Annotated in this window: 53 protein-coding genes (2 of these 53 only partly in view); 37 read left to right on the forward strand and 16 right to left on the reverse strand. The window is 66.2% G+C overall.

Translation table 11 applies throughout. The features are described from left to right. The 3 genes from PSPA7_RS06975 to plsB all read right to left on the reverse strand — a co-directional run. A protein-coding gene (locus tag PSPA7_RS06975; protein WP_003154351.1) for a DUF4197 domain-containing protein crosses the window boundary here: on the reverse strand, nt 1-187 show its beginning. The gene continues 494 nt to the left of window position 1, outside the view; the window shows 187 of its 681 coding nt (coding positions 1-187); the start codon lies at nt 185-187; its stop codon lies beyond the left edge, outside the window. A 136-nt stretch (nt 188-323) separates the two neighbouring features. Continuing rightward, on the reverse strand, nt 324-722 hold the full coding sequence (locus tag PSPA7_RS06980) for a YbaY family lipoprotein (RefSeq protein ID WP_003119337.1): 399 nt from the start codon (nt 720-722) through the stop codon (nt 324-326). Between the two features lie 143 nt (nt 723-865). After that, on the reverse strand, nt 866-3,370 hold the full coding sequence (gene plsB / locus PSPA7_RS06985) for a glycerol-3-phosphate 1-O-acyltransferase PlsB (protein ID WP_012074680.1): 2,505 nt from the start codon (nt 3,368-3,370) through the stop codon (nt 866-868). Nucleotides 3,371-3,651: 281 nt separating this feature from the next. On the opposite strand from plsB, the gene PSPA7_RS06990 reads away from it, so the two are divergent. The 4 genes from PSPA7_RS06990 to PSPA7_RS07005 are packed head-to-tail and all read left to right on the forward strand — an operon-like array spanning nt 3,652 to nt 8,144. Then, nucleotides 3,652-4,575, forward strand: coding sequence for an ABC transporter ATP-binding protein (locus PSPA7_RS06990; protein ID WP_012074681.1), 924 nt, complete (start codon nt 3,652-3,654; stop codon nt 4,573-4,575). Then, nucleotides 4,572-5,306, forward strand: a complete 735-nt coding sequence (locus tag PSPA7_RS06995) for an ABC transporter permease subunit (RefSeq protein ID WP_003154354.1) — start codon at nt 4,572-4,574, stop codon at nt 5,304-5,306. Before PSPA7_RS06990 ends, PSPA7_RS06995 begins: the two co-directional genes overlap by 4 nt. Nucleotides 5,307-5,316: 10 nt before the next feature. Beyond that, on the forward strand, nt 5,317-7,161 hold the full coding sequence (locus PSPA7_RS07000; protein WP_012074682.1) for a GldG family protein: 1,845 nt from the start codon (nt 5,317-5,319) through the stop codon (nt 7,159-7,161). 2 nt (nt 7,162-7,163) lie between these two features. Further along, entirely contained in the window at nt 7,164-8,144 is a 981-nt protein-coding gene (locus PSPA7_RS07005; RefSeq protein WP_012074683.1) for a DUF4340 domain-containing protein, read from the forward strand. 7 nt (nt 8,145-8,151) lie between these two features. Here PSPA7_RS07005 and PSPA7_RS07010 read toward each other — a convergent pair whose 3' ends face one another. From PSPA7_RS07010 to PSPA7_RS07030, 5 genes are all read right to left on the reverse strand, one after another. Beyond that, nucleotides 8,152-8,574 (reverse strand): SufE family protein, encoded by a 423-nt coding sequence (locus tag PSPA7_RS07010; RefSeq protein ID WP_003157898.1) that lies wholly within the window; start codon nt 8,572-8,574, stop codon nt 8,152-8,154. Beyond that, the gene (locus PSPA7_RS07015; protein ID WP_012074684.1) at nt 8,571-9,776 is read right to left on the reverse strand and encodes an aminotransferase class V-fold PLP-dependent enzyme; all 1,206 of its coding nucleotides are present in this window, start codon (nt 9,774-9,776) and stop codon (nt 8,571-8,573) included. The genes PSPA7_RS07010 and PSPA7_RS07015 overlap by 4 nt, the downstream gene beginning before the upstream one ends. 94 nt (nt 9,777-9,870) lie before the next feature. Next, entirely contained in the window at nt 9,871-10,905 is a 1,035-nt protein-coding gene (dapD, locus tag PSPA7_RS07020; RefSeq protein WP_012074685.1) for a 2,3,4,5-tetrahydropyridine-2,6-dicarboxylate N-succinyltransferase, read from the reverse strand. A 29-nt stretch (nt 10,906-10,934) separates the two neighbouring features. After that, a complete protein-coding gene (locus PSPA7_RS07025) occupies nt 10,935-11,558 on the reverse strand; it encodes a LysE family translocator (RefSeq protein WP_012074686.1) in 624 nt (207 codons plus the stop codon). A 13-nt stretch (nt 11,559-11,571) separates the two neighbouring features. After that, the gene (locus PSPA7_RS07030; protein WP_003098619.1) at nt 11,572-11,919 is read right to left on the reverse strand and encodes an ArsC family reductase; all 348 of its coding nucleotides are present in this window, start codon (nt 11,917-11,919) and stop codon (nt 11,572-11,574) included. Nucleotides 11,920-12,203: 284 nt separating this feature from the next. On the opposite strand from PSPA7_RS07030, the gene PSPA7_RS07035 reads away from it, so the two are divergent. Further along, the gene (locus PSPA7_RS07035) at nt 12,204-12,557 is read left to right on the forward strand and encodes a YkgJ family cysteine cluster protein (protein ID WP_012074687.1); all 354 of its coding nucleotides are present in this window, start codon (nt 12,204-12,206) and stop codon (nt 12,555-12,557) included. Here the strand turns inward: PSPA7_RS07035 and PSPA7_RS07040 are convergent. Both PSPA7_RS07040 and PSPA7_RS07045 read right to left on the reverse strand, forming a co-directional pair. After that, nucleotides 12,554-12,817, reverse strand: a complete 264-nt coding sequence (locus PSPA7_RS07040; protein WP_012074688.1) for a hypothetical protein — start codon at nt 12,815-12,817, stop codon at nt 12,554-12,556. The two genes, PSPA7_RS07035 and PSPA7_RS07040, sit on opposite strands and share 4 nt — an antisense overlap. A gap of 327 nt (nt 12,818-13,144) precedes the next feature. Further along, entirely contained in the window at nt 13,145-13,504 is a 360-nt protein-coding gene (locus PSPA7_RS07045; protein ID WP_003153777.1) for a hypothetical protein, read from the reverse strand. 237 nt (nt 13,505-13,741) lie between these two features. Here PSPA7_RS07045 and PSPA7_RS07050 point away from each other — a divergent pair, with 237 nt between their 5' ends. Then, a complete protein-coding gene (locus PSPA7_RS07050) occupies nt 13,742-15,487 on the forward strand; it encodes a Na+/H+ antiporter (protein WP_079262157.1) in 1,746 nt (581 codons plus the stop codon). Between the two features lie 51 nt (nt 15,488-15,538). Here PSPA7_RS07050 and dapC read toward each other — a convergent pair whose 3' ends face one another. The 3 genes from dapC to map form a co-directional block, all read right to left on the reverse strand. Next, a complete protein-coding gene (gene dapC / locus PSPA7_RS07055; protein WP_012074690.1) occupies nt 15,539-16,747 on the reverse strand; it encodes a succinyldiaminopimelate transaminase in 1,209 nt (402 codons plus the stop codon). A 17-nt stretch (nt 16,748-16,764) separates the two neighbouring features. Further along, nucleotides 16,765-19,467 (reverse strand): [protein-PII] uridylyltransferase, encoded by a 2,703-nt coding sequence (locus PSPA7_RS07060; protein WP_012074691.1) that lies wholly within the window; start codon nt 19,465-19,467, stop codon nt 16,765-16,767. Nucleotides 19,468-19,633: 166 nt separating this feature from the next. Then, nucleotides 19,634-20,419 (reverse strand): type I methionyl aminopeptidase, encoded by a 786-nt coding sequence (gene map, locus PSPA7_RS07065; protein WP_012074692.1) that lies wholly within the window; start codon nt 20,417-20,419, stop codon nt 19,634-19,636. Between the two features lie 265 nt (nt 20,420-20,684). On the opposite strand from map, the gene rpsB reads away from it, so the two are divergent. From rpsB to ispD, 24 genes are all read left to right on the forward strand, one after another. After that, complete coding sequence (rpsB, locus tag PSPA7_RS07070; RefSeq protein WP_003153771.1) at nt 20,685-21,425, forward strand: 30S ribosomal protein S2; 741 nt, start codon at nt 20,685-20,687, stop codon at nt 21,423-21,425. Between the two features lie 131 nt (nt 21,426-21,556). Further along, nucleotides 21,557-22,426, forward strand: a complete 870-nt coding sequence (gene tsf / locus PSPA7_RS07075) for a translation elongation factor Ts (RefSeq protein WP_003092393.1) — start codon at nt 21,557-21,559, stop codon at nt 22,424-22,426. 200 nt (nt 22,427-22,626) lie between these two features. Further along, nucleotides 22,627-23,364, forward strand: a complete 738-nt coding sequence (gene pyrH / locus PSPA7_RS07080; RefSeq protein ID WP_012074693.1) for a UMP kinase — start codon at nt 22,627-22,629, stop codon at nt 23,362-23,364. Nucleotides 23,365-23,366: 2 nt separating this feature from the next. Next, on the forward strand, nt 23,367-23,924 hold the full coding sequence (gene frr, locus PSPA7_RS07085) for a ribosome recycling factor (RefSeq protein ID WP_012074694.1): 558 nt from the start codon (nt 23,367-23,369) through the stop codon (nt 23,922-23,924). A gap of 15 nt (nt 23,925-23,939) precedes the next feature. After that, complete coding sequence (gene uppS, locus PSPA7_RS07090; RefSeq protein WP_003113863.1) at nt 23,940-24,695, forward strand: polyprenyl diphosphate synthase; 756 nt, start codon at nt 23,940-23,942, stop codon at nt 24,693-24,695. Further along, nucleotides 24,689-25,504: a phosphatidate cytidylyltransferase gene (gene cdsA / locus PSPA7_RS07095; protein WP_003153763.1), complete on the forward strand. Its 816-nt coding sequence runs from the start codon at nt 24,689-24,691 to the stop codon at nt 25,502-25,504. Before uppS ends, cdsA begins: the two co-directional genes overlap by 7 nt. Then, nucleotides 25,501-26,691, forward strand: coding sequence for a 1-deoxy-D-xylulose-5-phosphate reductoisomerase (gene ispC / locus PSPA7_RS07100; protein WP_003153761.1), 1,191 nt, complete (start codon nt 25,501-25,503; stop codon nt 26,689-26,691). The genes cdsA and ispC overlap by 4 nt, the downstream gene beginning before the upstream one ends. A 25-nt stretch (nt 26,692-26,716) precedes the next feature. Next, nucleotides 26,717-28,069, forward strand: coding sequence for a sigma E protease regulator RseP (gene rseP / locus PSPA7_RS07105; protein ID WP_012074695.1), 1,353 nt, complete (start codon nt 26,717-26,719; stop codon nt 28,067-28,069). A gap of 70 nt (nt 28,070-28,139) precedes the next feature. Continuing rightward, on the forward strand, nt 28,140-30,533 hold the full coding sequence (gene bamA / locus PSPA7_RS07110) for an outer membrane protein assembly factor BamA (protein WP_012074696.1): 2,394 nt from the start codon (nt 28,140-28,142) through the stop codon (nt 30,531-30,533). 50 nt (nt 30,534-30,583) lie between these two features. Next, on the forward strand, nt 30,584-31,090 hold the full coding sequence (locus tag PSPA7_RS07115) for an OmpH/Skp family outer membrane protein (protein ID WP_003153759.1): 507 nt from the start codon (nt 30,584-30,586) through the stop codon (nt 31,088-31,090). Next, nucleotides 31,090-32,151, forward strand: a complete 1,062-nt coding sequence (gene lpxD, locus PSPA7_RS07120) for a UDP-3-O-(3-hydroxymyristoyl)glucosamine N-acyltransferase (protein ID WP_003153757.1) — start codon at nt 31,090-31,092, stop codon at nt 32,149-32,151. Before PSPA7_RS07115 ends, lpxD begins: the two co-directional genes overlap by 1 nt. 45 nt (nt 32,152-32,196) lie before the next feature. After that, nucleotides 32,197-32,637: a 3-hydroxyacyl-ACP dehydratase FabZ gene (gene fabZ / locus PSPA7_RS07125; protein ID WP_003092375.1), complete on the forward strand. Its 441-nt coding sequence runs from the start codon at nt 32,197-32,199 to the stop codon at nt 32,635-32,637. Continuing rightward, nucleotides 32,634-33,410, forward strand: a complete 777-nt coding sequence (lpxA, locus tag PSPA7_RS07130) for an acyl-ACP--UDP-N-acetylglucosamine O-acyltransferase (protein ID WP_003092373.1) — start codon at nt 32,634-32,636, stop codon at nt 33,408-33,410. The genes fabZ and lpxA overlap by 4 nt, the downstream gene beginning before the upstream one ends. A 3-nt stretch (nt 33,411-33,413) precedes the next feature. Continuing rightward, complete coding sequence (lpxB, locus tag PSPA7_RS07135; RefSeq protein ID WP_003153755.1) at nt 33,414-34,550, forward strand: lipid-A-disaccharide synthase; 1,137 nt, start codon at nt 33,414-33,416, stop codon at nt 34,548-34,550. After that, entirely contained in the window at nt 34,550-35,155 is a 606-nt protein-coding gene (gene rnhB / locus PSPA7_RS07140; protein ID WP_003153754.1) for a ribonuclease HII, read from the forward strand. The genes lpxB and rnhB overlap by 1 nt, the downstream gene beginning before the upstream one ends. Nucleotides 35,156-35,383: 228 nt before the next feature. Continuing rightward, nucleotides 35,384-36,799 (forward strand): alanine/glycine:cation symporter family protein, encoded by a 1,416-nt coding sequence (locus PSPA7_RS07145; protein WP_012074697.1) that lies wholly within the window; start codon nt 35,384-35,386, stop codon nt 36,797-36,799. Nucleotides 36,800-36,929: 130 nt separating this feature from the next. Then, nucleotides 36,930-40,451, forward strand: a complete 3,522-nt coding sequence (gene dnaE / locus PSPA7_RS07150) for a DNA polymerase III subunit alpha (protein ID WP_033996792.1) — start codon at nt 36,930-36,932, stop codon at nt 40,449-40,451. 149 nt (nt 40,452-40,600) lie between these two features. Next, a complete protein-coding gene (accA, locus tag PSPA7_RS07155; protein ID WP_003109333.1) occupies nt 40,601-41,551 on the forward strand; it encodes an acetyl-CoA carboxylase carboxyl transferase subunit alpha in 951 nt (316 codons plus the stop codon). Between the two features lie 69 nt (nt 41,552-41,620). Further along, entirely contained in the window at nt 41,621-42,940 is a 1,320-nt protein-coding gene (gene tilS, locus PSPA7_RS07160) for a tRNA lysidine(34) synthetase TilS (protein ID WP_012074699.1), read from the forward strand. Nucleotides 42,941-43,110: 170 nt separating this feature from the next. Further along, nucleotides 43,111-44,739, forward strand: a complete 1,629-nt coding sequence (pyrG, locus tag PSPA7_RS07165; protein ID WP_003092366.1) for a CTP synthase — start codon at nt 43,111-43,113, stop codon at nt 44,737-44,739. 2 nt (nt 44,740-44,741) lie between these two features. Then, nucleotides 44,742-45,587: a 3-deoxy-8-phosphooctulonate synthase gene (gene kdsA, locus PSPA7_RS07170; protein ID WP_012074700.1), complete on the forward strand. Its 846-nt coding sequence runs from the start codon at nt 44,742-44,744 to the stop codon at nt 45,585-45,587. 45 nt (nt 45,588-45,632) lie between these two features. Continuing rightward, entirely contained in the window at nt 45,633-46,922 is a 1,290-nt protein-coding gene (gene eno / locus PSPA7_RS07175; RefSeq protein WP_003092364.1) for a phosphopyruvate hydratase, read from the forward strand. Nucleotides 46,923-46,986: 64 nt separating this feature from the next. Continuing rightward, nucleotides 46,987-47,271, forward strand: coding sequence for a cell division protein FtsB (gene ftsB / locus PSPA7_RS07180; protein WP_003098569.1), 285 nt, complete (start codon nt 46,987-46,989; stop codon nt 47,269-47,271). Between the two features lie 19 nt (nt 47,272-47,290). Continuing rightward, the gene (ispD, locus tag PSPA7_RS07185) at nt 47,291-47,995 is read left to right on the forward strand and encodes a 2-C-methyl-D-erythritol 4-phosphate cytidylyltransferase (RefSeq protein WP_012074701.1); all 705 of its coding nucleotides are present in this window, start codon (nt 47,291-47,293) and stop codon (nt 47,993-47,995) included. 66 nt (nt 47,996-48,061) lie between these two features. Here ispD and yedF read toward each other — a convergent pair whose 3' ends face one another. The 3 genes from yedF to gfnR form a co-directional block, all read right to left on the reverse strand. Further along, on the reverse strand, nt 48,062-48,310 hold the full coding sequence (yedF, locus tag PSPA7_RS07190) for a sulfurtransferase-like selenium metabolism protein YedF (protein WP_012074702.1): 249 nt from the start codon (nt 48,308-48,310) through the stop codon (nt 48,062-48,064). Then, nucleotides 48,276-49,502 (reverse strand): selenium metabolism membrane protein YedE/FdhT, encoded by a 1,227-nt coding sequence (yedE, locus tag PSPA7_RS07195; protein ID WP_012074703.1) that lies wholly within the window; start codon nt 49,500-49,502, stop codon nt 48,276-48,278. The genes yedF and yedE overlap by 35 nt, the downstream gene beginning before the upstream one ends. A gap of 75 nt (nt 49,503-49,577) precedes the next feature. Further along, entirely contained in the window at nt 49,578-50,486 is a 909-nt protein-coding gene (gene gfnR / locus PSPA7_RS07200; protein WP_003152335.1) for a glutathione-dependent formaldehyde neutralization regulator, read from the reverse strand. 131 nt (nt 50,487-50,617) lie between these two features. Here gfnR and PSPA7_RS07205 point away from each other — a divergent pair, with 131 nt between their 5' ends. From PSPA7_RS07205 to PSPA7_RS07235, 7 genes are all read left to right on the forward strand, one after another. After that, nucleotides 50,618-51,730 (forward strand): S-(hydroxymethyl)glutathione dehydrogenase/class III alcohol dehydrogenase, encoded by a 1,113-nt coding sequence (locus tag PSPA7_RS07205; protein WP_012074704.1) that lies wholly within the window; start codon nt 50,618-50,620, stop codon nt 51,728-51,730. 53 nt (nt 51,731-51,783) lie between these two features. Next, nucleotides 51,784-52,635, forward strand: coding sequence for an S-formylglutathione hydrolase (fghA, locus tag PSPA7_RS07210; RefSeq protein WP_003152338.1), 852 nt, complete (start codon nt 51,784-51,786; stop codon nt 52,633-52,635). A gap of 70 nt (nt 52,636-52,705) precedes the next feature. After that, complete coding sequence (ispF, locus tag PSPA7_RS07215; protein WP_003152340.1) at nt 52,706-53,179, forward strand: 2-C-methyl-D-erythritol 2,4-cyclodiphosphate synthase; 474 nt, start codon at nt 52,706-52,708, stop codon at nt 53,177-53,179. Beyond that, nucleotides 53,176-54,243, forward strand: a complete 1,068-nt coding sequence (gene truD, locus PSPA7_RS07220) for a tRNA pseudouridine(13) synthase TruD (protein WP_012074705.1) — start codon at nt 53,176-53,178, stop codon at nt 54,241-54,243. The genes ispF and truD overlap by 4 nt, the downstream gene beginning before the upstream one ends. Then, nucleotides 54,231-54,980 carry a 5'/3'-nucleotidase SurE gene (surE, locus tag PSPA7_RS07225; RefSeq protein WP_012074706.1) on the forward strand — a complete coding sequence of 250 codons (750 nt, stop codon included), beginning with the start codon at nt 54,231-54,233 and terminating at the stop codon, nt 54,978-54,980. Before truD ends, surE begins: the two co-directional genes overlap by 13 nt. Nucleotides 54,981-55,012: 32 nt before the next feature. Then, nucleotides 55,013-55,648 carry a protein-L-isoaspartate(D-aspartate) O-methyltransferase gene (locus PSPA7_RS07230; protein ID WP_074197311.1) on the forward strand — a complete coding sequence of 212 codons (636 nt, stop codon included), beginning with the start codon at nt 55,013-55,015 and terminating at the stop codon, nt 55,646-55,648. A 45-nt stretch (nt 55,649-55,693) separates the two neighbouring features. Then, nucleotides 55,694-56,080, forward strand: partial view of a peptidoglycan DD-metalloendopeptidase family protein gene (locus PSPA7_RS07235; protein ID WP_023442978.1) — the start only. 507 nt of this gene lie beyond the right edge of the window; the window shows 387 of its 894 coding nt (coding positions 1-387); the start codon lies at nt 55,694-55,696; its stop codon lies off the right edge, out of view.

Consider the following 56,080-nt stretch of genomic DNA (forward strand, 5'->3'; position numbering starts at 1 on the left):
TGCGCACGTCCGGGTTGTTGTTGAAGCCGCCCGGCTGGCCAAGCTGGCGGACGGCGATCTGCGCGCCCTGGGTCAGGGCGTCCTTCAGGCCGCTGGAGGCGTCGCCCTGCGAGAGGTCGGCGAGGGACAGGGCGAAGGCGTTGGCCGAGAGCAGCAGGCCGGCGCAGAGGGCAGTGAGTCGGAACATGACAGCGTCCTTGAAGTGGAACGTACGGGGTATCCGGTCGCTCGTCGTGAGGTGGATCGGCAACCGGTAGCGAATAGGAGGTGGAGTGTACTGGAGGGAGCCGCCGGTTCGCACCGGCGGGTTGCCGCGGCGGGCTTCAGCGGGCCGACTCGACCTGCACGCGATACGGCTGCGGGTCGCTGCCGTCGAGTTTCACCGAGTGGCGGGTGGTGTTGATGAAAAGCAACCGGCCGTTCAGTTCGATTCGCGCGCTGACCGCGTAGCTGTGACCCGGCTTGACCTGCTTCGGATCGTATTCGAGGTGGAACGCCAGCGGCACCTGGCTGGTGATCTCGCGGGTCTGGCTGGCCAGTTGCACCGATGGGGCGTCGGCCAGGGATACGTCTTCCAGGCTCACGCTCAGGCGCGCCGAGGGCGGCAGGGCGATGCGCTCACGGTAGAAGACCTCGCCATCGAAGCTGGCGTTCGATGTCGATTGCTGGGTGCCGCAGCCGGCAAGGATGCTGGCTGCGAGCAGCAATGGCAGTTTTTTCATGGGAGCCTCCTTTCAGACAGAACAGAAAACGTGCGGGCCTCTGACCCGGGGAACCAGCATAGGTTGCCGGTCCGTAACCGGGAAAGGTCGCAGGAATATTCCAGCGCAGCGGCGCCCGTCCCTGACGGGGCGGGCGCCGGGCATCAGTTGGTCGCCGCGTCGTTGCTCTCGGCGGCGGCTTCCTCGGCAGGGCGCTCCAGGGCCACCTGGCGGATCGACAGGCGGATCTCCGCCGGCAGCACGCGCTTGGCGGCGCCTTCGGCAAGCTCGCCGAGCAGTTCGTGGTAGCTCAGCTTGCCGGTCTCGTCCTTGCGCAGCACGCGCAGGTCGAGGAGGGTCTGGATGAAGTGGCGGAACAGGCTCTTGTCGAAGAACTCCGGGGCGTTCAGGCCGTGCAGGATCGACAGGCGCTGGGCCATCACGGTGCAGAGGTTCTCCAGTTCCTCGGCGGTCAGGGCGTTCTGCCCGGCGTTTAGCAGCAGGGCGATGGCCATGTAGAAGCGCTGCAGGGTCTGGGTCACCGAACGAGCGAGGAGAATCAGCAGGACGTACTGCCGCGAGCTAGGCGCCGGGCGGATGAAGGTGTCGTTCTCCTGGCGCAGCAGGCCCTGTTCCACCAGGGCCGCCAGCCACTGGTCGATCACCGCGTCGAGTTCGTCCAGGCTCCAGCGGATGAACAGTTCCGCCTGCAGGTAGGGATAGAGCGCGCGGGCGAAACGCAGCAGCTGTTCGCGGCTGATCCGCGAGTTGCTCTGGAAGAAGCTGGCGATCAGCGCCGGCAGGGCGAAAACATGCAGGACGTTGTTGCGGTAGTAGGTCGCCAGCACCGCGTTCTGTTCGTCGAGGTAGAGGATGCGGCCCAGCGCGTCCTTCTGCTCGGCCAGGAGGTTCATGCTCTTCACGTACTCGATCAGGGCCTGGCCGTCGCCATCCGGCAGGGTCGCGCTGGGCGAGTAGGGCACCTGGCGCAGCAGCGCCAGGTAGAGGTCGAGGATCCGCGCCAGGGCGCTTTCGTCGAGGGCCTGGCGGCTGGTGGAGAGCAGAGCCAGGGCGACCAGGTTGACCGGATTGATCGCCGCCGCGTCGTTGAGGTGGCGGGCGACGTCCTTGGCCAGCAGGTTGGTGGTCTGCGGCAACCAGTCGGGGCGGTATTCCGGGCCGAGGTCCTGGTCCTGCCAGTCGGGCTGGTGGCGGTCGAGGAACTGGTCGAGATGGATCGGCTCGCCGAAGTTCACCCAGACCTGGCCGAAACGCTGCTTCAGCGCGCCGACCACCTTGAACAGGTCGAAGATCGACTCCTTCTTCTTGGTCGCGCCGCGCAGTTCGCCGAGGTAGGTGCGGCCTTCCAGCACGCGCTCGTAGCCGATGTAGACCGGCACGAAGACGATCGGTCGGCGCGAGTCACGGAGGAAGCTGCGCAGGGTGATGGCGAGCATGCCGGTGCGTGGGTGGAGCATGCGCCCGGTGCGCGAACGGCCGCCCTCGACGAAGTACTCGGTGGAGAAGCCGCGGGAGAACAGGGTGTGCAGGTATTCGTTGAATACCGCGGTGTAGAGCTGGTTGCCCTTGAAGCTGCGGCGCATGAAGAAGGCCCCGCCGCGGCGCAGGATCGAGCCGATCACCGGCATGTTGAGGTTGATCCCGGCGGCGATGTGCGGCGGGGTCAGGCCGTTGCGGAACAGCAGGTAGGACAGCAGCAGGTAGTCGATGTGGCTGCGGTGGCAGGGCACGTAGACGATCTCGTTGCCCTGGGCCACGTCCTGCACCCGCTCGATGTGGTTGACCTTGACCCCCTCGTACAGCTTGTTCCAGAACCAGCTGAGGATGACCTCGAGGAAGCGGATCACCGGATAGGAGAAGTCCGAGGCGATTTCATTGGCGTAGCGTAGCGCGATGCCTTCGGCCTTTTCCTGGGAGATCCGTTCGCTCTCGCATTCCTCGCTGATCGCCTGGCGTACCAGCGGCGCGCGCAGCAGGCCCTTGACCAGGTTGCGGCGGTGCGACAGGTCGGGGCCGATCACCGCGGTCTTCAGGTTGCGGAAGTGCACCCGAAGGATACGGTTGACCATGCGCAGCGTGCGTTCGTGGCCCTTGCCCTGCTCCACCAGTTCGCGCAGGTGGATCGGCGCGGAGAACTGCACACGGGTCTTGCGTCCGAGGATGAGGATGCGCGCCAGCTTGCGCAGGCGCCCGGTGACCGCCCAGTTGTCGGCGAACAGCAGCTTCCAGGGGCTCGACTCGCTGTCCGGCGACTGTCCCCAGAATACGCTGACCGGAATGATCTGCGCGTCGTCGAGACCGTTCTGGCCGACCGCGGCGAGCATGCGCACCAGGGTCGGCGAGGCGCCGCGCTTGTCCTGGCGGCCCAGCCAGTCGGGTTCGGGCGTCAGGTAGAAGAACGCCGCCGGCTCGATGGCGTCGCCCACCGCCACCGGCATCACCGGGCGCGGCAGCCCTGCCTTGCGACACTCGGTATCCACCACCGCGAGATCGCTGACCGAAGGCTGTTGCAGTACGTAGAGCACCGGCTTGCTGCGGTCGATCTTCAGGGTGAAGGCCGACTGGTTGATGGTTTCCGAGCGTACCCAGAGGTACAGCAGGCGGCGCAGGGCGCCAAAACCAAAGCGGCGGAACGGGTAGCGGGGCATACGGTGTCTACTGGCAGTTGATCGGGACCCGGCGTGACGGGCGCGGCTAGTTTGCCGCAATCCCCGGAGGGCCGCAAAAGAACGCAGCGCGTCCTCCGGCGAACGGCGGCGAACGGGCGGCGAATATAGAGCTTCGACGGCAGTCCGGGTTCTGTCACGTTTTGCCAAGGTTCTCTGACGCAGGCGTATTGCCAGGCGGCGGGGCGCTTCGGCTATAGTCCCTGCGCGTTTTTCGCGGCCTGGCCGGACGTGGCGGTGGCCGCCGGAACAGGTAGGGGACCATGATCGAAACAACGAACCTCGGCAAACGCTTCGGCGCGCGGACGGTGGTGGATGACCTGTCCTTCCGGGTGGCGCCCGGAGAGGTGCTGGGCTTCCTCGGCCCGAACGGCGCCGGCAAGTCCACCACCATGAAGATGCTTACCGGCTTCCTCGCGCCCAGCGCCGGCACGGCGCGCATCTTCGGCCTCGACATCCGTAGCCGCACGCTGCAGGCGCAGCGCCTCATCGGCTATCTTCCGGAAGGTTCGCCCTGCTATGCGGAAATGACCGTGCAGGGGTTCCTCGATTTCATCGCCGAGATCCGCGGCTACCGTGGTGCCGGCAAGCGCGAGCGGGTCGGACGGGTGCTCGGCCTGCTGGAGCTGGGCGAGGTGCGCCGGCAGACCATCGAGACCCTGTCCAAGGGCTTCCGCCGGCGCGTCGGCCTGGCCCAGGCGATCCTCCACGAGCCGCCCGCGCTGATTCTCGACGAGCCCACCGACGGCCTCGATCCGAACCAGAAGCACCAGGTCCGCGAGTTGATCCGAGGGTTGGCGCGGGATCGCATCGTGATCATCTCCACCCATATCCTCGAGGAGGTCACGGCGCTCTGCAGCCGCGCCCTGGTGATCGGCGGCGGGCGCCTGCTGGCGGACAGCACGCCGCTGGAGCTGGCCAGCCGCTCGCGCTACCACCAGGCGGTGACCCTGTTCAGCGACGACCCGCTCGATCGCCTGGCGCTGACGGTGCTGCCGGGCGTGGCGGGTATCGAGGAAAACCCCGCCGAAGGCAGCCTGACCGTCCTGGCGCGTCCTGGCGCGGTGATCTTCCCGCAGGTCAGCGGGCTGGTCGCCGAGCGCGGCTGGCGGATCCGTGAGCTGGATGTCGAGCGTGGCCGGCTCGACGAGGTATTCCGCAGCCTGACTCGGGGGGAAAGCGCATGAGGCAGTTGCCGGTGGTCTTCAGGCGCGAGCTGGCGAGCTACTTCGCCACGCCGCTGGCCTACGTGTTCCTGGTGATCTTCCTGGTGCTCTCCGGGGTATTCACCTTCTACCTGGGGCATTTCTACGAACGCAACCAGGCCGACCTGGCGCCGTTCTTCAGCTTCCACCCCTGGCTCTACCTGATCCTCGTTCCGGCCCTGGCCATGCGCCTGTGGGCGGAGGAGCGCAAGTCCGGCTCGATCGAGCTGCTGATGACCCTGCCGCTGAGCCGCTTCGACGCGGTGGCCGGCAAGTTCCTCGCCGCCTGGGCGTTCGCCGGGCTCGCCCTGCTGCTGACCTTCCCCATGGTGCTGACGGTGAACTACCTGGGCGAGCCCGACAACGGCGCGATCCTCGCCGGCTACCTGGGCAGCTGGTTGCTGGCGGGCGGCTACCTGGCCATCGGTTCGTGCATGTCGGCGCTGGCGAAGAACCAGGTGATCGCCTTCATCCTCGCCGTGGCCGCCTGCTTCCTGTTCATGCTCAGTGGCTTTCCGCTGGTGCTCGATGCGTTCAGCCAGTGGGCGCCGCAGTGGCTGCTCGACGCGGTGGCCTCGCTGAGCCTGCTGACCCGCTTCGATGCCATCAGCAAGGGCGTGGTCGACCTGCGCGACCTGCTGTACTTCGCCAGCCTGATCGTCGCCTGGCTGGCCGCCACGGCGGTGGCGATCGACCTGAAGAAAGCCGAGTGAGGTGCCGCCGATGAAACGCCTGCTGTATTCCGGCGCCGGCTTGTTGCTGATCGCGCTGTCGTTCCTGGCCTTCAACATGGTCTCCAGCCTGCTGTTCAGCGGCGCGCGCCTGGACCTGACCGAGCAGAAGCTCTACACCATCAGCCCCGGAACCAAGCGGATCCTGGCCGGCCTCCAGGAACCGATCAACCTGTATTTCTTCTATTCCGACAGCGGCGCCCGGGAGCTGGTGCCGCTGCGCAACTACGCCAGGCGCGTGGAGGAACTGCTGCGCGCCTACGAACGCGAGGCGAACGGCAGGATTCGCCTGCAGGTGATCGACCCGCAGCCGTTCTCCGAGAACGAGGACAAGGCCGCCGAGTTCGGCCTGCAAGGCATCCCCCTGCAGCAGGGCGGCGACAACCTGTACTTCGGCCTGGCCGGCAGCAACGCCCTGGATGGGGTGCAGGTCATCCCGTTCTTCCCCCTCGACCAGGAGGAGTTCCTCGAATACGACATCAGCCGCCTGGTGCAGACCCTGGCCCAGCCGCAGCGGCCGGTGATCGGCCTGATGTCGTCGCTGCCGCTCAACGGCGGCTTCGACATCGCCAGCCGGCAGCCGACCTCGCCGTGGATGGTGATGGAGGAGATCCGCCAGCAATTCGACCTGCGCAGCCTCGAGAGCGATGCCACGGAGATCCCGCCGGAGGTCTCGGTGCTGCTGCTGGTGCACCCCAAGCAGTTGCCCGAACGGACGCTATACGCCATCGACCAGTTCGTCCTGCGCGGCGGCAAGCTGCTGGCGTTCGTCGATCCCTTCAGCGAGGCCGACAGCGGCAGCGATTTCACCGGTACGCTGGATGGTGACAAGTCCTCCGACCTCGCGCCGCTGTTCAAGGCCTGGGGGCTGCGCCTGCTGCCGGGCAAGGTGCTTGGCGACGGCGCCTACGCGATGTCCATCAGCCTTGGCCAGGGCCAGCGTCCGGCCCGGCATCCGGCCTGGCTCAGCCTGCCGCGCGAGGCGCTGGCGCAGGACGATATCGCCACTGCCGGACTGGAAAGCCTGACCCTGGCGACGCCCGGAATCCTCGAAGGCCTCCCCGGAGCGGGCACCGTCTTCACGCCGTTGCTGCAAAGCTCTACCCAGTCGATGCCGTTCGACGCCGCGCGCTTCGGCCTGCTCCGCGATCCTGCCGAGCTGATGCGCGAACTGCGCCCGGGCGGCCAGCGGCATACCCTCGCCGCGCGTATCCAGGGGCCGGCGAAGAGCGCGTTCGCGGAGGGCATCGAGGGCCATCGCGAAGGCCTGAAGGAGGCGCGCAACATCAATGTCATCGTCGTCGCCGATACCGACCTGCTCAGCGATCGCATGTGGGTCCAGGCGCAGGACTTCTTCGGCCAGCGCGTGCCGCAGCCCTGGGCCGACAACGGCGCGCTGGTGATCAACGCGCTGGACAACCTGTCGGGCAGCGATGCGCTGATCAGCGTGCGTTCCCGCGGGCGCTTCAGTCGCCCGTTCGTGGTGGTCGACCAATTGCAGCGCGAGGCCGAGGCGAGCTTCCGGCAGAAGGAGGACCAGCTCAAGCGGCGCCTGGCCGATACCGAGCAGCAACTCGCCGCCCTCCAGCAGGGCGCCGACCCGGCGAAGGCGGTCGAACCGACCCCCGAACAGCAGGCCACGGTGCGCCAGTACATGCAGGAGAAGCTGCGCATCCGCAAGGAACTGCGCGAGGTGCAGTACCAGTTGAACGCCGACATCGATGCACTTGGGCGGCGCCTGAAGCTGGCCAACATCGCCTTACTCCCCGCGCTGCTCACCGTCGCCGCGTTGCTCGGCTGGCTCTGGCGGCGGCGCCAGGCGCGGGGAGGGCACTGAAGGTGCGCCGTAGCACCCTGTTCGCCCTTCTGCTGTTTCTCGCGGCGCTGGCGGCAACCTTCGCCTGGCTCCAGCGCGAGCGCGCGGCCGAGGCGCCTGCGCCGGCAGCGGACCCGCGCTGGCTGCCCGGCCTGGAGCGTTCGGCGCCGAGCGCCGTGCTGCTGCAGTTTCCCGACGGAACGCCGGAGATCCGCCTCGAGCGGCGCGAGTCTGCCTGGGTGCTGCCGGCCAAGGCCGGTTATCCGGCCGATCCGCGGCAAATGGCCGCCCTTTTGCGGGCCCTGGGCGAGGCGCGCAAGGTCGAGGCGAAGAGTGCCGATCCGCAGAACCAGGCCCTGCTCGGCCTGGCGGAGCGCGGCGAGGGCCAGGCGGTGCGCCTGAGCCTGCTGCGGCAGGCCGGCGAGCCCCTGGTCCTGCTGGTCGGCAAGCCTGCCCGGCGCGGCGGCAGCTTTGTCCGGCAACTGGGTGATGATCAGGCCTGGTTGATCGACAGGGTCCTGCCGCTGCCGCGCAATGAGCTCGAATGGCTCGACCGGCGGATCGCCACGCTGCCTTTCGCCGAGGTGCGCGAACTGCAATTGCGTTATCCGAACGGCGAGCGCCTGGACCTGAATCGCGAACGCGCCGGGCAAGCCAACCTGCTGGTCCGGCAATTGCCCAGGGGGCGCAAGCTGGCCTACGAGGCGGTGGCCAACGGCGCGGCGGCGCTGTTCGCCGACCTGCGCTTCGTCGACGCCGCGCCGCTGGCGCAGGTCGGGTTCCGGCAGGCGCCGTTGCAGTTGGCATTCAGCTTGCGGACGTTTTCCGGGGCGCGCCTGGATGGCGAGATTCGGCGCCAGGGCGGGCAATACTGGCTGTTGCCGAAGAAGATCGAGGGCTTCGCCGCCGGCGAGGTCGGCGCGCATCCGGACTGGGCCTATCGGATCGAGGACGAGCAGTACCGTGTCCTGGCCAGGCACCTGCCGGAACTGCTCGGGCGCTGAGCGGAACTCAGCCGCCAGCCTGCGCGACCAGTTCGCGCATGCGCTGCAGCACGGCGTTGAGGCCGTTGCTGCGCGAGGGCGAGAGCTGTCGGGAGAGGCCCAGGCAGGTGAACCAGTCGTTGAGGTCCAGGCGTGCCAGCTCAGCGGTCTCGATGCCGTCGACTCGTGCCAGCAGCACCGCCAGCAGGCCGCGGATCAGCCGCGCATCGCTGTCGGCGCGGAAGCGCCAGTGTCCGTCGCGCTGCTCGCCGAGCAGCCAGACCAGGCTCTCGCAGCCATGCACGCGGTGTTCTTCCTGGCGTTCGTGTTCCGCCAGCGGCGCCAGGCGTTCGCCCCACTGCAGCAGCAGGCGCGCGCGCTGTTCCCAACTGGCGGTATGGCCGAAGGCATCCAGCGCTTCCTGGGCCTGTTCGGGGAGGACCGGATTCATCGCAGCAGCTCCAGGGATCGGTCGAGGGCCAGGAAGAACCGCTCCAGGTCGTCGGCGTCGTTGTACAAGCCCAGCGACACGCGCAGGGCACCGGGTACCTCGAGACGTTGCAGCAGTGGCATCGCGCAGTGGTGGCCGGCACGCACGGCGATGCCCTGTTCGCCGAGCAGGTGGGCGAGGTCGGCGACATGCGCATCCTCGACGCAGAAACTGGCCAGCGCCGCCTGCGGCTCGCCGAGCAGCCTGAGGCCGTCGCGCGCACGCAGGCCGGCGAGCAGGCGGGCGTGAAGGGCACCTTCATGGGCGGCGACTTCGGCTTCGTCGAGGGTCGCCAGCCAGTCGATGGCCGCACCGAGACCGAGCACCGCCGAAACCGCCGGGGTTCCTGCCTCGAAACCGAGCGGCGCGGCATGGAAGCTGGCGTGCTGGAAGTCGGTATGGCGCACCATCTCGCCGCCGAACTGCCAGTGCGCCAGTTGTTCCAGCGCTTGAGGGTGGCCCCAGAGCACACCGACGCCGTCGGGGCCGTAGAGCTTGTGGCTGGAGAACGCATAGAAGTCGCAGCCCAGGCCCGGCAGGTCGTGGCGGCCATGGACGCTGCCCTGGGCACCATCGACCAGGGTCCAGGCGCCCTGTTCGCGGGCCAGTTGGATCAGCTCCACCACTGGCTGCCAGGTGCCGAGGACGTTGGAAAGCTGGCTGACCGCCAGCAGGCGGGTACGCGCGCCGATGAGCCGCCGGGCCTGCTCCAGGTCGATCACCCCGCGGTCGTCCAGCGGCAGCACGCGTAGCACCAGGCCGCGGCGCAATGCCAGCTGTTGCCAGGGGAGCAGGTTGGCGTGGTGTTCCAGGGCGCTGACCAGCAGTTCGTCGCCCGCTCGGAAATGCCGCTCCAGACCATAGGCCACCAGGTTGATCGCCTCGGTGGTGCCGCGGGTGAACAGGACTTCCGCCGGGTTGCTGGCGTGCAGCCAGTGCGCGACCCGGCTGCGAGCGGCCTCGAAGGCGCGGGTGGCGCGTTCGCCGGGGACGTGCTGGGCGCGGTGGACATTGGCGGCGCCGCCGAGGTAGTAGCCGTTCAGGGCATCGAGGACGGCCTGCGGCTTCTGGGCGGTGGCGGCGCTGTCGAGGTAGGTCAGGCCTTCCGCGGCGAGGGCGGACAGGGCCGGGAAGTCGGCGCGCCAGGGGGACGGCAGGGACATGGCGGACACTGTGCGAGAACGGTTTCAGGAGAAAGGGTAGCCCACCCGAGGGCGCTGGCGAGCGCCATCGGGCGAGCGGGGAGGCAAGCTGGACTCAGTTGTGCGCGTGCAGCGCTTCGTTCAGCTCGATGGCGGTCTTGTTGGTCTTGCATTCCACCGCGCCGTTCTGCGAGTTGCGGCGGAACAGCAGGTCGGGCTGGCCGGCCAGGTCACGGGCCTTGACCACTTTCACCAGGGTGTTCTGCTCGTCGAGCAGGGCGACCTTGGTGCCGGCGGTGATGTACAGGCCGGCCTCGACGATGTTGCGGTCGCCCAGCGGGATGCCGATACCGGCGTTGGCTCCGATCAGGCAGCCTTCGCCGACGCTGATGACGATGTTGCCGCCGCCGGAGAGGGTACCCATGGTCGAGCAGCCGCCGCCCAGGTCCGAGCCTTTGCCGACGAACACGCCGGCGGACACGCGGCCTTCGATCATGCCCGGGCCTTCGGTGCCGGCGTTGAAGTTGACGAAGCCTTCGTGCATCACCGTGGTGCCTTCACCGATGTAGGCGCCCAGGCGCACGCGGGCGGTGTCGGCGATGCGCACGCCGGCCGGGACCACGTAGTCGGTCATCTTCGGGAACTTGTCAACGGAGAAGACTTCCAGCAGCTTGCCCTTCAGCCGTGCTTCCAGTTGCAGTTCGGCCAGTTCGGCCAGGTCCACCGCGCCGATGTTGGTCCAGGCCACGTTCGGCAGGAGCGGGAAGATACCGCTCAGGTTCACTCCGTGCGGCTTGACCAGGCGGTGGGAGAGCAGGTGCAGCTTGAGGTAGGCCTCGGGGGTGGAGGACGGCGCCGCGTCTTCGGCCAGCAGGGTGGCGACCAGCGGCTTCTGGCTCTCCGCCAGGCGCGAGAGCAGGGCCGACTGGGCGGCGTCGATGCCCTTCAGGGCGTCGGCCAGCTGGTAGGCCTGCTGCGAGGTGAAGGCCAGCGCCTGGTTGCCGGAGCTGTAACCGAGGATCGGTGCCACGGCGGCGACGATCTCGGCCGAGGGGTTGAGCAGCGGCAGGGCGTAGAACACTTCCAGCCAGGCGTCCTGGCGGTTCTGGGTGCCTACGCCGAAGGCCAGGCTGAACAGGGATTGCGACATGTGGGGTTCCTCGAAACGGAGTGGAGCGGTCAGGCCGGACGGCGGCTGAGCAGCAGGCCCAGCCCCGCGCTGCCGAGCAGCGCGGCGCAACCGCGGTTGAACAGGCGCCGGGCGCGCTGGCCGGCGAGCAGCCGGCCGAGATGCAGCCCGGCATAGGAATAAAGGGCGATGGCCAGCCATTCGAGCAGCAGGAATGCCGCGCCGAGCTGGGCGAACTGGGCGCCCAGCGGTTGGCCGGGATCGACGAACTGCGGCAGGAAGGCGGTGAAGATCAGGATCGCCTTCGGGTTGCCCGCCGCCACCAGGAACTCCTGGCGCCCCAGGCGCCAGAGGCTGGGACGCGTCGGGCTGGCTTCGCTCGCCAGTGGCTGCGCATCGGCCCGCCACAATTGCACCGCCAGCCACAGCAGGTAGGCGGCGCCGAGCAGCTTGATCGCCAGGAACAGCCAGGCCGAGGTGTGCAGCACCAGCGCCAACCCGGACGCGGCCAGGGCGAGCATGCCAGCGAAGGCCAGCAGGCGCCCGCCGCCAGCCAGCGAGGCGCGGGCGAAACCGTACCGCGCGGCGTTGTTCAGCGACAGCAGGTTGTTCGGCCCCGGCGCCAGGTTGAGGGCGAAGCAGGCGGGGACGAACAGGGCCCAGGCGATGCTCATGGCGCTCTCCGGGTCAGGCCAGTGCGGCGGCGTAGGCGTCGGGCTTGAAGCCGACCAGTGTCCTGCCGCCCAGTTCCAGCACCGGGCGCTTGATCATCGACGGCTGGGCCAGCATCAGCTCGATCGCCTTGGCTTCGTCGAGATCGGCCTTCTGTGCTTCGTCGAGCTTGCGGAAGGTGGTGCCGGCGCGGTTGAGGACGGTCTGCCAGCCGTGCTCCGCGCACCAGCGGCGCAGGTGCTCGCGGTCGATGCCGACGGCCTTGTAGTCGTGGAAGTCGTAGGCGACCTTGTGCTCGTCGAGCCAGGTCCGCGCCTTCTTCATGGTGTCGCAGGCTTTGATGCCGTAGAGAACGTAGGTCATTGCTTTTCCCCGGGCCCGGGTCGTCCCGGCCCCTGCTGATAGGTCGCCAAAGGTGATCGGCGGATTATGCCACGTCGTATCGTCGAGTGCCGCGCTTGTCCGGCGAGGGAAGCTTGCCTGGTTTCCTGGTGCGTCCGCGAGGCGCACGGGCACACCGCGGCAGGAAGAAGAATTACCTTGGCGGGCGCGGCGTTTCGCTGCGCCTGGGAGGCGAACCGCCCGGGTCTTTCGGAATGTACGGATGGGCGCTGTACAATCCTTCCCCCTGTCGAGGAGAGAGCCACATGAGTTGCATCGGTCGCCAGATAGACCAGTTGCGCCTGCAGATACCGGGCTTCGCCTGCAAGCCCGGTTGCCACGATTGCTGCGGGCCGGTCACCGCGTCGTCGGAAGAGATGGCGCGGTTGCCGGTGAAGAGCGAGGCCGAGCACGATGCGGCATTGGCCGCCTGGAACTGTGTCCACCTCGGTCCGGATGGCTGCGAGGCCTATGACGAGCGCCCGCTGATCTGCCGCCTGTTCGGCACCACGCCGAACCTGCCCTGTCCGGAAGGCAGGGGGCCCGAGGTGCCGGTGGAAGCCCATGTGGAACGCCAGGTGCATGCGTTGATCGCCAGCACCCGCCAGGTGCTGGTCTAGGTTTCCACGGGGCGCGCGGCGAGGGCCGGCGATTCCGTGGCAGGCCGCGTCTCGTCTGGCGAAAGATTCCGGAGGACAGCGGCGATCCGCTCGATGCTCTCTTCCAGTTCCAGCACTCGGTTGACCATGTACAGAATCATTTCCGGCGAACTCAGGTGCGCCAGGCGCATCGTTGCCTGCAGATCGTCGTGACGGTTTTCCCGGTCGGCCACCAGTCGTTCCGCCAGGTTCTTGAGCAGCAGTATCTCGGCGCGCGTCACGGACCGTCGCTCCGCGTTCCCATGGCAGGGAGAAAAAGCTCGTTCCATCTCGCGATCTACCCGAAACGGCTATATCCAAAGGTGTAATGCTACATTGGCATCACTTCGCGGGTTGGACAATAGCTGCGTTCCAGACGCTTCCCGCAAGATAGGCGCGGCTGCGAAAGACCTCCGTTCGGATGGCCGCCGGCGGACGGCCGACCCCGCTCCCCGGTGGCACGCGGAGACGAATCATGCGGACCAAAAAAAGCCCCGCCGGGAAGGCGAGGCTCAGGGGGAGAACAGCGTGCGGGGGCTCGCTGTCCGGGATGAATCGTCGTGGTGCGCTTAGCCGCAGGGCTGCTGCGGACCGCCGGTCATGCTCTCGACGCTGTCCAGCACGGCATGGCCCTTGCCGACCTTCTGCACGTCGTCGACGTCGCGCATGATGCTGCCGCCGTCGCTCATCTGGTTGCGGGTCTTGATCAGGCTGGTGGTGATGTCCAGCAGGCTGCGTCCGGTGGCGATCAGGTCATTGGTGGCGCTGGGGGTGCAAGGGGCGTTGGCGGAGGCGACCTGGGCCTGGCCGGGTTGTCCGGGCTGGGTGGTGCGGTAGCCCTGGGTCAGTGCGTTCTGCTGGAGGCAGCCGGAGGTGGCGGCGAACATCGAGGCGAGCAGCAGTGCGGAGGCAAGTCCCTTGCTTGTCATGGCGGCATTCCTTTGTCTGGGTGGGTGCTGCGCCCCGTACTCCTTCGGGGCGTCGTCCTGGCCGGCGCAGCGGCGGGCCTGGATTGAAGGCGAGTGTAGGAGCGTCTTGCGGCACAATGAAATAGCTCGGATGTACTAATGCGGGAACCTTGGCCGGGCGCTCCGGTCGTCGCCCTGGAAGGGGCGGAAGCGCGGGGTAGAGCGGCAGGGCTAGGAAAGACCGTACGGATTGTGCGAATGTCGGATAGCTGCCTACCGATCGCGATGGTGCAATCGGCGCAGTCGCATCGTCCTGGGACGAAGCCGGAGATTCCCGCCCCCATGCAAACCGTGTACACCGTTCTGACCCTGCTGCTGGTCGTCGGCGCCACCCGCCTGGCCGCCCAGTTGCTGCCGTTGCCGCTGCCGCTGATCCAGATCGCCGCCGGCGCCCTGCTGGCCTTGCCTTCCCTGGGACTGCACATCGCCCTGGACCCGGAGCTGTTTCTCTTCCTGTTCATTCCGCCGCTGCTGTTCGTCGACGGTTGGCGCATTCCCAAGCGGGAAGTCTGGCGGATGCGCTGGCCGATCCTGATGATGGCCTTCGGCCTGGTGTTCTTCACCGTGGTCGGCGCCGGTTATTTCATCCACCTGCTGATTCCTGAAATTCCCCTGGCGGCGTCCTTCGCCCTCGCCGCCGTGCTTTCGCCCACCGACGCCCTGGCGGTCTCGGCGATCACCCAGGGGCGCCTGCCCAAGCGCCTGATGCACCTGCTCGAAGGCGAGGCGCTGATGAACGACGCCTCCGGCCTGGTGGCGTTCAAGTTCGCCATCGCCGCGGCCATGACCGGGGTGTTCTCGCTGGTGGACGCCAGCTTCGACTTCCTCATGGTTGCGATCGGCGGCCTGGCCATCGGGGTGTTCCTCAGCTGGTCGCTGGGCCGCATCCGCGCCTGGATGATTTCCCGTGGCTGGGACGACCCGGCAACCCACGTGGTACTGATGCTGTTGCTGCCGTTCGCCTCCTACATGGTGGCGGAGCACCTCGGCGTCTCCGGGATTCTCTCTGCGGTGGCGGCCGGCATGATGCAGAGCTGGGTCGACCTGCTGCCGCGGCAGACTTCCACGCGCCTGCTCAATCGCAGCGTCTGGTCGATGCTGGAGTTCGCCTTCAACGGCGTGGTGTTCCTGCTGCTCGGCTTGCAGTTGCCGGACATCATGAAGTCGGTGGCCAACCACCACGGCGACCTGCTCTGGCGTTCCTCGCTGCTGCTGGCCTACGTGGCGGCGATCACCGCCGTGCTGATGCTGATCCGCTACGGCTGGGTCTACGGCTACTGGAAGCTGTCGCTGCGCATCGATCGCTGGCGCGGCAAGAGCCCGCCCGGGCTGAGCGGCATCTCCCTGCGCCGCCTCTCCGCCCTCAGTGCATTGAGCGGCGTGCGCGGTGCGGTGACCCTGGCGGCGGTGCTGTCGGTACCGATGAGCCTGATGGACGGCAGCGCCTTCCCGCAGCGCGACCTGATCATCTTCATCGCCACCAGCGTGATCCTGATTTCCCTGCTCGGCGCGACCATCGGCCTGCCACTGCTGCTGCGTGGGCTGCCGGCGAGCAACAATGGCGCCCACGAGCGCGAGCGGCGCGAGGCCTGGCGCAAGACCGCGGAGGCGGCGATCCGCGCCCTGGAGAACGAGGAACTGCCACTGGTGGAAGGCAACGATGCGGCGAACACTTCGCGGGTCGCCGAGGCGCGTGCGCAGATCATGGCCGAATACCGCCAGTCGCTGGATGCCGCGCCGACCACCGACGAGGCGCGCGACCAGGCCCAGGCCCTGGAGGTCGCCGACAAGGCCCTGCGCCTGAAGGCGTTGCGCGCGCAACGCCTGGAACTGTACCGGCAGCGGCGCAACAACGAGATCGACGACGAGACCCTGGGCGATATCCTGCGCGAGCTGGACCAGCAGGAAAGCTGGCTGACCAATCGCTTCGCCCGCTGGGTGTGAACGAAAAAGGGATCGCCACGGCGATCCCTTTTTCGTTTGTCCGCGCAGGCTTCAGCGCGCCCGCAGGTAGTCGCGGATGCGCTCGGCGGCCTCGACGCACTCGGCCAGCGGAGCCACCAGGGCCATGCGCACGCGGTTGGCGCCGGGGTTCTCGCCGTCCACCTCGCGAGACAGGTAGGAACCCGGCACCACCGTCACGTGCTGCCGCTCGAACAGCTCGCGGGTGAAGACGGTGTCGTCCACCGGGGTGCGCGCCCACAGGTAGAAACTGCCGTCCGGGCGCTGTACGTCGAGCACACCGTCGAGGATCGCCAGCACGGCGTCGAACTTCTCGCGGTACAGGCTGCGGTTGGCGCGCACATGGACCTCGTCGTTCCAGGCGGCGATGCTCGCCAGTTGGGTCTGCACCGGCATGGCGCAGCCGTGGTAGGTGCGGTAGAGGAGGAATTTCTTCAGGATTTCCGCGTCGCCGGCGACGAAGCCCGAGCGCAGGCCGGGCAGGTTGGAGCGCTTGGACAGGCTGTGGAACACCACGCAGCGGCTGAAATCCGTGCGGCCCAGTTCGGCACAGGCGTTGAGCAGGCCGGGCGGCGGGGCGTTTTCGTCGAAGTAGAGTTCGCTGTAGCACTCGTCGGCGGCGATCACGAAGTCGTAGCGATCGGCCAGGGCGATCAGCTTCTTCAGGGTCTCCAGCGGCACCAGGGCGCCGGTGGGGTTGCCGGGCGAGCAGAGGAAGAGAATCTGGCAGCGCTGCCAGGTCGCCTCGTCGACTGCGTCGAAGTCAGGATTGAAGCCGTTTTCCTCGCGGCACGGCAGGTAGTGCGGTTCGGCCCCGGCGAGCAGCGCCGCGCCTTCGTAGATCTGGTAGAACGGGTTCGGGCTGACCACCAGGCCGGGGGCCTCGCCGGGCTCGCTGCGGCGGACCACGGTCTGGGTGAAGGCGAACAGCGCCTCGCGGGTGCCGTTCACCGGCAGCACATGGCGCGCCGCATCCAGCCAGCCGGCCGGCACCGAGAAACGCCGCTCGCACCAGTGCGCGATGGCTTCGCGCAGGGCCGGCAGGCCGAGGGAGGTCGGGTAGACCGCAAGCTGGTCCAGGTTCTCCGCCAGGGTCTCGGCGACGAAGCTCGGCGAGCGGTGCTTGGGCTCGCCGATGGACAGTGCGATCGGCTTCAGCGTCGCCGGCGGCTGGGTGCCGCCGAGCAGGGCGCGGAGTTTCTCGAAGGGGTAGGGCTGCAGGTTGTCGAGTGTGGTATTCATGGCGTTGGCAAGGCTTCTCAGAAGTTTATCCGGGTGGGCAGGGTGTCCCGTCCGTTGTCCTGTGACAGTTGTTCGACCAGCGCGGCCTGCAGGCGCTTGCACAGGTCGGGGTCGGCGAGCGGCTGGTTGCGCGCGTCGGTGATGTAGAAGACGTCTTCCACGCGTTCGCCGAGGGTGGCGATCTTGGCGTTCTGCACCGACAGGTCGAAGTCGAGGAATATGCCGCCGATCCGCGCCAGCAGGCCGGGACGGTCGGGAGCGATGACCTCGAGCACCGAGACCTGGCGCAGTGCGTCGGTGGAGATGGTCACCTGCGGGGCGAAGGCGAAGTGCTTGAGTTGGCGCGGCACCCGACGCTGGATGATGGTGGGGTAGTCGTCGGGGTTCTTCAGCGCGTCGATCAGCCCTTCGCGGATCTCGGCGATGCGCTCCGGGTTGTTGCCGATGGAGTCGCCGTCGGCGTCCAGCACGATGTAGGTATCGAGGGTGAACTGGCTGGTGGAGGTGATGATCCGGGCGTCCTGGATGCTCAGGTTGAGCTGGTCCATGGCGGCCACGGTCACCGCGAAGAAGTCGTGCTGGTCGGCGGCGTAGATGAAGATCTGCGAGCCGCTTTCGAATTCGCGCTGGGTGGTTTCCTTGATCAGCACCAGCGGCGTGCCGTCGTCCGGGTGCTGGAGGATCGCCTCGGTGTGCCAGGCCACGTCGCCGGCGGTGTGGCGCAGGAAGTAGTCGTCGCCGAGCTGACTCCAGAGCTGCTCGGCGTCGTCCTGGTCGATGCCGTTGCGCACCAGTTGGTCGAGGGCCGCGGTCTGCGTCTGGCGGATCTGCTCCTCGCGGTCCACCGGGTTCTCCAGGCCGCGGCGCAGGGCGCGCTTGGTCTCGGTGTAGAGCTGCCGCAGCAGGCTGGCGCGCCAGGAGTTCCAGAGCGTCGGGTTGGTGGCGTTGATGTCGGCCACGGTGAGCACGTACAGGTAGTCGAGGTGGGTCTGGTCGCCGACCAGTTGGGCGAAATCGAAGATCACCTGCGGGTCGGAGAGGTCCTTGCGTTGTGCGGTGGTCGACATCACCAGGTGGTTCTGCACCAGCCAGGACACCAGCTGGGTGTCCCAGAGCGGCAACTGGTGGCTCTGGCAGAAGGCCTCGGCGTCCACCGCACCGAGTTCCGAGTGGTCGCCGCCACGGCCCTTGGCGATGTCGTGGTAGAGGCCAGCGATGTAGATCAGTTCCGGCTTGGGCAGACGATCGATGATCTTGCTCGCCAGCGGATATTTCTCGGCCATCTCCGGCCGATTCAGCTTGCGCAGGTGCTTGATCAGGTTGAGGGTGTGGGCGTCCACCGTATAGATATGGAACAGGTCGTGCTGCATCTGCCCGATGATATGGCCGAACTCCGGCAGGTAGCGGCCGAGGATGCCGTAGCGGTTCATCCGCCGCAGGTTGCGGTGGATACCCTGGCTGCTCTTGAACAGCTCGATGAACAGGCTGGTGTTGCGGATGTCGTGGCGGAACTCGTCGTCGATCAGGTGTCGGCTGTCGCGCAGCAGGCGAATGGTGTCGGCGCGCACGCCCTTGATTTCCGGGTGCTGGGCCATCAGCACGAAGATTTCCAGGAGGGCGAACGGGGTGCGCTTGAAGACGTTCGGGTGCGTCACCTCGATGTAGCCGTCGCGCAACTGGAAGCGACTGTTCAGCGGCTGGATCTGCACCGGCTGCTCGCAGGGCAGGATGACTTCCTCGAAGTGCTGGACGATCAGGTCGTTCAGCTCGGAGATCGCCATCACCACCCGGTAGTACTTCTGCATGAAACGTTCGACCGCCAGCTTGACGTCGTTGTCCTCGTAGCCGAAAAGGCGGGCGATGCTGCGCTGGTGGTCGAACAGCAGGCGGTCCTCGGCGCGCCCGGCGAGCATGTGCAGGGCATAGCGGACCCGCCAGAGGAACTCCTGGCTGGAGGCGAGCATGCTGCATTCGCTTTCCACCAGGAAGCCTTCGCGCACCAGGGCATGCAGGTTGAGGCTGCCGAACTGGCGGCGGGCCATCCAGAGGATGGTCTGGATATCGCGCAGGCCGCCGGGCGAGCCCTTGACGTTGGGTTCCAGGTTGTACTCGGTGTCGTTGTACTTGGCGTGGCGGCGCTGTTGCTCATGGCGCTTGGCCAGGAAGAATTCCTTGCTCGGCCACATGCGCGTGCTGCCGGTCACTTCCAGCATGCGCTGGCGCAGGCTGTCCGGGCCGCAGATGGTACGGCACTCCATCAGGGTGGTGATCACCGTCAGGTCGGCGCGCGCTTCCTCGGCGCATTGCCGTACCGAGCGCACGCTCTGGCCGACCTCCAGGCCGATGTCCCAGAGCAGGGTGAGAAAGCCTTCGATCGGTTCGCGGAAGCTCTCCTGGTCCTCGCTGTCGAGGAGGATCAGCAGGTCGACGTCGGAGTAGGGGTGCAGTTCGCCGCGGCCGTAGCCGCCCACGGCGATCAGGGCGATGTCGGCGTCGTCTCCCCAGTCGAAGCGCTGCCAGGCCTGTTGCAGGACCTGGTCGACGCACCAGGCGCGATCTTCGATCAGGCGGCGGATATCGCGGCCGCTGTTGAAGCGGTTGTCGAGCACTTCGCGGAATTGCCGGATGGCCTTCTTGAAGGCGGCGATCGGGCTGGACTTCAAGGCCAGTTCCGCCTGGAACTGCCCGCGATCGAACAATTCGGGATCCACCTGCGGCATGCGGCCTTCCTTTATCTGCTAGCGATTGGGTTCGATACGCGAACGCCCCGTCCTGGTGCTGGTGTGCGCTATCCTGGTGCGGGTTGCGCGCCAGATCGGGGCGTCGGCCCCGCCGGAATGGGGCGGGACATCGAGGCGCACGGCTGGCAGCAAAAGCCGGGCCGGATCAGGCTGCCGAGGTGCGCGGGAAGGTTTCGTCGTTGCGCAGGGTGAGGATCTCGTAGCCATCGGCGGTGACCAGCACGGTGTGCTCCCACTGGGCGGACAGCTTGCGGTCCTTGGTGATGGCGGTCCAGCCGTCGCCGAGCAGGCGGGTCTCCGGGCGGCCCTGGTTGATCATCGGCTCGATGGTGAAGATCATGCCTTCCTTCAGCTCGATGCCGGTACCCGCACGACCGTAGTGGAGGACCTGCGGCTCCTCGTGGAACACCGTGCCGATACCGTGGCCACAGTATTCGCGGACCACCGAGAAGCCGTTCTTTTCCGCGTGCTTCTGGATGATTTCGCCGATATCGCCCAGGTGCGCGCCCGGACGCACCACGGAAATGCCCTTGTACATGCATTCCTGGGTGATCTGGCAGAGGCGGTCGGCCCATTCCGCGGTCTTGCCGACCAGGAACATCTTGCTGGTGTCGCCGTGGTAGCCGTCCTTGATGACGGTGATGTCGACGTTGAGGATGTCGCCTTCCTTCAACGGCTTCTCGTTGGGGATGCCGTGGCAGACCACATGGTTGATCGAGGTGCAGATCGACTTGGGGAAGCCCTTGTAGTTCAGCGGGGCGGGGATCGCCTTCTGTTCGTTGACGATGTAGTCGTGGCAGATGCGGTCCAGCTCTTCGGTGGTCACGCCGGGCTTGATGTGCTCGCCGATCATCTCCAGCACTTCGGCGGCCAGGCGGCCGGCGATGCGCATCTTCTCGATATCATCAGGCGTCTTGATGGTGACGGTCATGCGAATTCTCTTGGGGCGTGCAAGCACGCATGAATAATAAGGAATACGCGATTCTAGCAGACCTGACCGACCGATCTACTCCCGCCCGGCCATCCGTCGCGGGTTTCACTGCGTTCGCGGTTATGGTATAAAGCGCCCCGCTCCGAGGCTGTGGCCTTTTTCCGGAGCACAAACCCACACATGCATCGACACGATGACCTGGGTGCCCGCAAGGGTTGGTCATTGGGATGCGTGGAGGCCTAACCCGACTTATCGAGGAACTATCATGTCCCAAGTCAACATGCGCGATATGCTGAAGGCCGGTGTGCACTTCGGCCACCAGACCCGTTACTGGAACCCGAAAATGGGCAAGTTCATTTTCGGCGCGCGCAACAAGATCCACATCATCAACCTCGAAAAGACCCTGCCGATGTTCAACGAGGCCCTGACCTTCGTTGAGCGCCTGGCAGCCGGCAAGAACAAGATCCTGTTCGTCGGCACCAAGCGTTCCGCCGGCAAGATCGTTCGCGAGGAAGCCGCCCGTTGCGGCATGCCGTACGTCGACCACCGCTGGCTGGGCGGCATGCTCACCAACTACAAGACCATCCGTCAGTCGATCAAGCGCCTGCGCGACCTGGAAACCCAGGCCCAGGACGGTACCTTCGACAAGCTGACCAAGAAAGAAGCGCTGATGCGCAGCCGCGACCTCGAGAAGCTCGAGCGCAGCCTGGGCGGCATCAAGGACATGGGCGGCCTGCCGGATGCCCTGTTCGTGATCGACGTCGACCACGAGCGCATCGCCATCACCGAAGCCAACAAGCTGGGCATCCCGGTCATCGGCGTCGTCGATACCAACAGCAGCCCGGAAGGCGTCGACTATGTAATTCCCGGTAACGATGATGCCATCCGCGCCGTGCAACTCTATCTGAACTCGATGGCCGAAGCGGTAATCCGCGGCAAGCAGGGCGCTGCCACCAGCGCCGACGAGTTCGTCGAGGAAGCGCCGGCCGAATCCGCCGAAGGCTGATTCCGGGGCGTGCAGACGTCCTACGGTGCGCAGGAAGGGGGCTAGGCCCCCTTTTTGCCACCTTCGAGTTTCTGCCCGGCCCGGCCGGGCGCAAAGGTTTTTTGAGAGCTACCACTCAAGAGGATTTCGAAATGGCAGAAATTACTGCAGCCATGGTTAAAGAACTGCGCGAGCGTACCGGCTTGGGCATGATGGAATGCAAGAAGGCGCTGACCGCCGCCGGTGGCGACATCGAGAAGGCCATCGACGACATGCGCGCTGCCGGTGCGATCAAGGCTGCCAAGAAGGCCGGCAACATCGCCGCCGAAGGCTCGATCGCAGTCAAGATCGCTGCCGACAACAAAGCCGCCGTGATCATCGAAGTCAACTCCCAGACCGACTTCCTGGCCCTGCAGGACGACTTCAAGGGCTTCGTCGCCGAGAGCCTGGAAAAGGCCTTCAACGAGAAGCTGACCGACGCCGCTCCGCTGGTCGAAGCGCGCGAGGAAGCTCGCCTGGCCCTGGTTGCCAAGACCGGCGAGAACGTCAACATCCGTCGCCTGACCCGGGTCGAGGGTGACGTGGTCGGCGCCTACCTGCACGGCCACCGCATCGGTGTCGTGGTCAACCTGAAGGGCGGCAACCCGGAACTGGCCAAGGACATCGCCATGCATGTCGCCGCCAGCAACCCGCAGTTCCTGAGCGCTTCGGAAGTGTCCGAAGAAGCGATCGCGAAAGAGAAGGAAATCTTCCTGGCGCTGAACGCCGACAAGATCGCCGGCAAGCCGGAGAACATCGTCGAGAACATGGTCAAGGGCCGCATCAGCAAGTTCCTCGCCGAAGCCAGCCTGGTCGAACAGCCGTTCGTGAAGAACCCGGAAGTGAAGGTCGGCGACCTGGCCAAGCAGGCCGGCGCCGAGATCGTCTCCTTCGTGCGCTACGAAGTGGGCGAGGGCATCGAGAAGGCCGAAGTCGACTTCGCTGCCGAAGTAGCTGCCCAGGTAGCCGCCACCAAGCAGTAACAAAGACGGTTCCGACTGTCGCCCCGGAAGAGGCTGCCCGCTGATGCGTGCGGCCTCTTCGTCAAAATGGGGAAGCGTCAGGGGCAGCTTCCGCGTTGCCGGCCCGCTCGGCGGGCTTGCACGCAACGCAGGCGCGAAGGCGTCTCCGCCCAGGACGGCACCGCCGTCACGAATTTTTATCGCCGCAGGAGAAAAAGGTCATGGCTCAGCAAGTGAGCGCTCGTCAACCTCGCTATAAACGCATTCTTCTAAAATTGAGCGGCGAAGCCCTGATGGGCTCGGAGGAGTTCGGCATCGATCCCAAGGTGCTGGACCGCATGGCGCTGGAGATCGGCCAACTGGTCGGGATCGGCGTACAGGTCGGCCTGGTCATCGGCGGCGGCAACCTGTTCCGTGGCGCGGCGCTGTCCGCGGCCGGCATGGACCGCGTGACCGGCGACCACATGGGCATGCTCGCCACCGTGATGAACGGCCTGGCGATGCGCGACGCACTGGAGCGTTCGAACATCCCCGCGCTGGTGATGTCGGCGATCTCCATGGTCGGCGTGACCGACCATTACGACCGCCGCAAGGCCATGCGCCACCTGAACGGCGGCGAGGTGGTGATCTTCTCCGCCGGCACCGGCAACCCGTTCTTCACCACCGACTCGGCGGCCTGCCTGCGCGCCATCGAGATCGACGCCGACGTGGTCCTTAAGGCTACCAAGGTCGATGGCGTGTACACTGCCGACCCGTTCAAGGACCCGAATGCCGAGAAGTTCGAGCGCCTGACCTATGATGAAGTGCTCGACCGCAAGCTCGGCGTGATGGACCTGACCGCCATCTGCCTGTGCCGTGACCAGAACATGCCGCTGCGGGTGTTCAACATGAACAAGCCGGGCGCATTGCTGAATATTGTTGTGGGTGGTGCCGAAGGCACCCTGATCGAGGAGGGTTGAGAATGATCAACGAGATCAAGAAGGAAGCGCAGGAGCGTATGGGCAAGACCCTGGAAGCGCTGGGCCACGCCTTCGCCAAGATTCGCACCGGGCGTGCGCATCCGAGCATCCTGGATAGCGTCATGGTGTCCTACTACGGAGCCGACACGCCGCTGCGCCAGGTCGCCAACGTCACCGTCGAGGATTCCCGCACCCTGGCCCTGGCCGTGTTCGACAAGAGCATGATCCAGGCGGTCGAGAAGGCCATCATGACTTCCGACCTGGGCCTCAACCCGGCTACCGCCGGCACCACCATCCGCGTGCCGATGCCGGCCCTGACCGAGGAAACCCGCAAGGGCTACACCAAGCAGGCGCGCGCCGAGGCCGAGCAGGCGCGGGTGTCCGTGCGCAACATCCGCCGCGATGCGCTGGCCCAGCTGAAGGACCTGCAGAAGGAAAAGGAAATCAGCGAGGACGACGAGCGCCGTGCCGGCGACGACGTGCAGAAGCTGACCGACAAGTTCATCGGTGAGATCGAAAAGGCACTGGAAGCCAAAGAAGCGGACCTCATGGCTGTCTGAGGCCGGGCTGACGTCATGGAAAAGACCCGGAAGGATGTGTGCGTGCCACGCCATGTGGCCATTATCATGGACGGTAACAACCGCTGGGCGAAGAAGCGTCTTCTGCCCGGCGTCGCCGGCCACAAGGCCGGTGTCGATGCCGTCAGGGCGGTGATCGAGGTCTGCGCCGAGGCGGGGGTCGAGGTCCTCACCCTGTTCGCCTTTTCCAGCGAGAACTGGCAGCGTCCGGCCGACGAGGTCAGCGCGCTGATGGAGCTGTTCCTCGTGGCCCTGCGCCGCGAGGTGCGCAAGCTCGACGAGAACGGCATCCGCCTGCGCATCATCGGCGATCGCACGCGTTTCCATCCGGAGCTGCAGGCGGCCATGCGCGAAGCGGAAGCCGCCACCGCGGGCAACACCCGTTTCCTCCTGCAGGTCGCCGCCAACTACGGTGGCCAGTGGGATATCGTCCAGGCCGCCCAGCGCCTGGCGCGCGAGGTCCAGGGCGGGCACCTTGCGGCGGACGATATCTCCGCCGAGCTGCTCCAGGGTTGCCTGGTGACTGGCGACCAGCCGCTGCCCGACCTGTGCATCCGCACCGGCGGCGAGCATCGCATCAGCAATTTCCTTCTCTGGCAGCTGGCCTATGCCGAGCTGTATTTCTCCGACCTGTTCTGGCCCGACTTCAAGCACGCGGCGATGCGGGCTGCCCTGGCGGATTTCTCCAAGCGCCAGCGCCGCTTCGGCAAGACCAGCGAGCAAGTCGAGGCCGAGGCCCGTCCGTCATGCTGAAACAACGGATCATCACGGCGCTGGTGCTGCTGCCCATCGCGCTGGGTGGTTTTTTCCTTCTCGAAGGGGCGTCCTTCGCCCTGTTCATCGGCGTGGTGGTCAGCCTGGGGGCCTGGGAATGGGCGCGCCTGGCCGGCTATGAGCGGCAGTTCGCCCGCGTCGCCTATGCCGCGCTGGTGGCCCTGCTGATGGTCGCGCTCTACCACCTGCCGCAACTGGCGGGCGCCGTGCTCCTGCTGGCGCTGGTCTGGTGGACCCTGGCCACGGTGCTGGTGCTCACCTACCCGGAAAGCGTCGGCTACTGGGGCGGCCGCTGGCGACGCCTGGGAATGGGCCTGCTGATCCTGTTGCCGGCCTGGCAGGGCCTGGTCCTGCTCAAGCAGTGGCCGCTTGCCAACGGCCTGATCATCGCGGTGATGGTGCTGGTCTGGGGCGCGGATATCGGTGCCTATTTCTCCGGCAAGGCCTTCGGCAAGCGCAAGCTGGCGCCGCGGGTCAGCCCCGGCAAGAGCTGGGAAGGCGTATACGGCGGCCTGGCGGCAAGCCTGGCGATCACCCTGGTGGTCGGCCTCTATCGCGGCTGGTCCTTCGGCGCGCTGCTGCTGGCCCTGCTCGGCGCAGCCCTGGTGGTGTTCGTCTCCATCGTCGGCGACCTCACCGAAAGCATGTTCAAGCGCCAGTCCGGGATCAAGGACAGCAGCAGCCTGCTGCCCGGCCACGGTGGCGTGCTGGACCGCATCGACAGCCTGACGGCCGCCATCCCGGTATTCGCGGCGCTGCTCTGGGCCGCCGGCTGGGGCGCGCCATGAGCCGGCCGCAGCGGATCAGCGTGCTCGGCGCGACCGGTTCCATCGGCCTGAGCACCCTGGATGTCGTCCAGCGCCATCCCGATCGTTACGAGGCCTTCGCCCTGACCGGCTTCAGCCGCCTCGCCGAACTCGAGGCGCTGTGCCTCAGGCACCGCCCGGTCTATGCGGTGGTGCCGGAGCAGGCCGCGGCGATCGCCTTGCAGGGCTCGCTCGCCGCGGCGGGCATCCGCACCCGGGTGCTGTTCGGCGAGCAGGCGTTGTGCGAAGTGGCCAGCGCGCCCGAAGTGGACATGGTGATGGCGGCCATCGTCGGCGCCGCCGGCCTGCCGTCGACCCTGGCCGCCGTCGAGGCCGGCAAGCGCGTACTGCTGGCCAACAAGGAAGCGCTGGTGATGTCCGGCGCGCTGTTCATGCAGGCGGTCAAGCGCAGCGGCGCGGTGCTCCTGCCGATCGACAGCGAGCACAACGCGATCTTCCAGTCGCTGCCGCGCAATTATGCGGATGGCCTGGAGCGGGTCGGCGTGCGCCGGATCCTCTTGACCGCCTCCGGCGGCCCGTTCCGCGAGACTCCGCTGGAGCAGCTCGCTTCGGTGACGCCGGAACAGGCTTGCGCGCACCCGAACTGGTCGATGGGGCGGAAGATCTCCGTCGACTCCGCCAGCATGATGAACAAGGGCCTGGAGCTGATCGAGGCGTGCTGGCTGTTCGACGCCCAGCCGAGCCAGGTCGAGGTGGTGATCCATCCGCAGAGCGTGATCCATTCGATGGTGGACTATGTCGACGGCTCGGTGATCGCCCAGCTCGGCAATCCGGACATGCGCACGCCGATATCCTATGCGATGGCCTGGCCGGAACGGATCGAGTCGGGGGTTGCGCCGCTGGACATGTTCGCCGTCGGTCGCCTGGATTTCCAGCGTCCCGACGAACAGCGCTTCCCCTGCCTGCGCCTGGCGCGCCAGGCCGCGGAAACCGGCGGCAGCGCTCCGGCCATGCTGAACGCCGCGAACGAGGTGGCCGTGGCCGCGTTTCTCGAGCGGCACATCCGTTTCAGCGACATCGCGGTTATCATCGAGGACGTGCTGAACCGCGAAGCGGTGACCGCAGTCGAATCGCTCGACCAGGTACTGGCCGCCGACCGCCGCGCGCGTTCGGTCGCCGGGCAGTGGTTGACCCGGTACGCCGGCTAGTCCTCGGGCGGCCTGGAGGTAGGAGATGAGTGCGCTTTACATGATCGTCGGCACCCTGGTGGCCCTGGGCGTGCTGGTGACGTTCCACGAGTTCGGCCACTTCTGGGTCGCGCGACGCTGCGGGGTCAAGGTCCTGCGCTTCTCCGTCGGCTTCGGCACGCCGCTGCTGCGCTGGCACGACCGGCACGGCACCGAGTTCGTGGTGGCGGCCATTCCGCTGGGCGGCTACGTCAAGATGCTCGACGAACGCGAGGCGGAAGTACCGGCCCATCTGCTCGAACAGTCCTTCAATCGCAAGACGGTGCGTCAGCGGATCGCCATCGTCGCGGCCGGTCCCATCGCCAATTTCCTACTGGCGATTCTGTTCTTCTGGGTCGTCGCCCTGCTCGGCAGCCAGCAGGTACGCCCGGTTATCGGTTCCGTGGCGCCGGAGAGCCTGGCCGCCCAGGCCGGCCTGGAGGCCGGACAGGAGCTGTTGGCGGTGGATGGCGAGCCCGTCACCGGCTGGAACGGGGTCAACCTGCAGCTGGTTCGCCGTCTCGGCGAGAGCGGTACGCTGGAAGTGCGGGTGCAGGAAAAAGGCTCGAATGTCGATTCCACCCACCAGGTGCGTCTGGATGGCTGGCTGAAGGGCGAGGACAATCCCGATCCCATCGCCTCGCTGGGTATCCAGCCCTGGCGGCCGGCCTTGCCGCCGGTGCTGGCCGAGCTTGACCCCAAGGGGCCGGCGCAGGCCGCCGGGCTGAAGGTCGGCGACCGCTTGCAGGGCATCGATGGCGTCGCCGTCGACGACTGGCAGCAGGTGGTGGACAGCGTCCGAGCCCGCCCCGGGCAGCGCGTCCAGCTCAAGGTTCTGCGCGACGGCGAAGTGCTGGATATTGCCCTGGATCTGGCCTCGCGCGGCGAGGGCAAGGCCCGGACCGGCTACATGGGCGCGGGGGTTTCGGGCGGCGAATGGCCGGCGGAAATGCTCCGCGAAGTGAGCTACGGACCGCTGGAGGCGGTGGGTCAGGCGCTTTCGCGAACCTGGACCATGAGCCTGCTAACGCTCGACTCCATAAAGAAAATGTTGCTCGGCGAGCTCTCGGTAAAAAACTTGAGCGGGCCGATAACCATTGCTAAAGTGGCGGGCGCTTCAGCCCAGTCTGGCGTGGGGGATTTTCTCAATTTCCTGGCCTATCTGAGCATTAGCTTGGGGGTTCTCAACCTGCTGCCGATCCCTGTCCTCGATGGCGGGCATCTGTTGTTCTATCTGGTTGAGTGGGTGCGCGGGCGCCCATTATCCGAACGGGTACAGGCTTGGGGGATGCAGATCGGCATCAGTCTGGTCGTTGGCGTGATGTTGCTCGCTCTGGTCAACGATCTGAGTCGTCTGTAGTCATGTTGAATTCGAATCTGCCGCCCTTTGCGGCAGATTCTCTATTTGTCAGTTGGAAAAAAAGGACTCCATGAAACGCTTTCTGCTACCCGCGCTGCTGTCAGCGCTGATGATCGCCGAGGTTCACGCCGAGTCCTTCACTGTTTCCGATATCCGGGTCAATGGTTTGCAGCGGGTGTCCGCCGGCAGCGTGTTCGCCGCCCTGCCGCTGAACGTCGGCGAGACCGTCGACGACCAGTCCCTCGTCCAGGCCACCCGTTCCCTGTTCAAGACCGGTTTCTTCCAGGACATCCAGCTCGGCCGCGATGGCAACGTGCTGGTAGTCACTGTAGTAGAGCGCCCGTCGATCTCCAGCATCGAGATCGAGGGCAACAAGGCGATTTCCAAGGAAGACCTGCTCAAGGGCCTGAAACAGTCCGGCCTGGCCGAGGGCGAGATCTTCCAACGCGCCACCCTCGAAGGCGTGCGCAACGAGCTGCAACGCCAGTACGTGGCCCAGGGCCGCTACTCGGCCGAGATCAACGCGGAAGTGATCCCGCAGCCGCGCAACCGCGTCGCGCTGAAGATCAACATCAACGAAGGCACGGTCGCTGCGATTTCCCACATCAACGTGGTGGGCAACACCGTCTTCTCCGAAGAAGACCTGACCGACCTGTTCGAACTGAAGACCACCAACTGGCTGTCGTTCTTCAAGAACGACGACAAGTACGCCCGCGAGAAGCTCTCCGGCGACCTCGAGCGCCTGCGTTCCTACTACCTGGACCGCGGCTACATCAACATGGATATCGCCTCCACCCAGGTATCCATCACCCCGGACAAGAAGCACGTCTACATCACCGTCAACATCAACGAGGGTGAGAAGTACACCATCCGCGACGTGAAGCTGACCGGCGACCTGAAGGTGCCGGAAGAGGAAGTGAAGCGCCTGCTGCTGGTGCAGAAGGGCCAGGTGTTCTCGCGCAAGGTGATGACCACCACCTCCGACCTGATCACCCGTCGCCTGGGCAACGAGGGCTACACCTTCGCCAACGTCAACGGCGTGCCGGAAGCCCACGACGATGACAAGACCGTCTCGGTGACCTTCGTCGTCGACCCGGGCAAGCGCGCCTACGTCAACCGCATCAACTTCCGCGGCAACACCAAGACCGAAGACGAAGTGCTGCGCCGCGAAATGCGCCAGATGGAAGGCGGCTGGGCCTCCACCTACCTGATCGACCAGTCCAAGGCCCGCCTGGAGCGCCTCGGCTACTTCAAGGAAGTCAACGTCGAGACCCCGGCGGTTCCCGGCACCGACGATCAGGTCGACGTCAACTACAGCGTCGAAGAGCAACCGTCCGGCTCGATCACCGCCAGCGTCGGCTTCGCCCAGAGCGCCGGCCTGATCCTCGGCGGCTCGATCAGCCAGAACAACTTCCTGGGTACCGGCAACAAGGTCAGCATCGGCCTGACCCGCAGTGAATACCAGACCCGCTACAACTTCGGCTTCGTCGACCCCTACTGGACCGTCGACGGCGTCAGCCTCGGCTACAACGCCTTCTACCGCAAGACCGACTACGACGAGCTCGACGTCGACGTCGCCAGCTACTCGGTGAACAGCCTGGGCGCCGGTATGAGCATCGGCTACCCGATCAGCGAGACCTCGCGCCTGACCTATGGCCTGAGCGTGCAGCGCGACCAGATCGACACCGGCCGCTATACCGTGGACGAGATCTACGACTTCCTCGACAAGGAAGGCGACAACTTCACCAACTTCAAGGCTTCCATCGGCTGGTCCGAATCGACCCTGAACAAGGGCGTGCTGGCCACCCGTGGACACTCGCAGAGCCTGACCCTGGAAACCACCCTGCCGGGCAGCGACCTGTCGTTCTACAAGATCGACTACCGCGGGCAGGTCTTCGCCCCGCTGACCGACAACTACACCATGCGCTTCCACACCGAGCTGGGCTATGGCGACGGCTACGGATCCACCGAGCGCCTGCCGTTCTACGAGAACTACTACGCCGGCGGCTTCAACTCGGTGCGGGGCTTCAAGGACAGTACGCTGGGGCCGCGCAGTACTCCGTCAGTCGCTCGCGATGCCAATGGCAATCGCCTGCCCGACGGAGTACCGGATTCAAAAGGTCGCTATACCGACCCGGACCAGGATCCCGAAGCCTTCGGTGGTAACATCCTGATCACCGGCGGCGCCGAGCTGCTGTTCCCGATGCCGTTCGTCAAGGACCAGCGCCAGCTGCGTACCGTGCTGTTCTGGGACGTGGGTAGCACCTTCGATACCGACTGCCCGACCAAGACCACCACCAACTGCGACGGCATCAAGACCGACAACATCGCCAGTTCGGTGGGTGTCGGCCTGACCTGGATCACCGCGCTGGGCCCGCTGAGCTTCAGCCTGGCGACCCCGATCAAGAAGCCGGACAACGCGGAAACCCAGGTCTTCCAGTTCTCCCTGGGCCAGACCTTCTGATTTGTACGTAGTACCGAGTAACGAAACCATGCTTTGTGCAGGAGTGCATCGTGCGTAAGTTCACCCAGTTCGTCCTGATCACCGCGGCCATCATGGCGGCTCCTTCGGCGTTCGCTGAAATGAAGATCGCGGTGCTCAACTACCAGATGGCGCTGCTCGAGTCCGATGCCGCCAAGCAATACGCCGTGGATGCCGAGAAGAAGTTCGGCCCCCAGTTGAACAAGCTGAAGAACCTCGAGCGCGACGCCAAGGCACTGCAGGACAAGCTGGTTTCCAACGGCAGCAAGATGTCCCAGGGCGACCGCGAGAAGGCCGAGCTGGATTTCAAGCAGAAGGCCCGTGACTTCCAGTTCCAGTCCAAGGAGCTGAACGAGTCGAAGGCCGCCGCCGACCGCGACATGCTGAAGAAGCTCAAGCCGAAGCTGGACCGGGCCGTCGAGGAAACCATCAAGAAAGGCGGCTACGACATGGTCATCGAGCGTGGCGCCGTGGTCGACGTCAAGCCGCAGTACGACATCACCCGCCAGGTGATCGAGCGGATGAACCAGCTGCGTTGATGATGAGTACCTTGTCCTACACCCTGGGCCAGCTGGCCGCACATGTCGGCGCGCAAGTCCGTGGCGACGCGGACCTGCCGATCCAGGGCCTGGCGACCTTGCAGGAAGCCGGACCGGCCCATCTGAGCTTCCTGGCCAATCCGCAGTATCGCAAGTACCTGCCCGAAAGCCGTGCTGGCGCCGTCCTGCTGACGGCTGCCGACGCCGACGGGTTCGCCGGTACCGCACTGGTGGTGGCCAACCCCTACCTGGCCTATGCCAGCCTGTCGCACCTGTTCGACCGCAAACCCAGGGCTGCTGCCGGCATCCATCCGACCGCCATCGTCGCGGCGGACGCCGAGGTCGATCCGAGCGCCAGCGTCGGCGCTTATGCGGTGATCGAGAGCGGCGCGCGCATCGGCGCCGGCGTCAGCATCGGCGCGCACTGCGTGATCGGCGCCCGCAGCGTGATCGGCGAAGGCGGCTGGCTGGCGCCGCGGGTCACGCTCTACCACGACGTCAACATCGGCGCGCGGGTGAGCATCCAGTCCGGCGCGGTGATCGGCGGCGAAGGCTTCGGCTTCGCCAACGAGAAGGGCGTCTGGCAGAAGATCGCCCAGATCGGCGGGGTGACCATTGGCGACGACGTCGAGATCGGCGCGAACACCACCATCGACCGTGGAGCACTGTCCGATACGCTGATCGGCAACGGTGTGAAGCTGGACAACCAGATCATGATCGCGCACAACGTGCAGATCGGCGATCATACCGCCATGGCCGCTTGCGTCGGCATTTCCGGCAGCGCCAAGATCGGCAGGCACTGCATGCTCGCCGGCGGTGTCGGCCTGGTCGGGCATATCGAGATCTGCGACAACGTTTTCGTGACCGGCATGACCATGGTGACCCGCTCGATCACCGAGCCGGGATCGTATTCCTCCGGTACCGCCATGCAACCGGCGGCCGAATGGAAAAAAAGCGCCGCGCGCATTCGTCAACTGGACGACATGGCGCGTCGACTTCAGCAGCTGGAAAAACGCCTGGCTGCCGTGACCTCAAGCGGTGACGCTTCATCTGATGCGTAATTGACGTTTTTTGCGTCACCCTTTTCTGAACAGGCTCCCCCTAACATGATGGACATCAACGAGATTCGCGAATACCTGCCTCATCGCTACCCTTTCCTGCTGGTGGATCGGGTGGTAGAGCTGGACATCGAGGGCAAGCGCATTCGCGCCTACAAGAATGTCAGTATCAATGAGCCGTTCTTCAACGGACATTTCCCGGAACATCCGATCATGCCGGGCGTGCTGATCATCGAGGCGATGGCCCAGGCGGCCGGTATCCTCGGTTTCAAGATGCTCGACGTGAAGCCGGCCGACGGTACCCTGTACTACTTCGTCGGTTCGGACAAGCTGCGCTTCCGCCAGCCGGTCCTGCCGGGCGACCAGCTGCAGTTGCACGCCAAGTTCATCAGCGTCAAGCGCAGCATCTGGAAGTTCGACTGCCACGCTACCGTCGACGACAAGCCGGTATGCTCGGCCGAAATCATCTGTGCGGAACGCAAACTATGAGTTTGATCGATCCTCGCGCCATCATCGATCCGAGCGCCAGACTGGCGGCTGACGTCCAGGTGGGCCCGTGGTCCATCGTCGGGGCGGAAGTGGAGATCGGTGAAGGGACGGTGATCGGTCCGCACGTGGTGCTCAAGGGGCCCACGAAGATCGGCAAGCACAACCGCATCTACCAGTTTTCCAGCGTCGGCGAGGACACTCCCGACCTGAAATACAAGGGCGAGCCGACGCGCCTGGTGATCGGTGACCACAACGTGATCCGCGAGGGGGTGACCATCCATCGCGGAACCGTCCAGGATCGCGCGGAAACCACCATTGGCGACCACAACCTGATCATGGCCTACGCGCATATCGGCCATGACAGCGTGATCGGCAACCATTGCATCCTGGTGAACAACACAGCGCTGGCCGGGCATGTCCACGTGGACGACTGGGCGATCCTCTCCGGCTACACCCTGGTGCACCAGTACTGCCGGATCGGCGCGCACAGCTTTTCCGGCATGGGCAGCGCCATCGGCAAGGACGTCCCGGCCTACGTGACGGTCTTCGGCAACCCGGCCGAGGCGCGTAGCATGAACTTCGAAGGCATGCGCCGGCGCGGCTTCAGCAGCGAGGCGATCCATGCCCTGCGGCGTGCCTACAAGGTGGTCTATCGCCAGGGGCATACCGTCGAGGAGGCCCTGGCCGAACTGGCCGAAAGCGCGGCGCAGTTCCCCGAGGTCGCGGTGTTCCGCGACTCGATCCAGAGCGCCACCCGCGGCATCACCCGCTGACCCATGGCTGGCAGATTGCGTGTAGCCCTGGTCGCCGGCGAGGCGTCCGGGGATATCCTCGGTTCCGGCCTGATGCAGGCGCTGCGGGCGCGGCATCCTGAGATCGAGTTCATCGGCGTCGGCGGTCCGCGCATGGAGGCCGAAGGGCTGTCCAGCTATTTCCCCATGGAGCGCCTGTCGGTGATGGGCCTGGTCGAAGTGCTGGGGCGCCTGCCGGAGCTGCTGCGGCGGCGCAAGCGCCTGATCCGTACGCTGATCGACGCCCGCCCGGACGTGATGATCGGCATCGACGCTCCCGACTTCACCCTCGGCGTCGAGCACCGGTTGCGCCAGGCCGGCCTGCGTACCGTGCACTACGTCAGTCCTTCGGTGTGGGCCTGGCGGCAGAAGCGGGTGCTGAAGATCCGCGAGGCCTGTGACCTGATGCTCGCGCTATTTCCCTTCGAGGCGCGTTTCTACGAGGAGCATGGCGTTCCCGTGCGTTTCGTCGGCCATCCGCTGGCCAACACCATTCCCCTGCAGGCGGATCGCGTGGCGGCTCGCGAGCGGCTCGGGCTGCCGCTGGACGGACAGGTCGTGGCGCTGATGCCGGGCAGTCGTGGCGGAGAGGTCGGCAAGCTTGGCGAACTGTTCCTCGACACCGCCCAGCGCCTGCTCGGCGAGCGGCCGGGCCTGCGTTTCGTGCTGCCCTGCGCCAGTGCCGCGCGGCGCGAACAGATCGAGCGGATGCTCCAGGGCCGCGAGCCTCTGCCATTGACGCTACTCGACGGCGCTTCCCACGAAGCGCTGGCCGCCTGCGATGCGGTGCTGATCGCCTCCGGCACCGCGACCCTCGAGGCGCTGCTCTACAAGCGGCCGATGGTGGTCGCCTATCGGGTCGCCGGGTTGACCTACCGGATCCTCAAGCGCCTGGTGAAAAGCCCCTACATCTCTCTACCCAACCTGCTGGCCGGGCGCCTGCTGGTGCCGGAGCTGATCCAGGACGCCGCGACCCCGCGAGCGCTGGCCACGACCCTCTCGCCGCTGCTGGACGACGGTTCGCAGCAGGTCGAATTCTTCGACGCCATCCACCGCGCCCTGCGCCAGGATGCGTCGGCACAGGCGGCGGAAGCCGTCCTGCAACTGGTGGAGCGCCGCTGATGCAACTGGGCCTGGATTTCAACCTGGTCGAGGACCTGGTCGCCGGTGTCGACGAGGTCGGTCGCGGCCCCTTGTGCGGGCCGGTGGTGACCGCCGCGGTGATCCTCGATCCGAGCCGGCCGATCCTCGGCCTGAACGATTCGAAGAAGCTCAGCGAGGCGCGCCGCGAGGCGCTGTTCGAGGAAATCCGCGAGAAGGCCCTGGCCTGGTGCGTCGCCCGCGCCGAGGTCGAGGAAATCGACCGCCTGAATATCCTCCATGCCACCATGCTCGCCATGCAGCGCGCGGTCGAGGGCCTGAGCGTGACCCCGCGCCTGGCCCTGATCGACGGTAACCGTTGTCCCCGGCTGGCGGTGCCCAGCGCACCGGTGGTCAAGGGGGACAGCCAGGTGCCGGCGATCGCCGCGGCATCGATCCTGGCCAAGGTCAGTCGCGACCGGGAAATGGTCGAGCTCGACCGGCTCTACCCGGGCTACGGCATGGCCGGGCACAAGGGCTACCCGACCGCGGTCCATCTCGAGGCGCTTTCCCGCCTGGGTCCCACGCCGATCCACCGGCGTTCCTTTGCGCCGGTTCGCGAATTGCTGGATGCCTCTGTCGAGTAATTGATCGGATAATCGATCGCATGTCGCGTGGATGATCGTATCCGTCGCCTGGTGGCAAGCGGTGGGCCGTGTCAATAGCGGAAAGTCCTGCCCCTTCCTGCCAAGTGCCAATCACAGCGAAATTTCGTTCGGCTCGCACGTCATACCGTATGTGTCCGAAACACGCGGCCTTCTGCCCGGAGGGTCGGCTGACAACAATCCGCCACAAGCGGAACAGGGGAGTTATCCATGCAAGAATTCGCCACTCAGGTCGTCGACCTGCTCAACGGCCTTATCTGGGGCAAGATCCTCATCTGGCTGCTGGTCGGTTGCGGCCTGTACTTCACCGTGCGCCTGGGCCTGATCCAGTTCCGCCACTTCGGCCACACCTTCAGCGTGCTCAAGGGCAGCCGGCAGTCCGACGACTCGGGTATCTCCTCCTTCCAGGCGCTGTGCACCTCGCTGGCGGCGCGGGTCGGCACCGGCAACGTGGCCGGCGTGGCGGTGGCGATCACTCTCGGCGGGCCCGGCGCGGTGTTCTGGATGTGGGCGATCGCCCTGGTGGGCATGGCCACCGGCTTCGTCGAGGCGACCCTCGCCCAGTTGTTCAAGATCCGCGACGACAAGGGCCAGTTCCGCGGCGGCCCGGCCTACTACATGGAGAAAGGCCTGGGTGCGCGCTGGATGGGCATCCTGTTCTCGATCTTCCTGATCATCGCCTTCGGCTTCGTCTTCAACTCGGTGCAGGCCAACACCATCACCGGCGCCATGCAGGGCGCCTTCGGCGTGCCGACCTGGATCAGCGGCATCGCCGTGGTGATCCTCACCGCGCTGATCATCTTCGGCGGCCTGCGCTCCATCGCGCGCTTCTCCGAGCTGGCGGTACCCTTCATGGCGGTGGCCTACCTGCTGCTGGCGGTCGGCATCATCCTGTTCAACCTCAGCGAGCTGCCGGGCGTCCTGGCGATGGTGGTGAAGAGCGCCTTCGGCTGGCACGAGGCCGCCGCCGGCGGCCTCGGCGCGGCGATCCTCAATGGCTTCAAGCGCGGCCTGTTCTCCAACGAGGCGGGCATGGGTTCGGCGCCCAACGCCGCCGCCTCGGCCACCCCCTATCCGCCGCACCCGGCGTCCCAGGGCTACGTGCAGATGGCCGGCGTGTTCATCGACACCCTGCTGATCTGCACCGCCTCGGCGGCCATCATCCTGCTGGCCGGACCGCAGGAAGGCGAGGGCATCATGCTGGTGCAGAATGCCCTGACCAGCCAGGTCGGCGACTGGGGCCGCTACTTCCTGGCGGTGATCATCCTGTTCTTCGCCTTCACCTCCATCGTCGCCAACTATTTCTATGCCGAGAACTGCCTGGTCTTCCTCGAGCACAACCACCTGGCTGGCCTGCTGATCTTCCGCCTGATCGTGCTGGCCATGGTGATGTTCGGTGCGATGGCTTCGCTGCCGTTCGTCTGGAACCTCGCCGACGTGTCGATGGGGCTGATGGCGATCACCAACCTGATCGCGATCCTGCTGCTGTCCAACCTGGCGATCAAGCTGGCCAGGGACTACAACGCCCAGCGCAAGGCCGGCAAGCTGCCGACCTTCGATGCCAGCCAGTTCCCGGAAGTCCAGCGGAAGCTCGAGCCGGGCATCTGGGACGACCGCCGCGCCTGAGCGCGTGGGCGGGCGACGTCGCGTGACGAACCCCACGCGCATCGCCCGCTCTTGAACCTGTAGCTTTGCCACCAGGCCCGGTACAATCCGGGCCTTGTCGTTTTTGCGTTATTTCTGCTCCGGGGCCTTCATGACCGTATCCTTCGTTCACCTGCGTCTGCATACCGAATTCTCCCTGGTCGACGGCCTGGTCCGGGTCAAGCCCCTGGCCAAGGCGGTGGCGGGACTGGGCATGCCGGCGGTGGCGGTCACCGACCAGAGCAACATGTGCTCGCTGGTGAAGTTCTACAAGACCGCCATGGGTGCCGGCATCAAGCCGATCTGCGGGGCCGACATCTGGCTCGCCAGCCGCGAGGAAGACGGTCCGCTCAGCCGCCTGAGCCTGCTGGCGATGAACGCCAGGGGCTACCGCAATCTCACCGAGCTGATTTCCCGCGGCTGGAGCGAAGGCCAGCGCAACGGCGAGATCATCATCGAGCGCGACTGGGTCAAGGCGGCGGCGGAGGGCCTGATCGCGCTGTCCGCGGCCAAGGAAGGCGAGATCGGCCACGCGCTGCTCGACGGCGAGGAGGCCAAGGCCGAGGCGCTGTTGCGCGAGTGGATGGAGGTGTTCCCCGAGCGCTTCTACGTCGAAGTGCAACGTACCAGCCGGGTCAACGACGAGGAGCACCTCCACGCGGCGGTGGCTTTGGCGTCACGCTGCAACGCGCCGCTGGTGGCGACCAACGACGTGCGCTTCATCAGGCAGGAAGACTTCGAGGCCCACGAGACCCGCGTCTGCATCGGCGAGGGGCGGACCCTCGACGATCCGCGGCGGCCGCGCACCTATTCGGACCAGCAGTACCTGAAGTCGCCGGCGGAAATGGCCGAGCTGTTCAGCGACCTCCCCGAGGCACTGGAGAACACCGTCGAGATCGCCAAGCGCTGCAACATCGAGGTGCAGCTGGGCAAGTACTTCCTGCCGGACTTTCCCACGCCCAATGGCATGGGTATCGACGACTACCTGCGGCACGCTTCCTTCGAAGGCCTCGAGGAGCGCCTGGAGGTGCTGCTGCCGAAGGATACCCCGGACTACGAGGCCAGGCGCCAGGTCTACGTCGACCGTCTGAACTTCGAGCTCGACATCATCATCCAGATGGGCTTCCCCGGTTACTTCCTCATCGTGATGGACTTCATCAAGTGGGCGAAGAACAACGGCGTGCCGGTAGGCCCCGGGCGGGGCTCGGGCGCCGGCTCGCTGGTGGCCTACGTGCTGAAGATCACCGACCTCGACCCGCTGGCCTACGACCTGCTGTTCGAACGTTTCCTCAACCCGGAACGGATCTCCATGCCCGACTTCGACGTCGACTTCTGCATGGAAGGCCGCGACCGGGTGATCGACTACGTGGCCGATGCCTACGGGCGCAACGCGGTCAGCCAGATCATCACCTTCGGCACCATGGCGGCGAAGGCTGTGGTGCGCGACGTGGCCCGGGTCCAGGGCAAGTCCTACGGCCTCGCCGACCGGCTGTCGAAGATGATCCCGTTCGAAGTCGGCATGACCCTGGAAAAAGCCTACGAGCAGGAAGAAATGCTCCGCGACTTCCTCAAGAGCGACGAGGAAGCCGCCGAAATCTGGGAGATGGCCCTCAAGCTGGAAGGCATCACCCGTGGTACCGGCAAGCACGCCGGTGGCGTGGTGATCGCGCCGACCAAGCTGACCGACTTCTCGCCGATCGCCTGCGACGAGGAAGGCGGCGGCCTGGTGACCCAGTTCGACAAGGACGATGTGGAGGCGGCCGGCCTGGTGAAGTTCGACTTCCTCGGCCTGCGGACCCTGACCATCATCAAGTGGGCGATGGAGATCATCAACCGCGAACAGGCCAAGAAGGGCCTGGAACCGGTGAACATCGACTTCATCCCGCTGGACGACAAGCCGACCTACGCGCTGTTGCAGAAAGCCGAGACCACCGCGGTGTTCCAGCTCGAATCGCGCGGCATGAAGGAGCTGATCAAGAAGCTCAAGCCGGACTGCCTGGAAGACCTCATCGCCCTGGTGGCGCTGTTCCGCCCGGGCCCGTTGCAGTCGGGCATGGTGGACGACTTCATCAACCGCAAGCACGGCCGCGCCGAGCTGTCCTATCCGCATCCCGACTACCAGTACGCCGGCCTGGAGCCGGTGCTCAAGCCTACCTACGGCATCATCCTGTACCAGGAACAGGTGATGCAGATCGCCCAGGTCATGGCCGGCTACACCCTCGGCGGCGCGGACATGCTGCGCCGGGCCATGGGCAAGAAGAAGCCGGAGGAAATGGCCAAGCAGCGCGGTGGCTTCATCGAGGGCTGCAAGAACAACGGCATCGATGCCGACCTGGCGGGCAACATCTTCGACCTGGTGGAAAAGTTCGCCGGCTACGGCTTCAACAAGTCGCACTCGGCCGCCTACGGCCTGGTCTCCTACCAGACCGCCTGGCTGAAGACCCACTTCCCGGCGCCGTTCATGGCCGCGGTGCTCACCGCGGATATGCAGAACACCGACAAGGTGGTGACGCTGATCGAAGAATGCCGGCACATGAAGCTGCGTATCGTCGCGCCGGACGTGAACAACTCCGAGTTCCGCTTCACCGTCGACGACGACGGCCGCATCGTCTACGGCCTGGGTGCGATCAAGGGCGTCGGCGAAGGGCCGGTGGAGGCGATCACCGAGTGCCGCGCCGAAGGCGGGCCGTTCAACACCCTGTTCGACTTCTGCGACCGCGTCGACCTCAAGCGCATCAACAAGCGCACCCTGGAAGCGCTGATCCGCGCCGGCGCGCTGGATCGCCTCGGGCCGCACTACCACGACGAGCTCAAGGCCTACCAGGCCACCGTCGACCTCAATCGCGCGGTGCTGCTGGCAGCGATGGAGGAAGCGATCCAGGCCGCGGAGCAGACCGCGCGCAGCCACGACAGCGGGCACATGGACCTGTTCGGCGGGGTCTTCGCCGAGCCGGAGGCGGATGTCTACGCCAACCACCGCAAGGTCAAGGAGCTGACCCTCAAGGAACGCCTGAAGGGCGAGAAGGACACCCTCGGCCTGTACCTGACCGGCCACCCGATCGACGAATACGAAGGCGAGGTGCGGCGCTTCGCCCGCCAGCGCATCGTCGAGCTGAAGCCGGCGCGCGATACCCAGACGGTGGCAGGGCTGATCGTCAACCTGCGGGTGATGAAGAACAAGAAGGGCGACAAGATGGGCTTCGTCACCCTCGACGACCGCTCCGGGCGGATCGAGGCCTCGCTGTTCTCCGAAGCCTTCGCCGCGGCCCAGTCGCTGCTGCAGACCGACGCGCTGGTAGTGGTCGAGGGCGAGGTCAGCCAGGATGACTTCTCCGGCGGCCTGCGCCTGCGCGCCAAGCGCGTGATGAGCCTGGAGGAGGCGCGCACCGGGCTGGCGGAGAGCCTGCGGATGAAACTGCACGCCGACCTGTTGAAGGGCGACCGCCTGCGCTGGCTGGGCGAACTGTTCAACCGCCATCGCGGTTCCTGTCCGATCACCCTGGACTACACCAGCGCCGACGCCAAGGCCCTGCTGCAGTTCGGCGAGAGCTGGCGGGTGGATCCGGCGGACGATCTGATCCAGGCATTGCGTGACCAGTTCGGGCGCGACAACGTCTTCCTCAATTATCGTTAATCGCGATGGGCGATAACGCCGTTGTTCCGCGCTCTGCGGCGGGAAAACGCGGATCGCCCTTGCTCCCGGCTCGACCCCTGGCGCCCGATCCCGTAAGGTAGGGCGCCAAACGGAAACGGCCCACTAGAATCTGCGCACGACGGAAGCCTATGAACCCGAACTTTCTTGATTTCGAACAGCCGATCGCCGACCTGCAAGCCAAGATCGAAGAGCTGCGCCTGGTGGGCAACGACAATGCGCTGAACATCAGCGACGAAATCTCGCGTCTGCAGGACAAGAGCAAGGCGCTCACCGAAAACATCTTCGGCAATCTGTCCAGCTGGCAGATCGCCCAGCTCGCGCGCCATCCCAAGCGTCCCTATACCCTCGATTACATCGGCTACCTGTTCAGCGATTTCGAGGAGCTGCACGGCGACCGGCATTTCGCCGACGACCCGGCGATCGTCGGCGGCGTTGCCCGTCTCGACGGTTCCCCGGTGATGGTCATCGGCCACCAGAAAGGCCGCGAGGTGCGCGAGAAGGTGCGGCGCAACTTCGGCATGCCGCGTCCGGAAGGCTATCGCAAGGCCTGCCGCCTGATGGAAATGGCCGAGCGCTTCAAGATGCCGATCCTGACCTTCATCGACACGCCCGGCGCCTACCCGGGCATCGATGCCGAGGAACGCGGCCAGAGCGAGGCGATCGCCTGGAACCTGCGGGTGATGGCACGGCTGAAGACGCCGATCATCGCCACCGTGATCGGCGAGGGCGGTTCCGGCGGCGCGCTGGCCATCGGCGTCTGCGACCAACTGAACATGCTGCAATACTCCACCTACTCGGTGATCTCGCCGGAAGGCTGCGCGTCCATCCTCTGGAAAACCGCCGAGAAGGCGCCGGAAGCCGCCGAGGCCATGGGCATCACCGCCGAGCGCCTGAAAGGCCTGGGTATCGTCGACAAGGTCATCGACGAACCGCTGGGCGGCGCCCATCGCGATCCGGCGAGCATGGCCGAATCGATCCGTGGCGAACTGCTGGCGCAACTGAAGATGCTCCAGGGCCTGGAAATGGGTGAGTTGCTGGAGCGTCGTTACGACCGCCTGATGAGCTACGGCGCGCCGTAAGCCGTCCGGCGCACTGGTACGATCGACAAGCCCGGCATTCGCCGGGCTTGTCGCATGAGGAGCGCAAGCATGCCGGCAGTGCCGCTCGAATCCCGTCTGTTACAGGCCCTGGCGCCCTGGCGCGAAGCGAGGGGCTGGTGCGTGGCTTTTTCCGGCGGGCTGGATTCCACGGTGTTGCTGCACCTCCTGGCCCGCCTGGCCCGGAGCGAAGCCCTGCCGGCGCTGTCGGCGCTGCATGTCCATCATGGCTTGCAGACTGCGGCGGACGCCTGGCCGGCGCACTGCCAGGCGGTCTGCCGGTCGCTGGGCATCCCGCTGCGGGTCGAGCGGGTGCAGGTCGCCGTTACCGGCAGCATCGAGCAGGCGGCGCGCGCTGCCCGTTATCGCGCATTCCAGGCGAGCCTGGGCGAAGGGCAGGTGCTGCTCACCGCGCAGCATCTCGACGACCAGGCCGAGACCCTGCTGTTCCGCCTGTTGCGTGGTGCCGGCCTGCGCGGCCTGGCGGCGATGCCGGCGAGCCGGCCGCTGGGCGGTGGCCGCCTGTGCCGGCCCTTGCTCGGGGTTTCCCGCGCCGAACTGGAAGCCTATGCGCAGACGCACCGGCTGGACTGGGTGGAGGATCCTTCCAACCAGGACCCGCGCTTCGCGCGCAACTACCTGCGCCAGGAGGTCATGCCGCGTCTCGCCTCCCACTGGCCGCAGGCCGCCGCCGGCATGGCGCGCTGTGCGGCGCACCTGCGCGAGGCCGAAGAGCTGCTGGGTGAGCTGGCGGCCATCGACCTCCGAGCCTGCCGCGCACCCTCGGATCCGGACTGGCTGGACCTGCCCCGGATCGCCCTGGAACCTTTGCGCCGCCTCGGCGCCGCGCGCCAGCGCAACCTGCTGCGGGCGTGGCTGGCACCGCTGACGCGCTTGCCGGACAGCGACCACTGGGCCGGCTGGGAATCGCTGCGCGACGCCGGCGAAGATGCCGACCCGATCTGGCGCCTGGAGAGCGGCGAGCTGCGCCGCGGCGCGGGGTGCCTCTGGTGGCTGCCGGCGGCCTGGCGCGCGGCGGCGGGACCGTTCGTCTGGGAACATCCCGCCCATCCGCTGGCGCTGCCCGGCAACGGTCGACTGGCATTGCTCGGCGAACTTCCGCCCGGTCCGCTGCGCGTCGACTACCGGCGGGGTGGGGAAGTACTGGCCCTGGCCGGGCGCGGTCGCCGCGACCTCAAGCGTTTGCTCAACGAGGCGGGCGTACCGAGCTTCCTGCGCGGTCGTTTGCCGCTACTCTTCCGCGCCGACGAACTGCTCGCGGTGGCCAACATTCCTGGCCTGGACGGTCCCCGCGAGGGAGGCTGGCGGTTGTCCTGGAGCCCGCCGACGAACGACCCGGGTTTGAGCTAGTAAGCCGTTTCCAGTAGACTACGCTCCCGTCTTGTACTGCTCCCGCCGATTCCCTCCGGAATCAGCAGGAGTTTGCTTTGCCCACGGATTTGTCCGTGGCGGGAGCTGGCCTCCCTTCTCCGAATCCCCGGCGGCTGATCCCGCCTAAACGCTGACTTCTAGGGTTTTTCATGACGCGCTACATCTTCGTCACGGGTGGTGTTGTTTCTTCATTGGGGAAAGGCATCGCTTCGGCTTCTCTGGCTGCGATCTTGGAAGCGCGTGGCCTGAAGATCACGATGCTCAAGCTGGACCCTTACATCAACGTGGACCCGGGCACCATGAGCCCGTTCCAGCACGGTGAGGTCTTCGTGACCCAGGACGGCGCCGAGACCGACCTGGACCTGGGCCATTACGAGCGCTTCGTTCGTACCACCATGACCCAGAACAACAACTTCACCACCGGCCGCGTCTACATGGACGTGCTGCGCAAGGAGCGCCGCGGCGACTACCTGGGCGCCACCGTGCAGGTGATCCCGCACATCACCGACGAGATCAAGCGGCGCATCATCAAGGGCGCCGGCGATGCCGACGTGGCCCTGGTGGAGATCGGCGGCACCGTCGGCGACATCGAGTCGCAGCCGTTCCTCGAGGCGATCCGCCAGCTGCGCGTCGAGATCGGCGCCAAGCGCGCGATGCTGATGCACCTGACCCTGGTCCCGTACATCGCCACCGCCGGCGAAACCAAGACCAAGCCGACCCAGCACTCGGTCAAGGAGCTGCGCTCCATCGGCCTGCAGCCGGACGTGCTGGTCTGCCGTTCCGACCACCCGATCGACGTCTCCTCGCGGCGCAAGATCGCGCTCTTCACCAACGTGGAAGAGCGCGCGGTGATCGCCCTGGAAGACGTCGACACCATCTACCGCATCCCGTCGGTGCTGCACGCCCAGGGCCTGGACGACATCGTCGTCGAGCGCTTCGGCCTGGAATGCGGCCAGGCCGACCTGTCCGAGTGGGACCGGGTGGTCGATGCCAAGCTCAACCCCGAGCGTGAAGTCACCATCGCCATGGTCGGCAAGTACATGGAACTGCTCGACGCGTACAAGTCGCTGATCGAGGCGATGACCCACGCCGGCATCCAGAGCCGCACCAAGGTCAACCTGCGCTACATCGACTCCGAGGACATCGAGCAGCAGGGCACCAGCCTGCTGGAAGGCGTCGACGCCATCCTGGTCCCGGGCGGCTTCGGCCTGCGCGGCGTGGAAGGCAAGATCAGCACCGTGCAGTACGCCCGCGAGAACAAGATCCCCTACCTGGGCATCTGCCTGGGCATGCAGGTCGCGGTCATCGAATACGCGCGCAACGTGCTCGGCTGGAGCGATGCCAACTCCACCGAGTTCGACAAGTCCAGCGGCCATCCAGTGGTCGGCCTGATCACCGAATGGCAGGACGCGACCGGCGCCACCGAGATCCGCACCGAAGCTTCCGACCTGGGCGGTACCATGCGCCTGGGCGCCCAGGAATGCCAGTTGCAGACCGGCACCCTGGTGCACGACTGCTATGCCAAGGACGTGATCGTCGAGCGCCATCGCCATCGCTACGAAGTGAACAACAACCTGCTGCCGCAACTGGAGCAGGCTGGCCTGAAGATTTCCGGCCGTTCCGGCGACGGCGCCCTGGTGGAAGTGGTCGAGGCCCCGGAACATCCGTGGTTCGTCGCCTGCCAATTCCACCCGGAGTTCACCTCCACACCGCGTGATGGCCACCCGCTGTTCAGCGGTTTCGTCAACGCCGCGCTGAAATATTCCGGGAAGGCCTGAGCATGGCACAGAAGATCGTTCGCGTCGGCGATATCCAGATCGGCAACGACCTGCCGTTCGTGCTGTTCGGCGGCATGAACGTGCTGGAGTCGCGCGACCTGGCCATGCAGGTCTGCGAAGAATACGTACGGGTTACCGAGAAACTCGGTATCCCCTATGTGTTCAAGGCCAGCTTCGACAAGGCCAACCGCTCCTCGATCCACTCGTTCCGTGGCCCGGGCCTGGAGGAGGGGATGAAGATCTTCGAAGAGATCAAGAAAACCTTCAAGGTGCCGGTCATCACCGACGTCCACGAGCCGCACCAGGCCCAGCCGGTGGCCGAGGTCTGCGACATCATCCAGCTGCCGGCCTTCCTCTCGCGGCAGACCGACCTGGTGGTGGCGATGGCCAGGACCAACGCGGTGATCAATATCAAGAAGGCCCAGTTCCTCGCGCCCCAGGAGATGAAGCACATCCTGACCAAGTGCGAGGAAGCCGGCAACGACCGTTTGATCCTCTGCGAGCGCGGCTCCTCCTTCGGCTACAACAACCTGGTGGTCGACATGCTCGGCTTCGGCATCATGAAGCAGTTCGAGTACCCGGTGTTCTTCGACGTCACCCACGCCCTGCAGATGCCCGGCGGTCGCGCGGATTCCGCCGGCGGCCGGCGCGCCCAGGTCACCGACCTGGCCAAGGCCGGGCTCAGCCAGAAGCTCGCCGGGCTGTTCCTCGAGGCCCATCCGGACCCCGAGCACGCCAAGTGCGACGGTCCGTGCGCGCTGCGCCTGAACAAACTCGAAGCCTTCCTGTCCCAGCTCAAGCAACTGGACGAGCTGATCAAGAGCTTTCCTGCAATCGAGACTGCCTAGTCTCCTCAGACCGCCCCGTTCATTCACTCCGGAGTGTTAACAAGAATGGCAAAGATCGTCGACATCAAGGGCCGTGAGGTCCTGGACTCCCGCGGCAACCCGACCGTTGAAGCGGACGTGATCCTGGACAACGGCATCGTCGGCAGCGCCTGCGCGCCTTCCGGTGCTTCCACCGGTTCCCGCGAGGCCCTCGAGCTGCGCGATGGCGACAAGAGCCGTTACCTGGGCAAGGGCGTGCTGAAAGCCGTGGCCAACATCAACGGCCCGATCCGCGACCTGCTGCTGGGCAAGGACGCGGCCGACCAGAAAGCCCTCGACCACGCGATGATCGAGCTGGATGGCACCGAGAACAAGGCCAAGCTGGGCGCCAACGCGATCCTCGCGGTGTCCCTGGCCGCCGCCAAGGCCGCCGCCCAGGCCAAGGGCGTGCCGCTGTACGCGCACATCGCCGACCTCAACGGCACCCCCGGCCAGTACTCCATGCCGGTGCCGATGATGAACATCATCAACGGCGGCGAGCATGCCGACAACAACGTCGATATCCAGGAGTTCATGGTCCAGCCGGTCGGCGCGAAGAACTTCGCCGAGGCGCTGCGCATGGGCGCCGAGATCTTCCATCACCTGAAGGCGGTGCTGAAGGCCCGTGGCCTGAACACCGCGGTCGGTGACGAGGGCGGCTTCGCGCCGAACCTGTCGTCCAACGAAGACGCCCTGGCCGCCATCGCCGAGGCCGTCGAGAAGGCTGGCTACAAGCTGGGCGACGACGTGACCCTGGCCCTGGACTGCGCCTCCAGCGAGTTCTTCAAGGACGGCAAGTACGACCTCGAAGGCGAAGGCAAGGTATTCGACGCCGCCGGTTTCGCCGACTACCTGGCCGGCCTGACCCAGCGTTACCCGATCATCTCCATCGAGGACGGCATGGACGAGTCCGACTGGGCCGGCTGGAAGGGCCTGACCGACAAGATTGGCGCCAAGGTCCAGCTGGTCGGCGACGACCTGTTCGTGACCAACACCAAGATCCTCAAGGAAGGCATCGAGAAGGGCATCGGCAATTCGATCCTGATCAAGTTCAACCAGATCGGTTCGCTGACCGAGACCCTGGAAGCCATCCAGATGGCCAAGGCCGCCGGCTATACCGCGGTGATCTCGCACCGTTCCGGTGAAACCGAGGACTCGACCATCGCCGACCTGGCCGTGGGCACCGCCGCCGGTCAGATCAAGACCGGTTCGCTGTGCCGCTCCGACCGCGTGTCCAAGTACAACCAGTTGCTGCGCATCGAAGAGCAGCTGGGCGCCAAGGCGCCGTACCGTGGTCGCGCGGAATTCCGCGGCTGAGCCTGGTCTGGTACGGTGAAGGGGTGGCAAGAGCCACCCCTTTTCTTCTCAAGGAGTTCGAGGCTTGAGGTTACGTAGCCCCTACTGGCTGTTCGTGGTGCTGATCCTGGCGCTGGCGGGCCTGCAGTATCGCCTCTGGGTTGGCGATGGCAGCCTGGCGCAGGTACGCGACCTGCAGAAGCAGATCGCCGACCAGCATGGCGAGAACGAGCGCCTGCTGGAGCGCAACCGGATTCTCGAAGCCGAAGTCGCCGAGCTGAAGAAAGGCACCGAGACCGTCGAGGAGCGTGCGCGACACGAACTCGGCATGGTCAAGGACGGCGAAACCCTCTACCAGCTCGCCAAGTGAGCTGACGACCCTTTTCCCGATGACGACTTCCGACCTTCCCGCCTTCTGGACGGTGATCCCCGCCGCCGGCGTGGGTTCGCGCATGCGCGCCGACCGCCCGAAGCAATACCTCGATCTTGCCGGTCGCACCGTGATCGAACGCACCCTCGACTGTTTCCTCGAGCATCCTATGCTCAGGGGGCTGGTGGTCTGTCTGGCCGAGGACGATCCCTACTGGCCCGGGCTGGATTGCGCCGCCAGCCGGCACGTGCAGCGAGCGGCCGGCGGCGTCGAACGGGCCGACTCGGTGCTCAGCGGCTTGCTGCGTCTGCTGGAACTGGGCGCCCGGGCCGACGACTGGGTGCTGGTGCACGATGCGGCCCGGCCGAACCTGACACGCGGCGACCTCGACCGCCTGCTCGAAGAACTCGCCGAGGATCCGGTCGGTGGCCTGCTGGCGGTACCGGCGCGGGACACTCTCAAGCGCTCCGACCGCGACGGCCGGGTCAGCGAAACCATCGACCGCTCGGTGGTCTGGTTGGCCTACACGCCGCAGATGTTCCGCCTCGGCGCCCTGCATCGGGCGCTGGCCGATGCGCTGGTGGCCGGCGTGGCGATCACCGATGAGGCTTCGGCGATGGAATGGGCCGGCTATGCACCGAAGCTGGTGGAAGGGCGCGCCGACAACCTGAAGATAACCACCCCGGAAGACCTACTGCGCCTGCAGCGAAGTTTTCCGCACTGACGGTATGCACGTGCAGTAAAAAAGCCGACCCTGGGGTCGGCTTTTCCGTATCTGCGCGATCGCCGCTCAGCCTTCCAGCGGCACCTCTATGAGGAAGCGGAACAGCGCGCCGTGCTGCTCCACCGCCAGGCATTTGTAGCCCTGTCGCTGGGTGTCTTCGGGAATGCCGTGGACCGACTGCGAGCAGTCGGTGACCACTTCCAGGCGTTCGCCCGGCTGCATGGTGGCCAGGGTTTCCAGGGTGGCGATGGCGTTGTACGGGCAATGTTCGCCGCGCAGGTCAAGCGACAGGGTCGGTTTGTCGGGCTGGCTCATGGTTCGGTTTCCGCGGTCGGGTGAATCGGGAGGCGTTCAGTTGTACCAGCAGCAGGCACAGGGCGAGGCCGGCGAAGGTCAGCAGCAGGCCGTTGCCGGGGCCGAAGCTTTCCAGCAGGTCGATCTTGGGATAGGGCAGGGCGAGGCGGGTACCCAACTGGTCCCAGAACACCGCCACCAGGGTGCCGCCGATGACGTTGCCGATGCCGACCACCCAGAAGTGCACCTGGCCCTCCATCGAACGGTACATCCAGCCGGTCTCGCAACCGCCGGCGAGGACGATGCCGATGCCGAAGAGGATGCCGCCGATGATCGCGTTCGGTCCCATCCAGAAGATCTTCGGCGCGACGCCCAGGCGGATCGCGGCGAAGGTGCCGATGCAGGCGGCCGCCATGCCGAGCAGGATGCCGAAGGCGGCGCGGGTCCGGCCGGTGGTCCAGAGGTCACGCGCGGCGCTGGTGAAGCAGATCTGCGCACGCTCGATCAGGCCGCCGAACAGCAGGCCGAACAGGCAGGCCATGCCCAGCACCAGCGATGCTTCGAAGCGCCAGGCGGCGAACAGCGCGGCGAACGCCAGTACCGCCAGGCCCAGGCGGGCCTGCAGGCGTGCGCGCCGGGCCAGGCTTTCGGCGCTGGGCAGCGCGCTGGCGCCGGCGCCGACCTTCAGCGGCGTGCGCAGGAACGGCAGCAGGCTGATCTTCACGCCGATCCAGGCGCCGCCGACGGTGGCGAACATGAAGGCCCAGGCGTGCACGGAGAACATCGGGATGCCAGTGAAGAACGCCGCCAGGTTGCAGCCCATCGCCAGGCGCGCGCCGAAGCCGGCGATGATCCCGCCGACCAGGCCCTGCAACAGGCGCCGCTTGCTGGTCGGCCAGCGCAGGCTGACATTGCCGGCCCACAGCGCGCAGCACAGGGCGCCGAGGAGCATGCCGATGATCATCACCCCGTCGACCCGGTCCAGCGGCGTGCCTTGCAGGCCGATCAGCCGGAAATAGCTCCAGTCCTGTGTCTGGTAGCCGAACCAGGACAGCACGTGGCCGCCCCAGCGGGTGAATTCGCCGGTCACCGCCCAGAAGGTGCCGGTGATGGCGAAGTAGTAGGCAGAGACGACGCCGAGGGCGACCAGCGCCGGCAGCGGCGACCAGAACCTCACCAGGTAGCGTTGGCGAAACGCGTTGAAGGCAGACATGCGACTTCCTTGAATCGATGGCGGGTGGAACGGGAAACCGCCAAGTCTATCGCAGCGTGGATTTTCCTTACTGCTTCAGCGCAGGTTTTTCTCCTCGGCGAGCCCCGGGTGGGACCGCGCCAGGCCTTCCTTGAGATAGTCCACCAGTTGCCTGACTTTCGGTGACAGGTGCCGCTGCTGCGGGTACAGCGCCCACACCGCGGTGTTCGGTGGCTGGTGACCTTGCAGCAGGGAGACCAGCCGGCCGCTGCGCAGGTGGTCGATCACATAGTAGTCGGGCAACTGGCATAGACCGAAGCCACGCAGCGCGGCGTCGAGTACCGCCTGGCCGCTGTTGCAGCGCCAGTTGCCCTGGACCCGGTGCTGGGTTTCCCGGCCGTCCTCGAGAAAGCTCCACAGGTCGCTGCTGCCGATCAGGCAGTTGAACTGGCCGAGTTCCGCCGGTGACTGCGGAGTGCCGTGGCGGCGCAGGTATTCCGGGGTGGCGCAGAGGTACATGACGCGCGGCGCCAGGCGCGTGGCGACCAGACGCGAATCGCTCAGGCGGCCGAGGCGGATGGCCAGGTCGAAGCCCTCGTGGAGCAGGTCCAACTGGCGGTTGGAGAGTTCGATGTCGACCCGCAGTTGCGGATAGTCGGCCATGAAGGCATTCACCAGCGGCACGATGAAACGTTCGCCGTAGGCCACCGCACAGGTCATGCGCAGCAGGCCCTTGGGTTCCGCGGAGAGATCGCTGACCGCGCGCAGGGCCTCGTCGCGGGCGTCCTGCAGGCGCTGGCAGTGTTGCAGGAAGGTCTGCCCGGCCTCGCTCAACGATACCCGCCGGGTGCTGCGGTAGAGCAGGCGGGTCTGCAGGCGTTCCTCCAGGCGGGCGACCTGGCGGCTGATGTGCGAAGAGGAGACGCCCATGCGTTCGGCCGCGGCGGTGAACTGCCCGGTTTCGGCGACGGCGACGAATTCGTCCAGTCCTTCCCAGCGATTCATCTGGATTGTCCCTGCATGGCAATAATGTTTTGATTATTGCCTGATTATTCCTTGAAACGGGGTTTTCTACACTTTCCGTTTTGGCGGGTCGCGTCGTGGCCTGCCGGCTTCCATCGTTCAGGAGTTCCGAGATGATCAAGTCCCGTGCCGCCGTCGCCTTCGCCCCCAACCAGCCGTTGGAAATCGTCGAAGTGGATGTGGCGCCGCCGCAGAAGGGCGAGGTACTGGTGCGCATCGTCGCCACCGGCGTCTGCCATACCGACGCGTACACCCTGTCCGGCCAGGATTCCGAAGGGGTGTTCCCATGCATCCTGGGTCATGAAGGGGGCGGTATCGTCGAAGCGGTGGGCGAGGGCGTGACCTCCCTCCAGGTGGGCGACCACGTCATCCCGCTGTACACCGCCGAATGCGGCAAGTGCAAGTTCTGCCTGTCCGGCAAGACCAACCTCTGCCAGGCGGTGCGCGCCACCCAGGGCAAGGGCCTGATGCCCGACGGCACCAGTCGCTTCTCCTACAAGGGTGAGCCGGTCTACCACTACATGGGCTGCTCGACCTTCTCCGAGTACACCGTGCTGCCGGAAATCTCCCTGGCGAAGATTCCCAAGGACGCCCCGCTGGAAAAGGTCTGTCTGCTCGGCTGCGGCGTCACCACCGGGATCGGCGCGGTGCTCAATACCGCCAAGGTGGAAGAGGGCGCCACCGTCGCCATCTTCGGCCTGGGTGGCATCGGCCTGGCGGCGATCATCGGGGCGAAGATGGCCAAGGCCTCGCGCATCATCGCGGTCGACATCAACCCGGCCAAGTTCGACATCGCCAGGGAACTGGGCGCCACCGACTTCATCAATCCGAAGGAACATGACAGGCCGATCCAGGACGTCATCGTCGAACTGACCGATGGCGGCGTCGACTATTCCTTCGAGTGCGTCGGCAATGTGCAACTGATGCGCGCCGCCCTGGAGTGCTGCCACAAGGGCTGGGGCGAGTCGGTGATCATCGGTGTCGCCGGTGCCGGCCAGGAAATCAGCACCCGGCCCTTCCAGCTGGTCACCGGGCGCGTCTGGCGCGGTTCGGCGTTCGGCGGCGTGCGCGGACGCAGCGAGCTGCCGAGCTATGTCGAGAAGGCGCAGCAGGGCGAGATCCCGCTGGATACCTTCATCACCCACACCATGGGGCTGGAGGAGATCAACGAGGCCTTCGAGCTGATGCACGAAGGCAAGAGCATCCGCACCGTCATTCATTACTGACAAGCCATCGTGGCGGACCCTGCGGTTCGCCACGACCGTTTCACGGAGGTCACGTGAAGGATTCCCTCGAACTGATCGGCAGCCAGAAGAGCTTCGGCGGCTGGCACCAGCGCTACCGGCATTTTTCCCGGACCCTGAACTGCGAGATGGTCTTCGCCATCTACCTGCCGCCCCAGGCCGAGCCGGAGGCTGCGCTGCCGGCGCTGTACTGGCTGTCCGGTCTGACTTGCAACGACGAGAACTTCATGCAGAAGGCCGGCGCCCAGCGCGTCGCCGCCGAACTCGGCCTGGTGCTGGTGGCGCCGGATACCAGCCCGCGCGGCAGCGGCGTGCCCGGCGATCCCGACGGCGCCTGGGATTTCGGCCTGGGCGCAGGCTTCTACCTGAACGCCACGCAGGAGCCCTGGTCCGCGCACTATCGCATGCACGACTATGTGGTCCACGAACTGCCGGCACTGATCGAGGCGCATTTCCCGGTGTCGCAGCGGCGCGGCATCAGCGGCCACTCGATGGGCGGGCATGGCGCGCTGGTCTGTGCCCTGCGCAACCCGGGACGCTATCTGTCGCTGTCGGCGTTCGCCCCGATCTGCAATCCGAGCGATTGTCCCTGGGGGCAGAAGGCGTTCTCCCGTTATCTCGGCGAGGAACCGGCGGCCTGGCGTGAGTGGGATGCCTGCGCGTTGCTCGAAACTGCCTCCGAACGCCTGCCGATCCTGGTCGACCAGGGCGAGCGCGACGACTTCCTCGCCGTCCAGCTCAAGCCGGAAGCGCTGCGCCGCGCCGCGCGGGAGGCCGGTCATCCGCTGGAGCTGCGTTTGCAGCCGGGCTATGACCACAGCTACTACTTCATCGCCAGCTTCATCGAGGATCACCTGCGACACCATGCCCGGGTTCTCGACGGTTGATCCGCGATACCTGAAGCCTGTCCCGATCCGGGGTAGAATCACGCCCTGATTCCAACCAGGGCGTTTTTTCATGCGAATTGGCCATGGCTACGACGTGCATCGCTTCGGCGAGGGCGACTACATCACCCTCGGTGGCGTGCGCATTCCCCACAAACACGGGCTGGTCGCCCACTCCGACGGCGACGTGCTGTTGCACGCCTTGTCCGACGCGCTGCTGGGCGCGGCGGCGCTGGGCGACATCGGCAAGCATTTCCCGGACACCGACCCGCGCTTCAAGGGCGCCGACAGTCGCGCGTTGCTGCGACATGTGGTCGCCATCGTCGCCGAGAAGGGCTGGAAGGTCGGCAACGTCGACGCCACCATCGTCGCCCAGGCGCCGAAGATGGCGCCGCACATCGAGACCATGCGCGGGTTGATCGCCGAGGATCTCGGTGTCGCGCTCGACCAGGTCAACGTCAAGGCCACCACTACCGAACGGCTTGGTTTCACCGGACGCGAAGAGGGCATTGCTGTACATGCGGTCGCTTTGCTGATGGCCCGATGAGCGTTCTCGGCGAGCTCGACCTGCTCGGACCGCGCGCCCACGGCGCGGCCTGCGGCGAGGCGGTCTTGAAGGCGGTGGCCGAGGATTTCCAGGTCGACGAGGTGCTGGACATTCCCCTCAGCGGTGAAGGCGAGCACCTCTGGCTTTGGGTGGAAAAGCGCGGGCTGAACACCGAGGAGGCGGCCCGACGCCTGGGCCGCGCCGCCGGTGTGCAGCAGAAGCATGTCAGCTATGCCGGGCTGAAGGACCGCCAGGCCCTGACCCGGCAATGGTTCAGCCTGCACCTGCCGGGCAAGGCCGACCCCGATCTGGGCGCAGCCGAGGGCGAAGACCTGCGGATCCTTCGCCGCACCCGTCACTCGCGCAAGTTGCAGCGGGGCGCGCATGCCGCCAACGGCTTCACCCTGCGCCTGACCGCTCTTCGGGCGGAGCGCGTCCTTCTCGACGCGCGACTCGAACGTATCGCCGCGGTCGGCGTGCCCAACTATTTCGGCCTGCAGCGCTTCGGCCATGGCGGCGGCAACCTGGTCGACGCGCGCAGTTGCGCGGAGCAGGACCTGCTGCCGGCGAATCGCAACCTGCGTTCGCGCTTCCTTTCCGCCGGGCGCAGCTACCTGTTCAATCGCCTGCTCGCCGAGCGGGTCGCGGAGGGTAGCTGGAACCGGGCAGCGGTCGGCGACCTGCTGGCCTTCACCGACAGCCGCAGCTTTTTCCTCGCTGGCGAGGAAGAATGCCGCGATGCCCGTCTGGCCGCCCTCGACCTGCACCCCACCGGCCCGCTCTGGGGCGAGGGCGATCCGCCGAGCGGCGCCGGCGTTCTCGAACGCGAGCTGGCCCTGGCCGGGAGCGAGCCGGCGCTCTGCCGATGGCTGGCGAAGGCGGGCATGGCGCACGAACGGCGCATCCTGCGGCTCCCCATCCAGGGGCTGGCGTGGCATTATCCCGAACCTGATGTTCTGCAACTGGAATTCGTCCTGCCGGCCGGTTGTTTCGCCACCGTAGTGGTGCGTGAAATCCTCGACCTGGTACCGACAGGGCAGACGGAAAACCCATGCGCATACTGATTGCCAACGACGACGGGGTGACCGCACCCGGTATCGCCGCGCTTTACGACGCGCTGGCGGATCATGCCGATTGCGTAGTGATCGCCCCCGACCAGGACAAGAGCGGCGCCAGCAGTTCCCTGACGCTGGACCGCCCGCTGCACCCGCAGCGCCTGGACAACGGATTCATCAGCCTCAACGGCACGCCGACCGACTGCGTGCATCTGGGCCTGAACGGCTTGCTGGAGGAATTGCCGGACATGGTGGTCTCGGGTATCAACCTGGGCGCCAACCTCGGCGATGACGTCCTCTATTCCGGTACCGTGGCGGCGGCCATCGAAGGGCGCTTCCTGAAGGGGCCGGCCTTCGCCTTCTCGCTGGTCTCGCGGTTGACGGATAACCTGCCCACCGCCATGCACTTTGCCCGCCTGCTGGTCGCCGCCCACGAGCGGCTGGCCGTGCCGCCGCGCACCGTGCTCAACGTCAACGTCCCCAACCTGCCGCTGGAGCGTGTGCGTGGCATCCAGCTGACCCGCCTCGGCCATCGCGCCCGCGCCGCCGCGCCGGTGAAGGTGGTCAATCCGCGCGGCAAGGAAGGCTACTGGATCTCCGCCGCCGGCGACGCCGAGGACGGCGGCCCCGGAACCGACTTCCACGCCGTGATGCAGGGCTACGTGTCGATCACCCCGCTGCAACTGGACCGCACCTTCCATGAAGCCTTCGGTGGTCTCGACGAGTGGCTGGGAGGGCTGAAGTGATGTCCGAAGACCTGCACCGCCGCGGTATCGGCATGACTTCCCAGCGTACCCGCGAACGCCTGATCCAGCGGTTGTACGAGGAAGGCCTGTCGAATGCCCGCGTGCTCGAGGTGATCCGCCGTACGCCGCGGCATCTTTTCGTCGACGAGGCGCTCGCGCATCGCGCCTACGAAGACACCGCCCTGCCGATCGGCCACAACCAGACCATTTCCCAGCCGTTCATGGTGGCGCGGATGACCGAGTTGCTGCTGGCCGCCGGCCCGCTGGACAAGGTCATGGAGATCGGCACCGGTTCCGGCTACCAGACCGCGGTGCTGGCGCAACTGGTCGAGCGGGTGTTCTCCGTCGAGCGGATCCAGGCACTGCAGGACAAGGCGAAGGAACGTCTTGCGGAGCTAAACCTGCGCAATGTTGTCTTTCGCTGGGGCGACGGCTGGGAGGGCTGGTCGGCGCTGGCTCCCTACAATGGAATCATTGTCACCGCGGCGGCTTCGGAAGTCCCACAGTCGCTGCTGGACCAGCTCGCGCCGGGCGGCCGCCTGGTGATCCCGGTGGGTGGCGGGGAAGTCCAGCAACTGATGCTGATCGTGCGTACCGAGGACGGCTTCAGTCGGCAGGTGCTCGACTCGGTGCGTTTCGTCCCGCTGCTCAACGGCCCGATCGCCTGAGCCTGTGGCTGGTGGATGCCGGCCCAATCGACCGAAAGCGAACAGATGGATAAGGGGGAAGGATTGAGGCTAGCAGCGACCCTGCGGCAATGGACTCGGGTCTACGGTGGTGGCCACCTGGTGCTTGGCGCCGTCGTCTGTTCCCTTCTCGCCGCCTGTTCGTCGTCCCCCCCCGGTGGGGTCAAGGTCGTCGACCGCAACGGCTCTGCATCCGCTGCGGCGCGCCGTGCGCCTGTCACCAGCGGGCAGTACATCGTCCGTCGCGGCGACACCCTGTATTCCATCGCCTTCCGCTTTGGCTGGGACTGGAAGGCGCTGGCCGCACGCAATGGCATCGCGCCGCCCTATACCATCCATGTCGGTCAAGCTATCCAATTTGGTGGGCGGGCGCCGAGCCAGCCGTCCGTCGCGAAAAACACGCCGGCCGTCGCT

Origin of the sequence: Pseudomonas paraeruginosa PA7 (genome assembly GCF_000017205.1) — a bacterium.
Lineage (GTDB): Bacteria > Pseudomonadota > Gammaproteobacteria > Pseudomonadales > Pseudomonadaceae > Pseudomonas > Pseudomonas paraeruginosa.

Coding starts and splice junctions, on each gene's coding strand:
- PSPA7_RS06995 (WP_003154354.1), top strand. CDS start 4,572: ATGAGGCAGTTGCCGGTGGTCTTCAGGCGCGAGCTGGCGAGCTACTTC.
- rseP (WP_012074695.1), top strand. CDS start 26,717: ATGAGTGCGCTTTACATGATCGTCGGCACCCTGGTGGCCCTGGGCGTG.
- PSPA7_RS07045 (WP_003153777.1), bottom strand. CDS start 13,504: ATGACAAGCAAGGGACTTGCCTCCGCACTGCTGCTCGCCTCGATGTTC.
- PSPA7_RS06980 (WP_003119337.1), bottom strand. CDS start 722: ATGAAAAAACTGCCATTGCTGCTCGCAGCCAGCATCCTTGCCGGCTGC.
- lpxB (WP_003153755.1), top strand. CDS start 33,414: ATGGCTGGCAGATTGCGTGTAGCCCTGGTCGCCGGCGAGGCGTCCGGG.
- yedF (WP_012074702.1), bottom strand. CDS start 48,310: ATGAGCCAGCCCGACAAACCGACCCTGTCGCTTGACCTGCGCGGCGAA.
- PSPA7_RS07060 (WP_012074691.1), bottom strand. CDS start 19,467: ATGCCGCAGGTGGATCCCGAATTGTTCGATCGCGGGCAGTTCCAGGCG.
- ispD (WP_012074701.1), top strand. CDS start 47,291: ATGACGACTTCCGACCTTCCCGCCTTCTGGACGGTGATCCCCGCCGCC.
- PSPA7_RS07010 (WP_003157898.1), bottom strand. CDS start 8,574: ATGAATCCGGTCCTCCCCGAACAGGCCCAGGAAGCGCTGGATGCCTTC.
- rpsB (WP_003153771.1), top strand. CDS start 20,685: ATGTCCCAAGTCAACATGCGCGATATGCTGAAGGCCGGTGTGCACTTC.
- plsB (WP_012074680.1), bottom strand. CDS start 3,370: ATGCCCCGCTACCCGTTCCGCCGCTTTGGTTTTGGCGCCCTGCGCCGC.
- ispC (WP_003153761.1), top strand. CDS start 25,501: ATGAGCCGGCCGCAGCGGATCAGCGTGCTCGGCGCGACCGGTTCCATC.
- pyrH (WP_012074693.1), top strand. CDS start 22,627: ATGGCTCAGCAAGTGAGCGCTCGTCAACCTCGCTATAAACGCATTCTT.
- PSPA7_RS06990 (WP_012074681.1), top strand. CDS start 3,652: ATGATCGAAACAACGAACCTCGGCAAACGCTTCGGCGCGCGGACGGTG.
- lpxD (WP_003153757.1), top strand. CDS start 31,090: ATGATGAGTACCTTGTCCTACACCCTGGGCCAGCTGGCCGCACATGTC.
- PSPA7_RS07205 (WP_012074704.1), top strand. CDS start 50,618: ATGATCAAGTCCCGTGCCGCCGTCGCCTTCGCCCCCAACCAGCCGTTG.
- yedE (WP_012074703.1), bottom strand. CDS start 49,502: ATGTCTGCCTTCAACGCGTTTCGCCAACGCTACCTGGTGAGGTTCTGG.
- uppS (WP_003113863.1), top strand. CDS start 23,940: ATGGAAAAGACCCGGAAGGATGTGTGCGTGCCACGCCATGTGGCCATT.
- dnaE (WP_033996792.1), top strand. CDS start 36,930: ATGACCGTATCCTTCGTTCACCTGCGTCTGCATACCGAATTCTCCCTG.
- map (WP_012074692.1), bottom strand. CDS start 20,419: ATGACCGTCACCATCAAGACGCCTGATGATATCGAGAAGATGCGCATC.
- kdsA (WP_012074700.1), top strand. CDS start 44,742: ATGGCACAGAAGATCGTTCGCGTCGGCGATATCCAGATCGGCAACGAC.
- PSPA7_RS07230 (WP_074197311.1), top strand. CDS start 55,013: ATGACTTCCCAGCGTACCCGCGAACGCCTGATCCAGCGGTTGTACGAG.
- PSPA7_RS07025 (WP_012074686.1), bottom strand. CDS start 11,558: ATGAGCATCGCCTGGGCCCTGTTCGTCCCCGCCTGCTTCGCCCTCAAC.
- gfnR (WP_003152335.1), bottom strand. CDS start 50,486: ATGAATCGCTGGGAAGGACTGGACGAATTCGTCGCCGTCGCCGAAACC.
- PSPA7_RS07015 (WP_012074684.1), bottom strand. CDS start 9,776: ATGTCCCTGCCGTCCCCCTGGCGCGCCGACTTCCCGGCCCTGTCCGCC.
- PSPA7_RS07145 (WP_012074697.1), top strand. CDS start 35,384: ATGCAAGAATTCGCCACTCAGGTCGTCGACCTGCTCAACGGCCTTATC.
- truD (WP_012074705.1), top strand. CDS start 53,176: ATGAGCGTTCTCGGCGAGCTCGACCTGCTCGGACCGCGCGCCCACGGC.
- ispF (WP_003152340.1), top strand. CDS start 52,706: ATGCGAATTGGCCATGGCTACGACGTGCATCGCTTCGGCGAGGGCGAC.
- fabZ (WP_003092375.1), top strand. CDS start 32,197: ATGATGGACATCAACGAGATTCGCGAATACCTGCCTCATCGCTACCCT.
- surE (WP_012074706.1), top strand. CDS start 54,231: ATGCGCATACTGATTGCCAACGACGACGGGGTGACCGCACCCGGTATC.
- cdsA (WP_003153763.1), top strand. CDS start 24,689: ATGCTGAAACAACGGATCATCACGGCGCTGGTGCTGCTGCCCATCGCG.
- PSPA7_RS07035 (WP_012074687.1), top strand. CDS start 12,204: ATGAGTTGCATCGGTCGCCAGATAGACCAGTTGCGCCTGCAGATACCG.
- PSPA7_RS07050 (WP_079262157.1), top strand. CDS start 13,742: ATGTCGGATAGCTGCCTACCGATCGCGATGGTGCAATCGGCGCAGTCG.
- dapC (WP_012074690.1), bottom strand. CDS start 16,747: ATGAATACCACACTCGACAACCTGCAGCCCTACCCCTTCGAGAAACTC.
- eno (WP_003092364.1), top strand. CDS start 45,633: ATGGCAAAGATCGTCGACATCAAGGGCCGTGAGGTCCTGGACTCCCGC.
- bamA (WP_012074696.1), top strand. CDS start 28,140: ATGAAACGCTTTCTGCTACCCGCGCTGCTGTCAGCGCTGATGATCGCC.
- tsf (WP_003092393.1), top strand. CDS start 21,557: ATGGCAGAAATTACTGCAGCCATGGTTAAAGAACTGCGCGAGCGTACC.
- PSPA7_RS07030 (WP_003098619.1), bottom strand. CDS start 11,919: ATGACCTACGTTCTCTACGGCATCAAAGCCTGCGACACCATGAAGAAG.
- PSPA7_RS07000 (WP_012074682.1), top strand. CDS start 5,317: ATGAAACGCCTGCTGTATTCCGGCGCCGGCTTGTTGCTGATCGCGCTG.
- rnhB (WP_003153754.1), top strand. CDS start 34,550: ATGCAACTGGGCCTGGATTTCAACCTGGTCGAGGACCTGGTCGCCGGT.
- pyrG (WP_003092366.1), top strand. CDS start 43,111: ATGACGCGCTACATCTTCGTCACGGGTGGTGTTGTTTCTTCATTGGGG.
- lpxA (WP_003092373.1), top strand. CDS start 32,634: ATGAGTTTGATCGATCCTCGCGCCATCATCGATCCGAGCGCCAGACTG.
- frr (WP_012074694.1), top strand. CDS start 23,367: ATGATCAACGAGATCAAGAAGGAAGCGCAGGAGCGTATGGGCAAGACC.
- accA (WP_003109333.1), top strand. CDS start 40,601: ATGAACCCGAACTTTCTTGATTTCGAACAGCCGATCGCCGACCTGCAA.
- dapD (WP_012074685.1), bottom strand. CDS start 10,905: ATGTCGCAATCCCTGTTCAGCCTGGCCTTCGGCGTAGGCACCCAGAAC.
- tilS (WP_012074699.1), top strand. CDS start 41,621: ATGCCGGCAGTGCCGCTCGAATCCCGTCTGTTACAGGCCCTGGCGCCC.